This window comes from Mesorhizobium sp. B1-1-5 (assembly GCF_006443065.1).
In the GTDB taxonomy this organism is placed as follows: Bacteria; Pseudomonadota; Alphaproteobacteria; order Rhizobiales; family Rhizobiaceae; genus Mesorhizobium.
Genome location: NZ_VFWS01000038.1, coordinates 1 through 43,337, shown reverse-complemented (window position 1 = coordinate 43,337; position 43,337 = coordinate 1). Strand labels below are relative to the sequence as shown.

Here is a 43,337-nt window from a genome sequence, read left to right as displayed (position 1 = left end):
GGGTCTGCGCGCGTCGCTTCGCTCCTTGCTCCGCCCGTGGATGACGACCGCGATGGGCGTCTCGGCCAATCGCCAAGGCATGGGCTTTGCCAACGCACATTAACCAACCGGTCAAAACGTCTGCGTTAAGGTACTGCTGCGTCGTTAAGCCAGGGCTGCATCACTGATGCGGAACTGCACCATGCGGTTGCCGTTCCAGTAGTTGCCCGATAACGAACCGGCGATATGCACGGTCCTGCCCCTGTTTTTAAACAGGAATTCGCCGAGAGCCGTGTCGACGGCGCGAAATGCAATGGCCTGAATATTGCCGCCGCTTTGCGACTGGAGGTCCACCCGAATGTGGTTGGTGCCGATCGCGCGCGCGTCGGCCAGCCGATGGCGCGGCAGCACGAACACCGGTGCGATGTGCCCGGCCCCGAACGGCCCGGCTTTCTCCAGCGCGTCGAGCAGCGCGATCGTGGCGCCCTCGGCGGCCAAGGCGCCGTCGATCGCCAGGCTTTCCTCGTTCTGCAGCCGGAACACGTCGGCCGCGGCGCGCTCCTCGAAGAAGGCGCGCAGTTCGCCGAGCTTGGCGCGCTCGACGGTGATGCCGGCGGCCATCGCGTGGCCGCCGCCCTTGACGATCAGCCCCGCCTCGGCCGCCTCGCGCACCAGCCGGCCGAGGTCGAAGCCGGTCACCGAACGGCCGGAGCCCGTGCCGATGCCGGTCGAGTTGAAGGCGATGGCAAAAGCCGGCCGGCGCGCATGATCCTTGAGCCGCGAGGCGATCAGTCCGACGATGCCGGGATGCCAGCTGTTGCTGGCGGTGACGATGACTGCCGGGCCGTTGCCGCCGGCAAGCTCGGCATCGGCCTCAGCCCGCGCCTGCGCCAGCATCTCCTGCTCCATCTGCTGGCGTTCCTGATTCAGCCGGTCCAGCGTCTCGGCAATGCCTGCCGCCTCGACAGGATCGTCGGTGGCCAGAAGCCGGCTGCCGAGCGCGGCATCGCCGATGCGGCCGCCGGCATTGATACGAGGGCCGATCAGGAATGACAGATGGAAGGTGTTGATCGGCTCGCCGATGCGCGAGACCCGCGCCAGCGCCGCCAGCCCCTCATTCTTCTGTTGGCGCAACACCTGCAGCCCCTTGACCACGAAGGCGCGGTTGACGCCGGTGAGCGGCACCACGTCGCAGACCGTCGCTAGCGCCACCAGATCGAGCATCGAAAGCAGATCGACCGGCGCGGCGTCCGGTAGCCTCGCGCGCAGCACTTTGGCCGTCTGCACCAGGCACAGGAAGACGACGCCGGCGGCGCACAGATGTCCCTGCCCCGACAGGTCGTCCTCGCGATTGGGATTGACCACGGCCTCCGCCGCCGGCAACGGACCGCCGACCTGGTGATGATCGAGCACCACGACATCGGCGCCGGCTTGCCTGGCCGCGTCGATCGAGGTCGCGCTGTTGGTGCCGCAGTCGACGGTGACGATCAGCTTCGCGCCGCGCGAGATCAAGTCCCGCATCGCTTCCGGATTGGGCCCGTAGCCTTCGAAGATGCGGTCCGGGATATAGATTTCGGACGGTACGGAAAAATGCGTAAGAAAGCGTTTTAACAGCGCAGACGAGGCCGCGCCGTCGACATCGTAATCGCCGAAGATCGCCACTTTTTCGTGAGCGACGACCGCATCGGCCAGCCTCGCCGCCGCTTTTTCCATATCGGTCAGCGATGCTGGATTCGGCAGAAGCTCGCGAATGGTGGGATCGAGGAAGCGCGCGGTCTGTTCCACGCTGACGCCGCGGCCGGCAAGCACCCGCGCCACGATGTCGGGCACGCCATGGCCCTGCGCCATGGCCAAGGCGGCCATGTCCTGGCGCTCGGTCAGCCGGTGTTCCCACGAAACACCGGTCGCCGACTGCCTGACATCGAGGAAGAACCGTTTCTCGCCCGTCATGCGACGCGCCGTCTGCACATCATCATTGCGCAGATATCAATATGCGACGGCCGGAGCAATTGCGGGCAAGCGGGCAATGCGGGGAAAGGTGTGGAACGTTTTTCCTCGAATTGCGGCAAAGCGCCCGGACGAAGCCAAATCAGAACTTATCCAGATCCTGGTGACGCGCCTTGATCTCGCGCACGGTGCGCGAGGACGACCGCAGCACGATAGTGTGCGTGGTGATGAAGGTGCGGCCGAACTTCACCCCGTCGAGCAAATTGCCGTCGGTGACGCCGGTCGCCGCGAACAGCACGTCGCCACGCGCCATGTCTTGGGCGCGGTAGATCCGCTTCGGGTCGGAAATGCCCATCTTCTGCGCGCGCGCCACCTTCTCCGGCGTGTCGAGGATCAGCCGGCCCTGCATCTGTCCGCCGGTGCAGCGCAGCGCGGCCGCCGCCAGCACGCCCTCCGGCGCGCCGCCGGTGCCGAGATAGATGTCGATGCCGGTCTCGTCCGGATCGGTGGTGTGGATGACGCCCGCGACATCGCCATCGCCGATCAGCCGGATCGCGGCACCCGTGGCGCGCACGGCGTCGATCAGCTTGGCGTGACGCGGCCGGTCGAGGATGCAGGCCGTGATATCGGAGACGGCCACGCCCTTGGCTTTGGCCAGATTGGCGAGGTTTTCCGCCGGCGAGGCATCGATGTCGATCAGACCTTCGGGATAGCCGGGGCCGATGGCGATCTTGTCCATGTAGACGTCGGGCGCGAACAGCAGGCTGCCCTTTTCCGCGATCGCGATGACGGCCAGCGCATTGGGCAGGTTCTTGGCGCAGATCGTCGTGCCCTCGAGCGGATCGAGCGCGATGTCGACGGCCGGACCTTTGCCGGTGCCGACCTCCTCGCCGATATAGAGCATCGGCGCCTCGTCGCGCTCGCCCTCGCCGATCACCACTGTGCCTTTGATGGCCAGCCGGTTGAGCTCCTGGCGCATGGCGTCGACCGCCACCTGATCGGCAGCCTTCTCGTCGCCGCGCCCGCGCAGCCTTGCCGCCGCGACCGCCGCGCGTTCGGTCACACGCACGACTTCCATCGTAAGGATCCGGTCGAGACCGGCGGCGATGTCCTGGGCTATGTTCATGGACAGGAATTCCTCGTGAAACTCAACCTCCCGCCAGAGGTGCGCTTCTTCTGGCAAAGCTCCATGACAACGGCAAGACCTGCCCCGTCAATTTTTGAAATGACAGCAAAATCAATCGATTGAAGGCGGAACCGGACTTGGCTTATTCCGCCCGCTCGATGCGGATCACTTGCGGCTTGTCGGTCAGATGGCCGTCCTTGGTGATGCCTTCGACGGCCTTGCGCACCGCCGCTTCCGTCGTCTCATGCGTGACGAGGATCACCGTCTTCTGCGCCTGCGTCTCCGCGCCGGCAGCCTGTTGAACGATCGATTCCAGCGAGATGTCGTTGTCGGCCATGCGTTTGGCAATGGCCGCGAACACGCCCGTGCGGTCATGCACGGTCAGCCGGATGAAATAGCCGCCAGCATGGCTGCGCATCTGCGCCTTTTTGTAAGGCTTCAGTTCCTTCGCCGGCCAGCCGAAGACCGGGCCATGCTGGAAGCCCGGCCGGCTCTTGGCGATGTCGGCGATGTCGCCGACGACCGCCGAAGCGGTCGCATTGCCGCCCGCGCCCGGACCGGAAAGCAGGAGCTCGCCAAGGATATCGGTCTCGATCGCCACCGCGTTGGTGACGCCATGCACCTGCGCGATCACCGACGCCGTCGGCACCATGGTCGGGTGGACGCGCTGCTCTATGCCGCTGTCGGTGCGCTGCGCGACGCCGAGCAGCTTGATGCGGTAGCCGAGATCGCCCGCCGCGCGGATGTCGGCCTGGGTGATGTTGGAGATGCCTTCCATGTAGATGTCGCCGGCAGCGATCCTGGTGCCGAAGGCAAGGCTGGTCAGGATCGACAGCTTGTGCGCCGTGTCGTGGCCTTCGATGTCGAAGGTCGGATCGGCCTCGGCGTAGCCCAGCCGCTGCGCATCCTTCAGGCAGGCGTCGAAGGAGATGCCCTCCGCCTCCATGCGGGTCAGGATGTAGTTGCAGGTGCCGTTGAGGATGCCGAAGACACGGGTCACCGCGTTGCCCGCCATCGCCTCGCGCATCGTCTTGATAACCGGGATGCCGCCGGCCACTGCCGCCTCGTAGTTGAGCAGCACACCCTTCTTCTCGGCGATCTCGGCAAGCGCCACGCCATGCTTGGCAAGCAGCGCCTTGTTGGCGGTGACGACATGCCTTCCCGCCTCGAGCGCCGCCTTCACCGACAGACGTGCCGGCCCCTCGTCGCCGCCGATCAGCTCGACGAAGACGTCGATATCGGCCTTCTCGGCCAGCTTGACCGGATCGTCGAACCATTTCGCGACGCTGAGATCGATACCGCGGTCGCGTTTCGGATCGCGGGCCGAAACGGCGGTCACAACGATGTCGCGACCGCACTGCCGGGTAAGCTCGGCCGCCTTGTCGCGCAGCACGCGCGCCACCGAGGCGCCCACCGTGCCAAGGCCGGCAATTCCAACACGCAATGCTTCAGCCATGTCCGGAGAGGCCCCCTCAACTTGCAAAAAATGTCAGGTGCAAAAAATATCAGGCAACTCAACGATGAGCGGCTAAAGGCACCACATTGTTGGGCTGCTTGGCGGTGGTCGCGAGGAACTTCTTGATGTTGCGCGCGGCCTGGCGGATCCGGTGCTCGTTCTCGACCAGCGCCAGGCGCACATAATCGTCGCCATGCTCGCCGAAGCCGACGCCTGGCGCCACCGCGACATCCGCATGCTCGATGAGCAGCTTGGAGAATTCCAGCGAACCGAGATGGCGGAACGGTTCCGGAATCGGCGCCCAGGCGAACATCGAGGCCGCCGGCGCGGGAATGGTCCAGCCGGCGCGCCCGAAGGAATCGACCATCACGTCGCGCCGCTTGTGGTAGACCTCGCGCACCTCCTCGATGTCGGCGCCGTCGCCGTTCAGCGCATGCGCCGCCGCAACCTGGATCGGTGTGAACGCGCCGTAGTCGAGGTAGGATTTCACCCGCGTCAGCGCCGAAATCAGCCGCTCGTTGCCGACCGCGAAGCCCATGCGCCACCCGGGCATGGAAAAGGTCTTCGACATCGAGGTGAACTCGACGCAGACATCCATCGCGCCCGGCACCTGCAGCACCGACGGCGGCGGATTGCCGTCGAAATAGATTTCCGAATAGGCGAGATCCGACAGGATGATGATGTCGTTCTTTTTCGCGAAGGCCACCACGTCCTTGTAGAAATCGAGCGAGGCGACAAGCGCCGTCGGATTCGACGGATAATTGAGGATCAGCGCCAGCGGCTTCGGGATCGAATGGCGGATGCCGCGCTCGACCGCAGGGATGAAACCGTCATCGGGCTCAACCTGCAGCGAGCGGATCACCCCGCCCGACATGATGAAGCCGAAGGCGTGGATCGGATAGGTCGGATTGGGGCACAGGATCACGTCGCCGGGCGCGGTGATCGCCTGCGCCATGTTTGCGAAGCCCTCCTTCGAGCCCAGCGTCGCCACCACCTGCGTGTCGGGATTGAGCTTCACGCCGAAGCGGCGCTGATAATAATTCGCCTGGGCGCGCCGCAGGCCCGGAATGCCGCGCGAGGCGGAGTAGCGATGCGTGCGCGGATCGCGCACCACTTCGCACAATTTGTCGACGATGGCTTTCGGCGTCGGCAGGTCCGGATTGCCCATGCCAAGGTCGATGATGTCGGCGCCACGCGAACGGGCGCTGGCCTTCAGCCGGTTGACCTGCTCGAACACGTAAGGCGGAAGCCGGCGGACCTTGTGAAATTCTTCCATTTCAGTTCCAGACCATCAGAGTTTCGGCGCGCGATATAGACCTAATTGCAGCTAGGGTCGAGGGCGGGGTCGCATTTGCCCTCGATCTGCTTCAGCGTGTCGGCGCCATGCGTCTTGGCCAAAGTGTTGAGCGCGGCCGAATTCGCCGGCGCCTTGACGCCGCTGCCCTTGGCAATCTGCGTCTGTTCCTCGGCCTTGAGCTGGGCGAGGTTCGCCGCGGTCTCCTCCTTGGTGAGCTGCTTGGCGGCCACCTGCGGCGGGATGTTGAGGTTCGGATAGGAACCGGTGTCCCTCGGACCTTCGGTCAACGCCGTCGGCGCATTGTTCGTGCTGGTGCTGGTGCACCCGGCAGCGGGCAGCAGCATGCCGACCAGCCCCGCCATCAGCGCCATGCGGCAAATCGAACCCGGCTTGAGAAAAAAAGTCCCGCCGACATTAATCGTCATATTGTTTTCCTGGCAGCCGGGTTAGAGCGAATTGGACCCGGTCAGATGTCCCATGGTAATATGTCAAGAAAACGCTCCGGGAGGAACCCCGCGAACCATGTCCAAACCTGACGATTCGGACAAAGCGGAAAATGGCGGACCTTCGGCCATCGAGCAATATCTGGTGAGGGATCCCGAGCGCTTCGCCCTGAACATGGCGCGCATGGTCGAGCAGGCCGGCAAGGCGGCTTCCGCCTGGGCCGAACCGCGCGAGAAAGGCGAAGTGCGCGACCATGTCGCCGAACCCGTCGTCGACATGGTCAAGACCTTCTCAAAGCTTTCGGAATACTGGCTGGGCGACCCGCAACGCGCGCTCGAAGCGCAGACGCGGCTGTTTGCCGGCTATATGACCGTCTGGGCGAACGCCATCCAGAAGGTCAATCCGAACGCCGAAGCGCCGCAGGACGCGGTCCAGCCCGAGCGCGGCGACAAGCGCTTCCAGGACCCCGAATGGGGCCGCAATGCATTCTTCGACTTCCTCAAGCAGGCCTATCTCGTCACCTCGCGCTGGGCGAACGAGCTTGTCGAGCATGCCGAGGGCCTGGACGAGCACACCCGCCACAAGGCGGGCTTCTACGTCAAGCAGGTGTCGAACGCGATCGCGCCGTCGAACTTCATCCTGACCAATCCCGAGCTGTTCCGCGAGACCATGGCCTCGAACGGCGAGAACCTGGTGCGCGGCATGAAGATGCTGGCCGAGGACATCACCGCGGGCCGCGGCGACCTGAAGCTGCGCCAGGCCGACTACACGCCCTTCGAGATCGGCAAGAACATCGCCACCACGCCCGGCAAGGTCATCGGCCGCAGCGATGTCGCCGAGATCATCCAATACGACCCGGTGACCGAGACGGTGCTGAAACGGCCGCTGCTGATCTGCCCGCCATGGATCAACAAATTCTATATTCTCGACCTCAACCCGCAAAAGTCCTTCATCCGCTGGGCGATCGAGCAGGGTCACACCGTCTTCGTCATCTCCTGGATCAATCCGGACGAGCGTCATGGCGCCAAGGGCTGGGAGGCCTATATCCGCGAAGGCCTGCAATTCGGCCTCGACATGGTGGAGAAGGCGACCGGCGAAAGAGACGTCAACGCCATCGGCTACTGCGTCGGCGGCACGCTGCTTGGCGCGGCGCTGGCGCTGCTGGCGCAGGAGGGCGACCATCGCATCAGATCGGCCACCTTCTTCGCCACCCAGGTCGACTTCACCTATGCCGGCGATCTCAAGGTGTTCGTCGACGAGGACCAGGTCGCCGCTGTCGAGCGCTCGATGAACGAGAAGGGCTATCTCGACGGCACCAAGATGGCCACCGCCTTCAACATGCTGCGCTCGGGCGACCTGGTCTGGCCTTATGTCGTCAACAACTACATGCGCGGCAAGGAGCCCCTGCCCTTCGACCTGCTCTACTGGAATTCCGATTCCACGCGCATGGCGGCGGCCAACCACTCGTTCTACCTGCGCAATTGCTATCTCGAGAACAATCTCTCGCGCGGCACGATGGAGCTTGCCGGGCGCACGGTCTCTCTGGCCGACATCACCATCCCCGTCTACAACCTGGCCACGAAGGAAGACCACATCGCGCCGGCGCTTTCGGTGTTCCTGGGATCGCAGTTTTTCGGCGGCGACGTCGAGTATGTCATGGCGGGATCCGGTCACATCGCCGGCGTCGTCAACCCACCTGCCGCCAGGAAATATCAGTACTGGACCAGCGGCAAGCCGGTAGGCGATTTCAACGCGTGGCTTGCCGCGGCGCACGAGCATCCTGGTTCCTGGTGGACGCACTGGCAACACTGGATCGAGGCCCAGGACGACATCCGCGTACCCGCCCGCAAACCCGGCAAGCGTATGAAAACCTTGGGAGATGCGCCGGGCACCTATGTCAAGGTGCGTGTGTAACGGGCTGTAATGTGTGGTGAGTTGACGGGCCGCCAAAACAGGGCGAAATGGTGGCGTCAATCGTTCGGCGGCCTCAAATCACCTTCCGACGCAGAATAATTCCGAGGCTTGCAGATTCGACACACGTCCCGTTTCCGGTTGGGAACAGGAGGGTTATCGCGGCGCGGAACTGGAGTGGCGCGGCGATGACGAACCGACCGGATATCGAGGGGGAATTTGTTTTGAAACCAGCAGGTTGGCGTCTTGCACGAAGGGGAAGCTGCAGCATTGCGGCAGCGCTTTTCTCCGTGCTTCTGGCCTCCTGCACATCGACCGGCGACCCGACGATGTCGGTCGTTTCGCCCGCCTACAATTTAACCGCCGGCGAAATGAGCGCGACATCCAGCGCCAAGACCGCGACTTCGGCCGATTCGTCCCTGCAGGCATCGGCGCCGGCCGAAGCGACGTCGACCGTGATGAGCGAGGGCGATGCGCCTTTGCCCGAGAAGGTCGCCTACGTGCCGGAGACGCGGCCGGACGGCACCTTCCCCATCGTCATCCCTGCCGGCGCCCAGGCCATTGCCGGGAGCACGCCGCAACCGCTGGTTCAGCAGGCGCAAACGGCGGAACAGACACTAGGCGTCGCCAAGCAGGTCGCCGCCGGCGATGCCGCCACCGTCGCGTCGAAGGCGCAGGCGACCACGCAGGCCATGAGCAACGGCGTCTATGTGACCGCGGCCGAGCCGGTGCAGCCGCAGATCGCCGCGCCGAAGAAAAGCCTGTTCGCCTCGCTGTTCAGCACCACGCCGGCTTCGGCCGCGCCCGCCCCCCTGATCAACAATGTGCGCTCCGGCGACCAGCCCGCCGAGCAGGCCAAGGCCACGCCGCCGCCGGCCAAGCCGATCGTGACGCTGGCCTCGGCGACCCCGGCCGAGAAGCCGGTGCAACTGGCCTCGCTCGACAACCCGAGCAATCACATCACGGGCGCCGACGCTCTTCCCGGCGTGCGCCAGACGGCGCTGTTCGAGATCAAGCGCAAATCCGGCATCGACGACGAGAGCGACGTCGACCTCAACGAGGACGAGGGCGGCGGCGGTTCCTACCAGGTGGCGTCGGCCGCCGGCTTGGCCAGGCTCGCGCCCAACGGCCTTTTGAAGCAGAACGAAAGCGTCGACGTCGCCTGCCTCAAGCCGTCGCTGGTGCGGGTGCTGAAGACGATCGAGGGCCATTTCGGCCGCAAGATGATCGTCACCTCCGGCTATCGCGATCCCTCGCGCAACCGCCGCGCCAACGGCGCCAAGAACTCGCTGCACATGTATTGCGCCGCCGCCGACATCCAATTGCCCGGCGTGTCGAAATGGGAACTGGCGAGCTACGTCCGCTCGATGCCCGGCCGCGGCGGCGTCGGCACCTACTGCCACACCGAATCCGTCCATATCGACGTCGGCCCCGAGCGCGACTGGAACTGGCGCTGCCGCAGGCGCAGCGGCGGCGGCGAGGACGGCTGATACGTTCCGCTTGGTCTCGTGGGCATAGCAGGTTTGATCGGTTGCGAGCCGATCGCCGCCAATGCCGACGTTAGTTTCAATACGCTACCACAGACGTCGGCGATTAGCCGAAGCCCTTCGCACTTTGTCATCCACGGGCGGAGCGGGAGCGCAGCGGACGCGAAGACCCGAGGATCCATTCCGTGACCTTGACCGCAGAGTGCAGCGGCGCAGATTCTGCACCGTTGCGGCACGTCAGCCTCACGGAATGGATTCTATGGTCTGCGCGCGTCGCTTCGCTCCTTGCTCCGCCATAGAATGACGACCGCGAGAAGCGTTGCAGCCAATCTCCAAGGTACGCGATCATGTGCCGGTCGAAACCACGTCCTGCCTCGCTGCAACGCAGCTTTCGCCGCCTTTGAAAAAAGTTGCCTCATGTGGCTGCAGATGGGTTGCCGGTTGCCAACAACGCAATTATAAGCCGCTTCGTCTGAGCGCGCCCATCGTCTAGCGGTTAGGACACCGCCCTTTCACGGCGGTAACAGGGGTTCGATTCCCCTTGGGCGTACCAGTTTCTTCAGTTGTTTCCGGTCGACGCTTCGGTCTCGATGAAGGACCCGAAGGCGGTCCGTCCTCTTGCCGTTTCAGGCTGCGCCCAGGGGCGGGCCTGTGAAGGTCAGACCGAAACGCGCCCCAATGGCCGCGATCTGATCCATGTCGTCGGGAATTCGGCACCTGTGTTTCGCCATCTCCGCGAAGAAGCCTTCGAAGCCGCCGGGCGTCATGACGGTGAGCATTCTGGCGGGTCGATCGCCAATCACCCGGAATGCATGCTCGATTCCGCGCGCAACGTGCACGACACCGCCCGGGCCGACGATGCGCGTTTGACCGTTCATCCAGAACTCTACTTCGCCGGACTGGATCTGGAAGGTCTCGTCCTCGCTATTGTGGATGTGGCGCGGAGGACCATAACCGGGCTGATCGAGGCTTTCGAACATTCCGAGCCGCGAGGCCGTTTGCTCCGCCGTAAGGCAAATCCGGTAGGACGTGCCAAGCCACTGGACGCTGTAGGGTACTGAAGCAACGGCCACCGAAACCTCCCATGATCCGACGCCATTTTCAATGCAGGGAAATTGCCAGAACCGATTTCATAATTGAAATCGATAGCTATTATAAAATATATTCGGCGAATGAATTTATCGAGCTTCGACCTCAATCTCCTGCGGGTGCTCGACGCGCTGTTGCGCGAGCAATCGACCGTAAAGGCCGGAGAACGCATCGGCCTGTCGCAACCGGCGATATCGGCCAGCCTGGGACGACTTCGGAATTTTCTCGGCGATCCGCTGTTCGTGCGCCAGGGACAGCACATCGTGCCGACACAATACGCCCGCAACCTCGAGCTTCCGCTTCGCCGCATCCTCGACGAATTGTCGGCGCTGCTTGGCGGGCCTGGCAGCTTCAATCCGGCCGAAGCCGAGCAAAGCTTCAAGATCGCAGGTTCGGATTTCTTTGCCGAGATGCTGATGCCTGCCCTGGCCAATGCAATCTCACGCCACGCTCCCAAGATATTGGTCCAACTGGTGGATCTTGTGCCCGACGACTATGTCGGCACGCTCGAAAAGCATGGCATCGACCTTGCCCTCGTTCCCAGGGTCGATTTCCCCAGCTGGATCGACTATCTTCCTGCCTTCCGGTCGACATTCGTGACGATCGCCCGCGCCGGGCACCCAAGGCTCGAGCGGGCGAAGGTGAGCCCCGGAGACGTCATTCCGATCGACCTTTTCTGCGACCTCGGCCACGTCGTCTTCTCGCCCGAGGGCAAGCTCAAGGCCATGGGCGACGCGGCGCTGGCCCGGATGGGGCGCGAACGGCGGGTGGCCATGACAATGCCGGTGTTCGGCGGCGTCTGTAACGCAGTGGCGGGAAGCGACCTGGTCGCGCTCGTTCCGGAACAGCTCGCGCGCAAGGTAGCATCTCGCTTGGGGCTGGCGATCTACAGTCCGCCCATGCCGATCGATCCTGCCCTCATCTGCATCGTCTGGCACAAACGCAACACAACCGATCCCACACACCGCTGGCTGCGGGAAATGGTTCTGGAGCTGCTCTCGCAACTGAGCGCCGGCGAAGCCGGCAGCAGCGCCCATGAACCACGCCCGGCCTGAATGGCGGGCCAGTGTCGTATCGTATCTTGCCGGTAACAAGACAGGACGCAACCGGAAACGCGCTGTTAACGCCGTTCGCGGACGACAGGAGCCGTCCTCGACCCGAAAGTGTAAAATTCCCTCCGCTCTCAGCCGTGGAGGCGGGAATGAAGATGCTTCGGACAGCGCTCTTATGCGCGGCAATGACCAGCCTGGCAGGCGTGCCGCCCGTTCACGCAGACGATCAGCCTGCCCAGCCGAATAGCCAAGCAACGCCGCAGCCGCCAGCAGTCCATTGCCAGGGGCAAAATTGTCTTCCTCCGGCCGACGATCCCGTGCTGGACTGCAAGGGCCCGGATTGCACGCCGGCCCCGGCAACTGATCAGACGCCGAGCCCGGAGATTCAACCGGAGATTCAAAAGGTCAAGTAAGCCGCATCGGCCAGTGTCTGAGGCTCCCGTGAAAAGCCGGGAGAGCGTCACAGGCCTCCGGTCAATCCGGAACCATTGGGGCCGGCTCTTCGCACCGGTAAACCATGCACCGGCCGTCGCTGGTCGGGACATAGTCGACCATCGGCACGTAAGGCGCGTCGCACTCATTGCCGAATTGGCGGACATAACGATCATAGGTATTCGGTCCGGTGCTCAGCACCGCACCGTGCTGGCTCTGGATCAGTGCCTGCGTCTGTTCACACGTCATCTTGCGCGTGTCGGGACCGGGTGCGCGAAATTTGAAGCAGCAGTGAGCATGGCTGCCGCGCAAGGCAAAATCTTGCCTACGGGCATGGTGGCGTCCTGGCAAAACATCGTGTCGCCAAATCCGCATCTTGTGACGCAGTTCCGCAACGGTCGCGCTGTCACGATGCAGCGAGCGAGGCCGACATCGCTTCGGTTTGGCGTGGCGGCCTACGATGTCCATCTCCGTGTTGACGGCCCGAGCAAATCTCCGTGAGCGATGGCCGTAAGCAATATCCCACTATATAACAGCGTCGTTGAGGTATTGAGATGTCAGGCGCCTACGATCTCGGAACCAATCTGGTCCGCCGTATCTACGAAAAACGCATAGATGCACCGGCCATTCTTGATGCCGGCACGCATTTTCCCAATGCCGCGAAGTTCAACGCCGCCTGGCGCGATATCCGCGATGAGGCGCTGGCGGCGAAGCTGAACAACGCGCCGCGCTTCCACGACATTATGCCGGAACAGGCCAATATCTCGGCCAATGACGGTCTCGACTGGCGCATGTTCGTGCTCAAGGCCTATGACATGGCGATCCCGGCGAACCTCGCAAGGATGCCGGTGCTCAACCGACTGCTCACCGAGTGCCCCGAGGTCAAATCGGCCGCCGTCTCGTTCCTCGCCCCGCGCAAGCACATCCCTCCGCATCGCGGACCCTTTCGCGGCATCATGCGGTTCCATCTCGGCCTGGTCATCCCCAAGCAGCCGGACGGCCGTCCGGCAACGATCATGACGATCAATCATGAGGAAAGGCGCATCGCCGACGGCGAATGCTTGCTGTGGGACGATACTTTCGAGCACGAAGTGATGAACAACTCGGATCAGCCCCGCGTCGCTCTCCTGCTCGACGTGTGGCGTCCGCAAATGCCGCTGGATATGGAAATCCTGTCACGCGTGATCGTGCGCGGCGTGCAGGTGGGAATGCGCTATCGGGGCGTGTCGTTCGGCGGCTGAACCGATCGAAATCTACGCTCGCGCCTCGCGATACGCCCCTGCCCCGCTGCCACGCTTTCCGGGAAACATCGCGTCTCTCGCCAGCAATCCGCTGACGCGGCAGAAGGCCGCGAACGCGCGGCAAGCTTCCTCGGCGCTGGCCACGTCGACAGTCGCCCCGAAGCAGGCATTGAACGCGGCTTCGTAGACCTTGCCTTGCCGGCGCTTCGGCCAATCCTGCAGGAAATCGAGCGCCTGCTCGACGCTGTAGATTTCCTCGACCGGCAGGCCGGGCGCGGGCGTGATGCGCACCGGCACTTCGAATTGCAGTCTGTCCATTCCCTGTCTCCCGAACTGGCGCAGCCGAGAGCAACGCCGTTCGATGTGAAAAGTTGCTTTTGCGGCCTTCTGACTCGCAAATGTGACCTCAGTGCGGTGAAGAACCGGTTCGCGGGTGCGCGGATCGGCGTCAGTCCGTATCGATACCGGCTGCATTGCCAAAATGCCGGTTTCCACCCTACTGCGGGCCATCGCAGCCCCTTGTCCCTCTTCCACGCCCTTGCCGCTATTGGTTGGCCGGGTCGGTCTCCACATCATAGGCCATGCGGGTAAGCGGACGGCAGCGCGAGGATGGCGCCGAGCACGATCGCCGCCGTTCCTTCCTCCGAACATCAGGACCGACCTAACCATGGAAATGGCCAGGCGACGGCCGCAATGGACGCGGCAACCGCACTTCGTCCTTGAACCTTGCGGCTTGCGGTGCCAAATCTGGAGCAGATTTTCGCATTCGGCTCCTTTGAAGCCCACGCCGGCAAACGGACAAAATGGTTACTTATCTCGACGCCTCCACCGCGCCCCTTCGAAATACCGGCCAGATCCGCCTCTATGGCGAGGATGGCTTCGCCGGCATGCGCAAGGCCTGCGACCTCACCGCGCGCTGCCTCGACGAGCTTGTGCCGATCGTGAAGCCCGGCGTGACCACGGAAACAATCGACCGCTTCGTCTTCGAATTCGGCATGGACCATGGTGCGCTGCCGGCAACGCTCAATTATCGCGGCTACACCAAATCTTCCTGCACCTCGATCAACCATGTTGTCTGCCACGGCATTCCCGACAACAAGCCGTTGAAGGAAGGCGACATCGTCAACATCGACGTCACCTACATCCTCGACGGCTGGCACGGCGATTCCTCGCGCATGTATCCGGTGGGCACGATCAAGCGCGCCGCCGAGCGCCTGCTCGAAGTGACCTATGAGTGCCTGATGCGCGGCATAGCCGCGATCAAGCCCGGCGCCCGCACCGGCGCCATCGGCGCTGCAATCCAGACCTATGCCGAGGCCGAGCGCTGCTCGGTGGTCCGCGATTTCTGCGGCCACGGCGTCGGCCAGCTTTTCCACGACGCGCCGAACATCCTGCATTACGGCACCGTCAACGAAGGCGTCGAGATGCGGCCGGGCATGATCTTTACCGTCGAGCCGATGATCAATCTCGGCCGGCCGCATGTGAAGGTGCTGTCGGACGGCTGGACGGCAGTCACGCGCGACCGCTCGCTGTCGGCGCAGTATGAGCATACGATCGGGGTTACCGACACAGGCTGCGAGATCTTCACGCTGTCGCCGAAAAAGCTCGACCGCCCCGGCCTGCCGGCGTAGCACTTCGACCTAAGCCTGAGGGGAGCGGGCGGACCATGGGCAAAGTCGAGGACGAGCGGGCATTCTTTTCCGAAGGCTGGATCGAACCGCCTGAGGCAGTGCAAAAGAAGGCGGCACCTACCGAGAAACCGCACTATCATGGCCATCGCGACCGTCTGCGCGAACGCTTTGCCGCCGGCGGACCGGACGCCCTGCCCGACTATGAACTGCTCGAGCTGCTGCTCTTCCGGCTGATCCCGCGCGTCGACACCAAACCCATCGCCAAGGCGCTCATCGCCCGCTTCGGCTCGCTGGCCGAAGTGCTCGGCGCGCCGGCATCCCTGCTTGAAGAAGTCAAAGGCATCGGACCGGTCGTCGCGACCGATCTCAAGGTCATCGCCGCGACGGCACAGCGCATGGCGCGCGGCGAGATCCGCGGCCGTGAAGTCCTGTCCAACTGGACGCAACTGCTCGACTATTGCCGCTCCGCCATGGCCTTCGAGGCTCGCGAACAGTTCCGCGTCCTGTTCCTCGACAAGAAGAACGGGCTGATCGCCGACGAGGTGCAGCAGACCGGCACCGTCGACCACACGCCGGTCTATCCGCGCGAGGTGGTCAAGCGCGCGCTCGAGCTCTCCGCCAGCGCCGTCATCCTGGTACACAACCATCCTTCTGGGGACCCCACACCTTCCCGCGCCGACATCGAGATGACCAAGCAGATCATCGATACGGCCAAGCCGCTCGGCATCGCCGTGCACGACCACATCATCATCGGCCGCAAGGGCAACGCCTCGATGAAAGGCCTGCTGCTGATCTGAGGCGTTTGCCCGGCATTTCGGGATTGCCGGGACATCGTCTCCTCATCAGATAGTCGGCTCTGGAATTTCAGCAGGAAATCAAGCATGATGGAACCTGGTATTTCCCCGGCATGCTTCGCGCTCCCGTGAAATACCGGGAGGACGGGACATGGCCATTGTGCTTGTACTCGTTTTGATCGTTGTGGGCTCGGTGCTGTTCCACCTCCTGAGCCCATGGTGGTGGACGCCGATCGCCTCGAACTGGGACTACATCGACAACACCATCATCATCAGCTTTTGGATCACCGGCATCGTCTTTGCCGCTGTCGTGCTCTTTATGGCTTATTGCGTCTTCCGCTTCCGGCATCGGGAAGGCAATCGCGCGGCATATCAACCGGAGAACAGGCGGCTCGAATCGTGGCTGATGATCGCAACGGCGGCCGGTGTCACCGCCTTGCTGGTTCCCGGCCTCTTCGTCTGGAGCCGCTTCGTTAATGTTCCCAGCGAGGCCGCCAATATCGAGGTTGTCGCCCAGCAATGGCAATGGAGCTACCGCCTGCCCGGCAAGGACGGCAAGCTCGGCACCTCCGACACCCGCGTCGTCTCGGCTGAAAACCCGCTCGGCATCGTAGCCGGCGACCCGAACGGCCAGGACGACGTCGTGGTCGAGGCGGCGGACCTGCACCTGCCGGTCGGCAAGCCGGTCAAGGTGCTGTTGCGCTCGATCGACGTGCTGCACGATTTCTACATCCCGGAATTCCGCGCCAAGATGGATATGATCCCGGGATCGGTCACGTATTTCTGGTTCACGCCAACGCGGACCGGAACCTTTCAGGTCTTGTGCGCCGAGCTGTGCGGCCAGGGACATCCGCTGATGCATGGCGTGGTCATGGTCGATACCGAGCAGGACTATCTGGCCTGGCTCGGCCAGCAACAGACCTTTGCGCAATTGTCCGCGCCCAAGCAAACGGGCTCGGCGGACCAACCGTCGGAAAAGACGAAGGCGTCCAGTTTGGACGTCGCGGCAAAACTCGAAACGCTCGAGGCCCGCTGAACAGGGCGCGGAGGTGCTCCCATGGTCGACGTCACACCCGCAGATGCCGTTCCACCCGCCGAAGTAGCGGAGATGGAGCTCTACCATCCGCACAGCTGGTGGACAAAATACGTCTTTTCACAGGACGCCAAGGTCATAGCAGTCCAGTATTCGGCGACGGCCATGGCTATAGGCCTCGTCGCGCTGATGCTGTCCTGGCTGATGCGCCTGCAGCTCGGCTTCCCCGGCACGTTCGATTTCATCACTCCGGAGGCCTACTATCAGTTCATCACCATGCACGGCATGATTATGGTGATCTATTTGCTCACCGCGCTCTTCCTTGGCGGCTTCGGCAATTACCTCATTCCGCTGATGGTCGGCGCCCGCGACATGGTCTTTCCCTATGTCAATATGCTGAGCTATTGGGTCTATCTGCTCGCCGTGCTGGTCCTGGTGTCGAGCTTCTTCGCGCCGGGCGGGCCGACAGGCGCCGGCTGGACGCTCTACCCGCCGCAGGCAATCATGACCGGCACGCCGGGCGGCCAAGACTGGGGCATCATCCTGATGCTCTCTTCGCTCATCCTGTTCATCATCGGCTTTACCATGGGTGGCCTGAATTACGTGGTGACGGTGCTGCAAGGCCGCACCCGCGGCATGACCTTGATGCGCCTGCCGCTCACCGTCTGGGGCATCTTCACCGCCACGGTCATGGCGCTTCTGGCCTTCCCGGCACTGTTCGTTGCTTGTGTGATGATGCTGCTCGACCGCCTGCTCGGCACTTCCTTCTTCATGCCGGCAATCGTCGAGATGGGCGAGCAACTGCAACACAATGGCGGCAGCCCGATCCTGTTCCAGCATCTGTTCTGGTTCTTCGGCCACCCGGAAGTCTACATCGTGGCGCTGCCGGCCTTCGGCATCGTGTCCGACCTGATCAGCACACATGCGCGCAAGAACATCTTCGGCTATCGCATGATGGTCTGGGCCATCATCGCCATCGGCGCGCTGAGCTTCGTGGTCTGGGCGCACCACATGTATGTCAGCGGCATGAATCCTTATTTCGGCTTCTTCTTTGCCACCACGACGTTGATCATTGCGGTGCCGACCGCGATCAAGGTCTATAACTGGGTGCTGACGTTGTGGCGCGGCGATATCCACCTCACCATACCGATGCTGTTCGCGCTCGCCTTCATCGTCACCTTCGTCAACGGCGGCCTGACAGGCTTGTTCCTCGGCAACGTCGTCGTCGACGTGCCGCTGTCGGACACGATGTTCGTCGTCGCACATTTCCACATGGTCATGGGCGTCGCGCCGATCCTGGTGATCTTCGGCGCGATCTATCATTGGTATCCGAAGGTCACCGGACGGATGCTGGACGAGACACTCGGCCGCTTCCATTTCTGGATCACCTTCCTCGGCGCCTACCTGATCTTCTTCCCCATGCACTATCTCGGCCTGATGGGCGTTCCGCGGCGTTACGCCGAACTGACCGACATGAATATCATGACGGAATCGGCCCACCATCTGAACTCGTTCATCAGCATCATGGCCTTCATCGTCGGCTTCGCCCAGATGGTGTTCCTGTTCAACCTGATCTGGAGCATCCGCCATGGCCGTGAGGCCGGCAGCAATCCGTGGCGGGCAACGACGCTCGAATGGCAAACGCCTGAGACGCCGCCGGCGCACGGCAATTTCGGCAAGGAACTGCCGATTGTCTATCGTTGGGCCTACGATTACAGCGTTCCGGGTGCCAAGGAGGACTTCATCCCGCAGAACGTGCCGGGCGCCTTCGGCCCCTCCAGGGAGCCGGCATGAGCGTCATCCTGGTCTTCCTGTTGGTGATCGCCGGCTTTGCCGGTTGGTGGCTTTCGCACCAGCGGTTGACGGCGAAGCCCTGGCTGGAGCAAGGCGTGGCCGGGGACGTCGTCGGCTTCGACCGGTCGTCCCTGCCCACCGCCAAGATCGGCCTCGGCGTCTTCCTCGCCGTCGTCGGCTGCCTGTTCTCGCTATTCACCAGCGCCTATTTCATGCGCATGGGCCTGTCGGACTGGCGGCCGCTGCCGCTGCCGCGCCTGCTTTGGCTCAACACCGGCGTGCTGGCGCTGAGCAGCGTCGCGCTGCAATGTGCGGTGGTCGCCACGCGCAGAGGCCAGGTGGACATGGTCAGGCTCGGTCTTGCAACGGCGGGATTGACCGCCCTCGCCTTCCTCGCCGGCCAGTTGATTGCATGGCAGCAGCTGACCGAGGACGGCTACCTGTTGGCCTCCAACCCGGCCAACAGCTTCTTTTATCTGATCACGGCAATGCATGGCCTGCACATACTGGGCGGGCTGGTCGGCCTCGGCAGGACGAGCGCCGGCGCCTGGAACGGAATGCGGCGGGAGCGGCTGCGCCTCAGTGTCGAGTTGTGCGCCATGTATTGGCATTTCCTGCTTTTCGTCTGGCTATGCATCTTCGCCGTCCTGGCCGGTTGGGCGGCGACGTTCGTGAGCATTTGCCAACGGCTGCTGACCTAGGAGACTGGCGATGGCCGAGACCACACTGACGCATACCAGCCAGCTGGATCGCCCCCGGGGCTTGCGCGGGATCGCCGCCGACTGGGCCTCGGATCAGCGCGCGTTCAAGAACGTGTCCTGGGGCAAGGCCATGATGTGGATCTTCCTGCTCAGCGACACCTTCATTTTCGGTTGCTTCCTGCTTTCCTATATGACGGCGCGGATCTCCACGCGCGTGCCGTGGCCGAATCCCAGCGAGGTCTTCGCCTTGCGTATCGGCGGCTCGGATATCCCGCTGATCCTGATCGCCATCATGACATTCGTTCTCATCTCGAGCAGCGGAACCATGGCCATGGCGGTCAATTTCGGCTATCGCCGCGATCGTCGCAAAACCGCGATCCTGATGCTTTTGACCGCCGCGCTCGGCGCGACCTTCGTCGGCATGCAGGCCTTCGAATGGACCAAGCTGATCACCGAAGGGGTCCGGCCGTGGGGCAATCCCTGGGGAGCCGCGCAATTCGGCTCGTGCTTTTTCATGATCACCGGCTTCCACGGCACGCACGTCACGATCGGGGTGATCTTCCTGATCATCGTGGCGAGAAAAGTCTGGCGTGGCGACTTCGACACCGGCCGGCCCGGCTTCTTCACCAGCCGCAGGGGCCGCTACGAGAACGTCGAGATCATGGGGCTCTACTGGCACTTCGTCGACCTGGTCTGGGTGTTCATTTTCGCCTTCTTTTATCTTTGGTGAGAAGGCAGGCTTTGTTGAGAGGCAGACATGACTGAAGCAACCGCAAACGGTCTCGGACAACACGCACTGCATCCCGCCCATGATGCGGCGATCGTTGCCAAGGCGGAGACGCATCAGGAGCACCCGATCAAGCTCTATCTGGTGGTCTGGGCGTGGCTGTTCATTCTCAGCACCTGCTCCTATTTGGTCGACTATTTCGGCCTTCACGGCTATCTCAGGTGGTCGCTGATCCTGATCTTCATGATGCTCAAGGCAGGACTGATCGTCGCCGTCTTCATGCACATGGCCTGGGAGCGGCTGGCGATGATGTATGCAATCATCCTGCCGCCGATACTGGTGCTGGTTTTCGTGGCGATGATGGTCTTCGAGTCCGACTATACGCTGCTGACCCGTATCGCGTTTTTCGGGCCTGGCCCCTGACATCCGATACGGGGTCCAGCCGCGGCATGAGCAGCTGGGAACGGCCGGCTCCGATGCCTTGAAACTACAGGCCGCCGGCCCATTTTGGTCTGGCGTATGCGCCGTGAACTCAAGCAAAGGACGCGGACAATGACGATAGCAAACAGACTGAGAAATTTTATCGACCGCAAGGGCATCTCCTACGATACCGTTGGGCATCATCGAACTGCCACCAGCAGGCAGGCCGCCATTGCCGCGCACGTGCCCGGCAGCATCATGGCGAAATCCGTGGTCGTTCACCACGAACTCGGTTATGCGCTGGCCGTGGTCCCAAGCACCCACAGAATCGAACTCGGCAAGCTGCAGGACGTCATGGACAAACGCCTCGGCCTCGCTTCCGAAGACGAAGTGGTATCGCTCTTTGACGATTGCGACGTCGGCGCCATACCGCCGATCGGCGCGGCTTATGATGTGCCGGTCATTCTGGACGAAAGCCTGCGTGATGCCGCCGATATCTATTTCGAGGGCGGCGACCACAAGACGCTTGTGCATGTCAGCGGCAAGGATTTCCGCAACCTGACGACGGACGCGCGCCAGGCGCGGTTCAGCTATCCGGCCTTCTGACGCATAGAGGCTCCCGCCGCTGCGTCACGGGGCTGATTGCTTCGACGGTATGGGACAGCCGGCGGCTCTACGACCTTGCGGCAAACATGCCAGGGCCGAGGATCGGCAGCACGACCGCCAGTCCTTCAGCCTTTTCGGTATTCTCAATATGCGAAGGTGAACGTCATGGACACGCGGACGCTTCTCATACTCGGCCTTGGCATAGCTATTCTGCTGCTATTGGGTTTTTTTGCGCTCCCGGCGTGACGGTGCTGGGCGCGATATTGATCTGCGCAACTGCCCCGGCCGTCTTCCTTCCGGATAAGCAGGCGACCATCAAAAGAGTCTGGACGGCGGTGCTTACTTGGAAAATTGCTTCAAGTAGGCGATGACGTTGGCTATGTCCTGATCGCTCTTGAGGCCGGGAAACGCCATCTTCGTCCCTTTGACCATCGCCTTGGGGTCGTGAAGATATTTTGTCAGCGTAGGCTCGTCCCATTTGATGCCGGATTTTCCGGCCTCGATCATGGCCGTGGAATAGGCGAAACCGGGATGCGTGCCCGCGGTGCGCCCGATGACGCCGTGCAGAGACGGGCCGACCTTATTCTGGTCCTGGTCGGCAATGTGGCAGACCTTGCACTTGGTGAACACCTTCTCGCCTGCGGCGGCGTCCTGCGCCTGCGACGGGCTTGCAAAAAAGGTCGTAGCTGACAAGACGATGAAAAGCGCGGTTGCGCGCATGGCACTTCCTCCCTGATCGTCATTTACGTCGGACGGCCCGCGCCACGCTGGCGTATCCTGCATGGCGGGCGGCCGCGTCTCTTCAGTGGAATTGCGGCACCTACATACCACAGAATCGAACCAATGGGCAAAAATTGCCGGTCTGCGAACGCTTAGGCCGTGCGCCGAGGACTAGCTGCCCAAAAAGCCGTCCAAGCTTCTGAACGGCGACGATCAGGGCGGGTCGGTCTTGCAGCTTGCCGCGATCTGCCCGATCACGTCCGAAAGACCCGCAAGCTCGAAATCGGCCTCGCCGCGTCCCGACAACAGGCCAAAGCGCCACGACAGCGTCAGCCGGTTCGCCGAAGCCAGACGCTTGATGCCGTCGTCTCCATCCCTGACCAGCGTTCTGCCGCGCGGGCCGACCGACCAGCTTTCGTCGGTTTTGCCGCTGCCGTCGACCGCAACGGAAATGGTGATCTTGCGGCTGGCGGAGACGGCATCGTTGAGCTGGAGCCACTCGCTCCAGCGTGGTTCGCCGTCGGGCCGGCAAGCCAATGTCAGCACCGGGCTGTAGCCCAACGCTCCGCCGCCGGTGATCAGCTTGTTGCTGGCGTGGAGCGACGCCGTGATCTGACCATCATTGCCGGCGCCAACGCTCCAGTTGCCGAGAGCCGGCTCGGCCCGGGCGACACCGGCGGCTGCGGCAAACAAGAGCGCCGCGGCGACGACCACGTCTCTCATCATGAATCCCAGCCTCACCAATGCCTCCAAACACCCGCGAATGCGATGAAGCGCAGATAATGTTCAACGGTTGGTATCACCAGCGGCAGGGCTTCAAGACAAGTTGTCTGTGTTGCCGCGCCGCCACAATGGAACACATCACAATGAAAAAGGCCGCCCGGAGGCGGCCTTTCGAAGTCTCGGCATTGAAACCTGTTACTCGGCTTCCTTGGCGGCTTTCTTCTTCGGCGCGGCCTTCTTCTTAGGCTCTTCCGCCTCGTCGGTGGCTTCGCCAGCCTTTGCTTCGCCAGCCTTGGCTTCGCTTGTCTTGGCTTCGGCCTTCTTCGAGGAAGCCTTCTTGGCCGGCTTCGCCTTGGTCGCGGTTTCGGCCTCCTCGTCGTCGGCCATCAGCTCGTCCTTGCCGACCTTGACGTCGTTGACCGAGATCTGGCCGAGCAGATAGTCGACCACCTTCTCCTCGAACATCGGCGCGCGCAGCGCGTTGATGGCTTCCGGGTTGCTGCGATAATACTCGAAGGCTTCCTGCTGCTGGTTGGCTGGGAAGCGGCGCACCTGCTCGAACAGGCCGCGCTGCAGTTCCTCGTCCGACACGGTGACGCCGGCCTTCTCGCCGATCTCGGCCAGGACCAGGCCGAGGCGCACGCGGCGCTCGGCAAGGCGCATATATTCGGCGCGCGCTTCTTCTTCCGTCGTCTCTTCGTCGGCGAAAGTGCGGCCGGCGGCCTCCAGGTCGCGGTTGACCTGGGCCCAGATGTTGTTGAACTCGGCCTCGACGAGCTTCGACGGCGCCTCGAAGGAGTAGGATGCGTCGAGCTGGTCCAGCAACTGGCGCTTCACCTTCTGGCGAGTCATGGAGCCGAACTGGTTCTCGATCTGGCCGCGCACGATCTCGCGCAGGCGCTCGAGCGATTCCAGGCCGAGATTCTTGGCCGTCTCGTCATTGATCTCGAGCGCGCCGGGCGCCGACACCTCCTTGACGGTGACGTCGAAGGTGGCTTCCTTGCCGGCCAGATGCGCCGCCTGGTAGTTTTCGGGGAAAGTGACGGCGACCTGCTTCTCGTCGCCGGCCTTCGTTCCGATCAGCTGCTCCTCGAAGCCCGGGATGAACTCTTTGGAGCCGAGTACCAGCGGCTGGTCGGTGCCGGCGCCGCCAGCGAAGGCCTCGCCGCCGATCTTGCCGACATAGTCGATGCTCACGCGGTCGCCCTCAGCGGCCTCGCCGGTCTTCGGCTCGTAGCTGCGCGCCGATTCGGCGACGCGCTTGACCTGATCCTCGACTTCCGCGTCCGGCACGTCATAGACCTGACGCGTCACCTTGATGTCGGAGAAATCCTTGATCTCGATCGGCGGGATGACTTCGTAGTTGAGGCTGAATTCGAAATCGGCGCCGCCGGCCAGGATCTTCTCGGCCTCCTTCTCGTCCTCGGTCATGATCACTTCGGGCTGCATGGCGGCTTTTTCGCCGCGCCCCGAGATGATCGAACGGGTCGAGTCGTTGAGGATCTCGTTGACGACCTCGGCCATGAACGACTTGCCATATACCTTGCGCAGGTGCTGCACCGGCACTTTGCCCGGCCGGAAGCCGTTGATGCGCACCTTGCCGCGGGCGTCGGTCAGCCGCGCCATCAGCTTGGCTTCCATGTCACCGGCCGGCACGGTGATCTTGATCTCGCGCTTGAGACCGGAGTTGAGCGTTTCGGTGACCTGCATCCTAGAACCTTTGTTTTCAACAATGAGACTGCCAAACGGTCTTAGCCGTTTACAGCCTGCCGGTATGATCTTGCCGGAAATGGCTTTTGGGACGGAACTTGGCGATTTGACCGCGAATGCGGTTCAAATTCTCCTGAACTGCGCCTTGCCGGATGTGAGTAAGTCTTTGTTTTTCCTATAACTTTTCACATCTTGCAGAAGCGGAAACTCACTTTCCGTCACATTCGACACGCCTTTTGTCACAGGCTAGGCTAATTTTCAACTATCTTCGCTCCAATGCATGTCGCCCAAAACTGCGCAGCGTTTTTGGAGGACAGCATGCATCTCAAAGCCCTTCGCCTGAATCTATTTCCACGCGATGCGCTTTAGCCGGACAAGCATGACTTGAGCCCCCGACATTGACAGAATGATGGCTACATGGGATTGCCGGGGAAAGCGGATGTGGCGGAATTGGTAGACGCCCTGGATTTAGGTTCCAGTGCCGAAAGGCGTGGGGGTTCGAGTCCCTTCATCCGCACCATCCTTCGCTCTTCGAGCTTCGGATGGCAGGCCACCACCTGAGGCTCGAAGAGCCGAAGGTATCCTCCGAAGCCTTGGCGAAGGAGGACCGGCGCCAAGCTGGCTCGGGCGCCGCCCTGCTCGATAGACCCTCCGATGCGCTGGCCAAAGCGGCCTAATAAAGCGGCTCCTCGAACAGCGTCTTGTCGCCGTCCATCAGCGCCTTGATCTGCGCCGTGCCGTCGGCCGCAAGCGCGAGCTTGATGCCGAACGGCCGCACGCGCATGTCGTCCTGGATCGCCATTCCTTCGCCTTCCGGCAGATAGAAGCGGTCGATCCCGTAGTCGGGTGCGATTGTCGCTTCCGGATCGCTAAGGCCCCAGCCTTCCCCGACATGGCCGGCAATGTCTGCTTCGTCCTCGCCTGCCGGGGCCGGCGCTTTGCCGAACCACGCCGCGGTCGGCTGCCAATAGCCGTCGGAGCCCTTCTTCAACCGGACCACCATCGCTGTGTCGTCGCTGGAGAGCTTGCCTTGCGGAAGGCTGGCGATCAGCTTCACCGGGATGCGCGAAATGTTGTTGTTGAGCGAGATATAGTCGCCGCGCAGGAGATCGCGCGGATCGACCGGTTGGACTTTCAGCAGCACTTCCTTGCCGTTGCGCAGAATCGCGGCGCGGCCAGCGATGATCCAGCTGAGAAAGCCGATCTGGACAAGCGCCAGCACCAGCGCCGAGACGATCAGTTTCTTGCCGGTCATGCCGCTGCTCCTGTCTCGGCGGGCGTCCTCATGCGTTTCTCAAGGCGGATGATGATCAGGGCCAGTATGCCGAGCAGCACGGCAGCCGCCAGGAAGAAGCCGGCCGTATCCAGCATCGACCTCAAGGTGACGCTATAGATAATGGCGAGTTCGAAGGCGAAGCCGGCATAGGCCAGCCAGCGCAGGCCCCTGCTCTCGCGGCCGGCCAACATGATCGCCGCCACGATGCCGGCAAGCGCTACGATCGAGGCGAGGGCGAAACCGCTATTGTAGGTGCTTTCATCCGCCAGCTCGAACTGGATCATCGCCACGCCGGTCAGGAAGCCGAGCAAGGCGTGCAAGGACAGCCGGCCGCCCAACTGCAGGATTCTGTCGATCGGATCGCCGGCAAAGACCGCGGCGGCAAAGAGCAGCACTGACGCAATGGCCAGCGACACGGCCACCGGCAGCGTGTCGTGATCCGTCGCCAGCAAGACCAGATACAGAATGACAGACAGAATGATGAGGTGGCGCGCTGCCCGGCTGCGCGTCCAGAACGAAATGGCGAACAGGACGATCGCCATGATGATGAAGAGATGCGGAATTTCCGCGCGCCAGTAGAAGCCGAACCCCTTGAGGACCAGCCAGGCATCGGCGATGCCGACCGCAGCCACCGTCAGCGGGTTCGAACGCAGCGCTACTGCCGCCAACGCCGTGCCGGCGCACCACATCACCAGCGCCGAGGCCTCGTCGCCCGAAAGATGGTACATCTGGCCGATCAGCGTGATCGATCCGCCGAAGGCGGCGGCTGCAACGATCCACAGCGCCTCGCCGATCGCGGCATGGTCGCGCGTCTTCAGCACCGCGCCGCCGACATAGCCGGCCAGGATAACGGCGAAAAGCGCCGCCACGCGAACGACACGCGGGATGGCCTCCCAGTTGGCGGCGACGAAAATCAGGATCGCTGCGCCGAACAGAAGTGCCGCCATCATCGCCAGGATCGAGCCGAAACTCAGCGACGCGCGCTCGTTGGCGGCGACGTCGCGCGTCAATGCCTCCGCCGTGGCGGGATCGATCAGCCCTCTCTCCCGCCAGCGGGCGATATCCGCCCTTAGCCGTGCCGTATAGCTCGCCATGCTTTCCCCCGAAGCCCGGTCATTTCCTCAACCGGGACAGCCAACCCGTTGACGCGGCGGCACTTTCCGATTCGGCTTCTTTGCGACGCAGGCGTGAACGGCCGTTAATGTTGCATTGCACAATTTGCATTGCTGCCATGCGCCAACGGCACTTTTAAACCGATATGATCCCACCTATTTTCTGTTCGTACACAAACGGAATGATCCGAACCAAAGACGAAACGAGAACTACCATGAACCTGATCCGCAACTACCGCAACTGGCGCCGCTACCGGGACACCGTCTCCGAGCTGAACCGCCTGTCGAACCGTGAACTGACCGACCTCGGCATCAGCCGCAGCGACATCCACTACGTCGCCCGCAAGGCGGTCTAATCCGCTTCGGACCGCAAATGGTCCGAACCAGTTTTGAAGAGAGTTAAGACAATGAACCTGATCCGCAGCTATCGTAACTGGCGCGTCTATCGCGACACTGTTGCTGAGCTGGGTCGGCTTTCAAACCGCCAGCTCCATGATCTCGGCATCGTTCGCGACGAGATCAAGACGGTCGCCCGCAAGGTGATCTAAGCAAGGCATTTCGCCAGGGTCGACCTCCTCCCCGACCCTGACGGATACGGCCAACCCTCACCTCCTCCCGAGGGTTGACCACCAAAACGGCGCCCGCCGGACCTCCTCCCCCGGCGGGCGTTGTTTTCCAGAAGCGAACGCAGTTCGTCTTCGAAGGCTTCGCCCCTTCTCAAAGGCGAAACGAATTTCGTCCTCAAAGGCGAAAAGAATTTTCGTCCTCAGGGGCGATAAGGAATTTCGTCAAAGCCGACCTCCTCCCCGGCGATGACGAATAAGGTCGATCTTCACCTCCTCCCGAGGATCGACCCCCAAAACGACACCCGCCGGACCTCCTCCCCCGGCGGGGTTGTTGTTTCTGGCACAGGCACCGGCCTCGTGCGTTCTCAGCTGGCAATTGCAATCGCGTCCCCAAGCGATTATTCCGGCGCTCATGAGCAAAAATCCCGTACACGTCATCGGCGGCGGCCTCGCCGGCTCCGAAGCCGCATGGCAAATTGCGCAAGCCGGCGTTCCGGTCGTGCTGCATGAGATGCGCCCGGTGCGCGGCACCGACGCGCACAAGACCGACGGTCTGGCCGAGCTGGTCTGCTCCAATTCCTTCCGCTCCGACGACGCCGAGAACAACGCCGTCGGGCTGCTGCACGCCGAATTGCGGCTTGCCGGCTCGTTGATCATGAGCGCGGGCGACGCCAACCAGGTGCCGGCCGGCGGCGCGCTCGCCGTCGACCGTGACGGCTTTTCCGACGCGGTCACCGCGAAGATCGAGGCGCATCCGCTGATCACCATCCAGCGTGAGGAAGTGCCCGGGCTGCCGCCCACGGATTGGGACCAGGCGATCATCGCCACCGGCCCGCTGACGGCGCCCGCGCTGGCGCAGTCGATTGCGGAAGCTACCGGCGCCGATGCGCTCGCCTTCTTCGACGCGATCGCGCCGATCGTGCATTTCGACACGATCGACATGAACACGGCCTGGTTCCAGTCGCGCTACGACAAGGTCGGTCCCGGCGGCACCGGCAAGGACTACATCAACTGCCCGATGGACAAGGAGCAATATTTCGCCTTCGTCCAGGCGCTGCTCGACGGCCAAAAGACCGAGTTCAAGGAATGGGAAGGCACGCCCTATTTCGACGGCTGCCTGCCGATCGAGGTGATGGCCGAGCGCGGTGTCGAGACCCTGCGCTACGGGCCGATGAAGCCGATGGGGCTGACCAACGTCCACAATCCGACGGTCAAGGCCTATGCGGTGGTGCAGCTCCGGCAAGACAATGCGCTGGGCACGCTCTACAACATGGTCGGCTTCCAGACCAAGCTGAAGCATGCCGAGCAGGTGCGCATCTTCCGCACCATTCCGGGGCTTGAAAACGCCGACTTTGCGCGTCTGGGCGGCCTGCACCGCAACACCTACATTAACTCGCCGACGCTGCTTGATCCTTCGCTGCAGCTGAAATCGCGCCCCGGCCTGCGCTTTGCCGGCCAGATCACCGGTTGCGAAGGCTATGTCGAAAGCGCCGCCATCGGCCTGCTCGCCGGCCGCTTCGCCGCCGCCGAACGGCTCGGCCAGGCGCCGTCGCTGCCGCCCTCGACCACCGCCTTCGGCGCGCTGCTCAACCACATCACCGGCGGCCACATCGTCTCCGACGACGAGCCCGGCAAACGCTCTTTCCAGCCGATGAACGTCAATTTCGGCCTGTTCCCGCCGGTCGAGGCGCCGAAGACCGAAGGCAAGCGCCTGCGCGGCAAGGACAAGACCATCGCCAAGCGCCACGCCATCACCTCGCGCGCTTTGGCCGATTGCAGGGTATGGCTGGGGCTGCCGGCGCGGGCGGAAGCGGCGGAGTAGGCTTTTCGGTTTCTGTTGGAGGCCCATATAAAGTAGGATATCATCCTACTCGCACGTGAGACGAGCCATGGAATCCGCCGAGAAACTGTCCGTCACCGTCACGCCGGCCATGGCACGCCTGATCCGCGAAAAGGTCGAGGACGGCTCCTACGGCTCGGCCAGCGAAGTTATCCGCGCCGCTCTTCGAGCCTTCCAGCGCGAGGAGGAGGAGCATGCCGAGCGCATGGCATCGATCCGTGCACGTGTGAAGGCTTCGCTTGAGGACAAGAGACCTAACGTTTCAAGAGAAGATGTTCGCTCCCATCTTCATGGGCTTTTTGCCGAGTGTTCGAGCCCCGACGATGATTCAGCGGCTTGAAGTCCAATATCGTCAAAGCGCGAGAGATGATCTTGCTAACATCTTCAGACACATAGCGGAGGCGAGCGGAAATCCTCAAGTCGCCCTGAAGTTCGTTCTGCGCATGGAAGATCGTTGCCAAAGCATCGGCAATGCCCCTCGCGGCGGCCGCTCGCGCGACGATATCGCACCGGGGCTACTAACCGTCCCTTTCGAGCATTCAGCCGTCATCGCCTATGTGATCGAGGGCGATGCCGTGCTCATCGTCAACGTCTTCTACGGCGGCCGCGACTACGAGACGTTGATACGGGATGGCGGCTCGGGCGACCCATCCTGAAATGTCGCTACTCCGCAGGCTCGGAACTCATTCCCGGCAATCCCGGCTTTCCTGCCTCTCCCGGATTTCTCCGCACATAAGCCGCCTTCAGCGTCTCTGAGGTATCGCGCGAGCCGTCATGGCTCCAGCCCGGCGGCTGGATGAGATAGTTGACGCGCTGACCCGGCGTCAGACCCGGCGCCAGCGCATCCTTGAACATGCCTATCCATTCGTGGAAGGCCACCTTCAGCGGATTGAAGGTGCCGATGTTCTTGACGATGCCATAGCGCGGCCGGTCCTCCTCCAACTCCTCGACGAAGGTGCCGAACATGCGGTCCCAGACGATCAGCGTGCCGGCATAGTTGGCGTCGAGATAGCGCGGATTGGTGGCGTGATGGACGCGGTGGTGCGAGGGTGTGTTGAAGACGAATTCGAACCAGCCCCACATCTTGCCGATCGTCTCGGTGTGGATCCAGAACTGCCAGACCAGGTTGAAACCGAAGACGAAGGCGATCACCGCAGGATGGAAGCCGAGCAGCACCAGCGGCGCCTGCAGGATGAAGGTGAAGGTGAACAGGCCAGTCCAGCTTTGTCTCAGCGCCGTTGAAAGATTGTAGTGCTGGCTGGAATGATGGTTGACGTGCTCGGCCCACACCCAGCGCACCCGGTGCGCGATGCGGTGGTACACGTAGTAGCGCAAATCATCGAGCAGGAAGGCGGCGACAAAAACCCAGATCGACAGGCCGAGATTGAAGAAGCGGAATTGCCACAGCCACAGCAGCGCCCAATAGGACACGACGCCGAGCAGCAAGCCTGCGACGACATTGCCGGTCCCCATCATCAGGCTGGTCAGCGTGTCGCGCGTCTCGAACGATCCCTTGGCGCGGCCGGTGCGCACCAGCCAAAGCTCGATCAGGATCGCCGCGACGAAGAACGGGATCGCAAGCTGGGTGACCTGCGGGAAATTATACTCGTCCATCACGCCGCCTCCCGGATCCGATCATGGCTTTGCAATGCCGCCGCCACGGCCAGCGCGCCGGCTTCGTCGGCAAAAGCAAACCGCCCGCCTTTCCAGGTGAAATCATCGAGCCGCAGCGAAATCGCGCTTCCTTCCCTGGTCAGCGCCAGAATGTCGCGCGGCGTGACGATACGCGTCAGAAAACAATCGCCTATGCTCCGGACGATGCCGCAGCGCTGCGGACCGAGATCGAGAAACGCGGCATGGCTGTCGGCTGTCAGCCGCACGGTACTCGGTCTTTCGTCGGGAAAATCCTCGGCAAAGCGTGCGAGCGCATGATCGACGCCGGCAAGCGTCGCGGTCGTCGTACCGCCGGTGAAATGCACGGCGGCGACCGACAACGCGATGCCGAACACGACAAGGACGACCAGGACTGGCAGGCTCATGGAAAGACGGCTCCTCCGGCGGGCCGCATTTCTTTGACGCGAGTCCACGCATCGGAATCCCTAGCACGGTTGACGTTTACGTCAAAGGGGGCGTCCAGCCCCGCATCGCATGACGCAGGAGCAGCCAGTGTCGGCGCAAGGTTGAGAGCGTTGCCGTCGCACTGAGCGGCGACCCCGCCTTCTCCATCCTGTCGAGATAGGCATGGGTTAGCGCCAGCGGCAGGAAGGCGGGCCGCAGCGCAACGGGAAGCGCCGGCGCACCTGTCTCGAAGGCGTTGAGATGCTCGCGCGCCAGCGCAATCATCGCCGTAACCGCGCGCTCGGCGGCTGCCCCGCCCTCGCCTTTGACGAACTCTTCCGGCGTCGTGCCGGCCGCCGAAAGGATGTCGGCGGGCACAAAACACTGTCCGCGCCGACGATGGAGCGGCAGAAGCAACAACAAGCCGGTGATCGCCTGCGCGCAGCCGGCCCTGCCCGCCAGTTCGGCAAAGCCAGGCGCGGCGGCCGGATCGAGCGCCATCGCCACAAGTTGGATCAGCGCCGCGGCCGTCTCGCCGCAATAGCCTTCGAGATCGGTCCGCGACGGCATCGGGTCGTCATAGAGATCGAAGATGCGCGCCTCGAGCATGTTGTCGAAAGCAGCCTTCGGCAACCGGCAGGCGGCGATCGTCGCGCGCAGGGCGTCGGCTGTCGGATGGCCTGTCTCGGCATCGCCTTCGGCCGAAATGACGTCTCGCCACCATTGCAGCCTGACCTCGCCCGGCAGCGGCTCATGGATGCGATCGCGCACGCCGGCAATCTCTGCATTGAAGGCGTAGAGCGCGAGCAGCGCGTCGCGCTTGTCGGCCGGCGCATAAAGCGCCGACAGATACCGGTCATGGTCGGCAGCGCGCACCGCATCCATGACGATGTCGCCATTCTTGATGATGTTGGACGTGCCGGCCATTCAATCGACGGCGATCAGCGCCGCGGCCACGGCGCGATCTTCGGCGAGCAGGACATTGTAAGTCCGCACCGCCGCTCCCGTCGACATCGGGTCGGCCGAGATCCCGGCCTCCTTGAGCGCGGCGCGCAAAGTTGCCGGCAGCGGCCGCAAATCCTTGCCCATGCCGACCAGCAGGATCTCGACCTTGCCGGCCTCGGCGAACAGCTTGTCGAAATCCGCGGCCTTCAGCGCCAGCGGATCGGCCGGCTCCCAGCCATGGATGCCCGACGGCAGGACGAGCAGCGATCCGCGATGCGACATGTCGGCAAAGCGAAAGCCGCCATTACCATAGGCCTCGATCGGCGCCTTGCCCGGGAAATGCGCCTCGCGGATGATGATGCCTTTGGCCATGGCTCTAGAACATGATGCCGAAACGGCGTCAGGTCGCCACGGCCTTGCCGTTCACCGGCTTCTCCTCAGCCGAGGCCTGCGGCCTCAGCTTGAAGAGGATCAGCAGCGGCGCGGCGATGAAGATCGACGAATAGGTGCCGAACACCACGCCGAACAGCATCGCCAGCGTGAAGGAACGGATCACCTCGCCGCCGAACAGCACCAGTGCCAACAGCGCCAGCGACGTGGTAACGGAGGTCAGCGTGGTTCTGGACAGCGTCTCGTTGATGGCATTGTTCAAGAGCTGCGGCAGCGGCATTTTCTTGTATTTTCGCAGATCCTCACGAACGCGGTCATAGACCACGATGGTGTCGTTCAGCGAATACCCGATGATAGTCAGGATTGCCGCCAGCGACGACTGGTTGAACTCCAGCCCTGACAAGACGAAGAAGCCGATCGTCATCACCACATCGTGCACCGTGGCCACGATGGCGCCGACGGCGAACTGCCATTCGAAGCGGAACCAGACATAGAGCAGGATGCCCGCCAGCGCGATCAGCATGGCGATCGTGCCCTGCTTGGCCAACTCGCCTGAGACCGTCGGCCCGACCACCTCGACCCGGCGGAAGTCATATTGGTCCTGCAGTTCGCCCCGCACCTTGTCGATCACGGTCTGCTCTGCATTCTCGCCGGCGTCCTGCGTGCCGACACGGATCAGCACGTCGTTCGGCGCACCGAACTGTTGCACCTGGATCTCGCCGATGTTGAGCTCGGACAGCCTGCTGCGGATGTCGCCAAGATTGGCATCGCCCTGCTTGGACTGCACCTCGATCAGCGAGCCGCCCTTGAAGTCGATGCCGTAGTTGATGCCAAGGGTCAGGAACCCGACGACCGACAGGATAGACAACGTGCTGGAGAGAGCAAACGTCCAGCGGCGGATGCCCATGAACGGGATCTTCGTGCCCGGCGGAATGAAGGTGACCGGCGCGCGCGGCAATTCCTTCGGCCGGGCGCGGCGCAGCCAGATCGACACCAGCATGCGGGTGAAGGTGAAGGCGGTGAAGACCGTGGTCAGAATGCCGATCGCATAGGTGATCGCAAAGCCCTTGACCGGCCCTGTACCCAGCCAGAACAGCACCACTGTGGCGATCAGCGAGGTGACGTTGGAATCGACGATCGTGGCCAGCGCCTTCGAGAAGCCGGTGTCGATCGCCTGGATCACCGAGCGGCCGGCTCGCCGCTCCTCGCGGATGCGCTCGTAGATCAGGACGTTGGAGTCCACCGCCATGCCGATGGTGAGCACGATACCGGCGATGCCGGGCAAGGTCAGCGTGGCGCCGAGCAGCGACAGCGCGCCGACGATCATCGCCACGTGCACAGCCAGAGCGATGTTGGCCAGGAAACCGAGGAACCCATAGGCGACGAACATGAAGGCTACGACGAGGATTGAGCCGATCACGCCAGCCACCTTGCCGGCGTGGATGGAGTCCTGACCAAGGCCCGGGCCGACCGTACGCTCTTCGATGATGGTCAATTTGGCTGGCAGGGCGCCGGCGCGCAGCAAGACGGCGAGGTCGTTGGCGCTCTCGGTCGTGAAATTGCCGGAGATCTGGCCGCTGCCGCCGAGGATCGGCTCGCGGATCACCGGTGCCGAAATCACCTGGTTGTCGAGCACGATGGCGAACGGCTTGCCGACATTCTGTTGGGTCGCCTGGCCGAACCTGGTCGCCCCGCGGGAATTGAAGGTGAACGAAACCACCGGCTCATTGGTCTGCGAATTATAAGTTGGCGTCGCATTCGACAGGTCTTCGCCCGAGACGATAACGCGGTTCTCGACGAGGTAAGGAACCGGAGGATCGTCCTGCGAATAAAGGACCGAGTCGCCAGCCGGCGGGCGATTCTTCATCGCGTCCTGGACCGGCACCGACGTGTCGACCATCTGGAACGTCAGCTTGGCGGTCTGGCCGATAATGTCCTTGAGCCTTTGCGGGTTCTGGAGCCCGGGCACCTGGACCAGGATGCGATCGTCGCCCTGCCGCTGCACGATCGGCTCGGTCGTGCCAAGCGCGTTGACGCGTCGCTCGACCACCTCGATCGCCTGCGAGAGCGCGGTCGAGGTGCGATATTTGATGCCCGCATCCGTGACGGTGAACTTCAACAGCCCAGGCTCGGAATCGTCCAGCGCCATCGACTGCACGGAACCACCGGCAAACAGACCGGCTGCGACCGGGTTGGTTATCGGCTTCAGCGCTGTCTTGGCGGCTTCGACCTGGCTCGCATCGTTAATGCGCACCTGCACGGTTCGGCCTGTTCCGCCAAGGCCGGTATATTGGATCTTGGCATCGCGCAGCAGCGTCCTGATCTCGTCGCGCGTCGTCTGCAGCTGATCCTTGATCAGGTCGTTCTGATCCATCTGCAGCAGGATGTGCGAGCCGCCCTGAAGATCGAGGCCCAGCGTCATCTGCCGCTTCGGCACCCAGTTCGGCAATTGCGCCAGCGTGCTCGCCGGGAAGAGATTGGGCGCGGCGAGGATCACTGTGATGGCCACGGCGAGCCAGATCAGGATCATCTTCAGGCGCGAGAAATAGAGCATTCGTTTTATCCGTTCAGGCGTACAAGCGGCAGCGTTCCGCCATCGAGGTTAGGATTACTTCTTGGCGTTCTGGTTCGCCACCGGCTCGCCCTTGACGCGCACGTCCGAAATCGTCGAGCGCAGCGCCGTCACCTTGGTTCCGCCGCCAAGGTCGATCTCCAGCTCGTTGTCGTCGATCACCTTGGTCACCTTGCCGACGAAGCCGCCGCCGGTCACCACCGTGTCGCCGCGGCGCACCGCCGACAGCATCTCCTGGCGCTTCTTCAGCTGCGCGCGCTGCGGCCGGATGATCAGAAAATACATGATCACGAAAATCAGGACAAACGGCAAAATCGAGATCAACATGTCTGGCGAGGCGCCGACGCCCTGGGCGTATGCCGGTGTAACGAACATCAAGAAACTCCTGGATGGTGAAATACCGCCGGGGCGGCCCCGCGAAAATTTGGCCGGAATATAGTCGGTAAACTTGCCAATGCAACTGCGCTGCGAGCCCGATCCGTTGCTTTTCCAGCCGTTTGCGGCGTGCTAGAGCGTCGCAGCGGAAGCGGCTTCGAGGCCACCGAAAAGATCATGCTCCAACAAAAGCTTGGGCCTGGTTCTTGCAGCGATGTCATGGAAGCCGCTCCCACACGCTGAAATACCTCGACAAAAAAGACCTGACATGACCGACAGCATTGACGCATTGAACAAGAAACTCGACCGCCTGATCGAGGCAGTCGCTCGCCTTGCCCCGCCGCCCGTGCCGCAGACCGACCTCGGTGTTGCCGACTGTTTCGTGTGGCAGGCGGACCCTGGCTTTCTGGAACCGGTCCGCAAGGTCAACCGCGTCGACATCGGCCTGATCCGCGGCGTTGACCGCGTGCGCGACATCCTGCTCGACAACACCGAGCGTTTCGCGTCCGGCTATGCGGCCAACAACGTGCTTTTGTGGGGCGCGCGCGGCATGGGCAAATCGTCCCTTGTCAAGGCCGTGCATGCCACCGTCAACGCCTCCGACAAGCTCGACCGGCCGCTGAAGCTGATCGAAATCCACCGCGAGGACATCGACACGCTGCCCAAGCTGATGGGTCTTCTGAAGGCGGCTCCCTGGCGCTTCATCCTGTTTTGCGATGACCTTTCCTTCGACCACGACGACACCTCGTACAAGTCGCTAAAGGCGGCGCTCGAAGGCGGCGTCGAGGGCCGGCCCAGCAACGTCATCTTCTACGCCACGTCCAACCGGCGGCATCTGTTGCCGCGCGACATGATCGACAATGAGCGCTCCACCGCCATCAACCCTTCGGAAGCGGTCGAGGAAAAGGTCTCGCTTTCTGACCGTTTCGGCCTGTGGCTCGGTTTCCACAAATGCTCGCAGGACGAATACCTCGACATGATCGACGGCTATGTCCGCTACCACGATCTGGCGATCGACCCCGAGCAGTTGCGCGCCGAGGCGCTGGAATGGGCAACCACGCGCGGCAGCCGTTCCGGCCGTGTCGCCTGGCAGTTCACGCAGGACCTCGCCGGGAGGCTCGGCAAGCCGCTGAAGGATTGAAGCGTCAACGTCACTTGCGCGAGATCATCCGTCGCAGGTCGCGCGGCGTCTGGCCAGTCTCGCGGCGCATCCAATGCGCCAGATGCGACTGATGCGCGAAGCCCGTCAATGCTGCAACCTCGCTCGTGCTTAGATCGCCTTGCTTGAGCAGAACGCGCGCCCTTTCCACGCGGCGTCGCAGCACGTAGCGATGCAGGGTGACGCCCGTCGCCACCTTGAACCATGTCCGCAAGTGCGAGCTGCTCGCGCCGGCAACCCGGCTCAGCCGGTCAATCGAAAGCGGCTCGTGGAGAGCGGTCTCTATGTGTTCCAGAACCCGCTTGAGCTGCGCATCCGACAACCGGTTCGTTTGAACAATGCCTGGGCCATCGAGACCGAGCAGCCTCACCGCAAGGGCGGCGCCGATGCTGTCGGCAAACAAAGAGCCGCTCGGCGCGCCGGCATTGAGGTCGCTCTGCAGCGCTCGAGCGAGATGTTCGATGCGCTGGTCACGAAGCAAATGGCGTGTGTCGAGCCGCGACGCTCGCGCCCTGCCGCCAAGTTCCGCGGCGACCCTTTCCATCAAGGCCGGCTGCAAGATGATCTCAATCGTCTCGAACGGGGTTTCAGCGTCGAAGCCGCCCTCCTCGCCAGCCGGCACCAGGTCGATATCGCCGGCGCGCCTGACGAAATATCGCCCGACCTGGTTGCAGTAGGAGCGCGTTGCCGCGCTTGCATGCACCATGATGCGATGGTGTGGCGCCCGGGACAGGCGATGGACGCCTGCTTCAACATGCCGGGAGACCATTGCTACGTCGGACGAGGATCGGACCGGCTCGAATTGCGAAGGCATGCTCTCTCGATTCATGGCAAAACCTGTCCAAGATTTGGCAATTCCCGCGCGATTTTCAACGCCCTGAACTTGTACTCACGCCTCTCCATCAAGCTTGGAAGAGAGGTTGCCATGAGTTTCTATGTTGTTGTCGGCGCGGGCCCGGTTGGGCGCGAGACGGCTCGCCGTCTTGGCGAAGAAGGACACGACGTCGTTCTCACAAGCCGAAGCGTCGGTTCGAACGCGTTGCCGAATGTGCGGACGATACGGGCTGACGCCACGGACGCCGCGGAGCTGTCACGCCTCTGCCGAGGCGCCGATGCCATTTTCATGTGCGCCATGGCCACATATCATCGGTGGCCGACCGACTTTTTCCCCATAATCGACGGCACCGTGCGCGCGGCGGAAGCGGTCGGCGCGAAGCTCATCGTGCTCGGCAACCTCTATGGTTATGGGGAAAATGCCGACCGCCCGCTTCGCTCCGACATGTCTTTAGACCCGACTTCGAAGAAGGGAACCGCCAGGACCATCATGTGGCAGCGGGCGGTCCGCGCCAATGTGCCGGCGATCGAAGTGCGGTCCAGCGACTATCTCGGGCATGGCGCGATCAGCTATTTCTCGCTGGTCGCGCTGCCCTCCATCATCCAAGGCAAGCCCACCGCCTTCATTGGAGACCTCGACGCAACTCATGCCTGGGCCTTCACCAAGGATGTCGCGAGCACGCTTGTCGCGGCCTCTCGCTACACGGGTGAATGGGGACGGGCGTTTCATGTTCCTTCGCAGTACGCCTCGCCCCGCGAGCTCATCCGGAAAACCGCGGCAATGCTCGGACAAGAGATCCCGGAAACACGCTCCTATTCCATCCCCGAGATGAAAGCCCTGGGCATGCATGAGCTCATCGAGATGCGATACCTGTTCGAGAGCCCCTTGCTGGTCGATAGCTCCGACGCGGAGACGCTTCTTGGCGTGAAGGCCAGCAGCCTTGAAGAGATGATCGCCGACACGCTGCGCGATCACCTCTGAACCTTGCGGGCAGGCATCTTGCACGAATCTGAAAAAGCCCGCTCCTTGCGGAGCGGGCTGAAGACGGCGGGCCGGACTGGAGGTCAGGCGGCCCGCAAACGGTTCTTGTTCTATTCGAGGTAGCCGGTCGGATCGACCGGGGCCGAGTTCTTGCGCACTTCGAAGTGCAGCTTAGGCGAGTCGGTGGTGCCGCTCATGCCGGACAGCGCGATCTCCTGGCCGCGCTTGACCTTCTGGCCGCGCTGCACCTCGATCGAGCTTGCATGGCCGTAGACGGTGACCAGGCCGTTCTCGTGCCGCACCAGCACGGTGTTGCCGAACTCCTTGAGGCCGTCGCCGGCATAGATGACGACGCCGTTCTCGGCTGCCTTGATCGGCGTTCCTTCCGGCACCGCTATGTCGACGCCGTCCTTGCCGGAGCCGAAGCCCGAGATGACCCGGCCGCGCACCGGCCAGCGCATCTTGCCGATCCCGGTCGCGTCGGGCGCCACCGCATCGTCGTCCTCGGCCTGCTGGATGACCTTGGCATCCTTCTTAGGCGGCGTATAGGAGGCGAGCGTCTCGGTGGTCTTGGCCGCCGGCGGCGTCGTTGCCGTCGTCACCGGATCGACCGCCGGCTTGGTGGCCGCGGGCTTTGCCGCGGCAACCGCGACCGTGCCGCCGGCCGGGACCTTGAGCGTCTGGCCGATCTTGAGCAGGCCGTCCTGCATACCGTTGGCCTTCTTCAGCGCCACGACCCCGACGCCGGTCTTTCTGGCGATCGACGACAGCGAGTCGCCCTGCTGCACCGTGTAGGAGCCGCCGGCGCCGGCCGGCTTGGCCTCGGCCATCTGCGACGCTGGCTTGGGATTCTTCGAGCCGCTGGCCGCGGCCGACGTGTCGACCTGAGCGGCCGACTTGCCGTCCTTGATTTTCGGCTGCTGCGGCAGCACCGCAACCTTCTCCGGCGCGCCGGCAGGCTGCTTCGGCGTATTCACCGGCTTGCCCTCGGCGACCTTCGGCTCCGCCTTGCTGGAATAGGCATAGGCGGGAATGACGATCTTCTGGCCGCTGCGGATGCCCTTCTTCGGATCGATCCCGTTGACCTTGGCGATGGCATCGGCAGGCACGTGATAGTGCTGCGCCAGGCCCGAAAGCGTCTCGCCGTCCCTGACCACGATTTCGGTCGCATGCGGGGCAGCACTGGCGTTGCGCACGGCGTCGGGCTCGGCCGTCTTGAACGGCTTGGCCGGCGCGACGGTGTTGGTGGTCGTTCTGTCGACATGCGGCGCGGGAGCAAGCGCGGGAGCCGGAGCAAGTGCCGGGGCTGACGCTGTGCGCATCGGCCTGGCCGGCGCGGCGGCAGGCTGCGAGGGCGGCGGCAGCTGCTGCGCCGTGACCGGCTCGAGGCTCGAGCGGCTCACCGACTGGGTGTGGGTGCCGTCGGCCGGCGCCGGAGCGACCGTGTCGCCCGGATAGGGCTGGTCGACATTCTGCTTGTTGATGATGGCGCGCTGATTGTTGGTGGATGACGTGAACACGTCGTCGACACCGTTGAAGCGCATCGACTGGGAACTGCACCCGGCCGCCGCGCCGGCAATCATCAGGACAGCGCAACCGCGCGCCAGATTACGTCTGTTTGCCTTCAAGTGATTGAATTGCATCGCACTAACCCGCACAGACCCGGTACAAACTGGTCACGATTAAAGCGCGTTAATGTTACTGGGCGGTTAACCCATTAGAATCCGACGAAAATTTTCTTAAAACATTGGCGGGAATTTTGGCGAGGGCTGTGAGGCCCGCTAAATCACCATCGCGACGCTGCGCAGGATCGGCTGCAGCCTGACCATGCCGATGTCCTCGCGCTCGAAGCGGCTGCCGACCTTGGTGAGCTTGGCCAGCACCTGCTCGCCCTCTTCCGGGCCGATCGGCGCGATGACGATGCCGCCGCTCGACAGTTGGTCGAGCAGGAAGCGCGGCAGGCTGTCAAAGGCGGCCCAGGCGACGATACGGTCGAACGGCCCTTCATTGGGCAGGCCGTTTGACCCGTCGGCCTGGCGGGCGATGACGTTGCTGATGGCGAGCGCCTCGAAACGCTGCTTGGCCTGCTCGGCCAGGGTCTTGTAGCGGTCGATCGTGATGACGCGCGCCGCAAGCCGCGACATGACCGCTGCGGTGTATCCAGAGCCGGTGCCGATCTCGAGCACGCGGTTGCCCGACTCGATGTGGAGTGCTGCGATCACCGCCGCCTGCAAATCGGCGCCCTCGATCGCCTCGCCGCATTCGATCGGCAGCATGCCGTCCGACCAGGCGACCGCATGGAACTGCGCGGGCAGGAAACCACGCCGCGGCGTCGCCTCGAAGGCGGCGACCAGCGCCTTCGGCGCCGCGCCCCTGCCCCGCAGCCTGAGCAGGAAAGCGGCAAAACCTTCGCGGTCGTCGAGGCCCGTATTCATGCCAAAACCTATTTTATGACAGCGCCTTGGTCAGTTGGTCGCGGAGTTCATGGGCGGTGAGGTCGAGCTGCAGCGGCGTCACCGACACCAGCCGGTTGCGCAGCGCATGGAGATCCGTGCCCTTCTTGCCTTCGACCGGCTCGCGGCCGAAGCGCAGCCAGTAGTAAGGCAGGCCGCGCCCGTCGCGCCGCTCGTCGACCCAAAGGCTGTGCACCAGCTTGCCCTGCGCGGTGACGACGGTGCCCACCACCTCGTCCGGCGCGCAGTTCGGGAAATTGACGTTGAGCAGCACGCCTTCCGGCAGCGGCGTCTCCACCAGTCGCTTCAGCAACGCCGGCGCCAGCGCCTCGGTCGTCTCGTAAGGCACGACGCGATCCTCGCCGACATAGGAATAGGCCTGGCTCACCGCGATCGAGCGGACGCCGAGCAGCGCGCCTTCCATGGCGCCCGCAACGGTGCCCGAATAGGTGACGTCGTCGGCGATGTTGGCGCCGGAATTGACGCCGGACAGGATCAGATCCGGCGGTCCGGGCAGGATTTTTTTCGTGCCCATGATGACGCAGTCGGTCGGCGTGCCGCGCACGGCGTAGTGCTTTTCGCCGATCCTACGCAGCCTGAGCGGCTCCGAGATCGACAGCGAATGCGCATAGCCGGACTGGTCCTGCTCCGGCGCAACCACCCAGACGTCGTCCGACAGCGTGCGGGCGATGCGTTCGAGCGACGCCAGCCCTTCGGCGTGTATGCCGTCGTCATTGGTCAGGAGAATGCGCATCAAGTCACTTCGCTTCGATCTTCGCGAGACCACCCATGTAAGGTCTCAGCACTTCAGGAATGGTTACGCTGCCATCCTCATTCTGGTAGTTTTCGATGACGGCTATAAGAGCGCGGCCGACCGCGGTGCCCGAACCGTTGAGCGTGTGAACGAAGCGATTGCCCTTGCCGTCCTTGTCCTTGTAGCGGGCATCCATGCGCCTGGCCTGGAAATCGCCGCAGACCGAGCAGGACGAGATTTCGCGATAGGCGTTCTGCCCCGGCAGCCAGACCTCGATGTCGTAGGTCTTGCGCGCGCCGAAACCCATGTCGCCGGTGCAGAGCGTGACGGTACGGAACGGCAGGCCGAGCCGCTTCAGCACTTCCTCGGCGCATTCAGTCATGCGCTCATGCTCGGCGAGCGAGCTTTCCTGGTCGGTGATCGAGACCAGCTCCACCTTGTAGAACTGGTGCTGGCGCAGCATGCCGCGCGTGTCGCGGCCGGCCGAGCCGGCTTCCGAGCGGAAGCATGGAGTCAGCGCCGTGTAGCGCAGCGGCAGCTTTTCATGCGCGGTGATCTCTTCTCGCACGAGATTGGTGAGCGGCACTTCCGCCGTCGGAATGAGGCCAAGCCGACTGTCGCCATGCGGCGTGAAGAACAGGTCGAGCTCGAATTTCGGCAGCTGATTGGTGCCGAACAATACCTCGTCGCGCACCATCAGCGGCGGGATGATCTCTTCATAACCGTGCTCTGTCGTGTGCAGGTCGATCATGAACTGGCCGAGCGCCCGCTCCATGCGCGCCAGCTGGCTCTTCAGCACCGTGAAGCGCGAGCCGGACAATTTCGCCGCCCGCTCGAAATCCATCATGCCGAGCGCTTCGCCGATCTCGAAATGCTCCTTCACCCAGTTCGGGCGCGTCGGCACCTCGCCGACGATACGCTTGACGACATTATCGTGCTCGTCCTTACCGACCGGCACGTCGTCAAGCGGCACATTGGGCAGAACCGCCAGCGCGTCGTCCAGCGCCTTGTCGAGCTCGCGCTCGCGCGCCTCGCCATTCTGGATGAACGCCTTGATCTCGCTGACCTCGCCCTTGAGCTTGTCGGCGAGCGCTGAATCGCCTGAACGCATGGCGTTGCCGATCTCCTTCGAAGCGGCATTGCGGCGTTCTTGCTTGACCTGCAGCTCGCTGAGATGTGAGCGCCGCGCTTCGTCTTTCGCGACCAGGTCGTCGACCGTGGACTGCGCTTCGCCCGCCGGCCACGAGCGCTTCACCAGCGCTTCCACAAGGGCCTTGGGGTTGTCGCGAATCCACTTGATATCAAGCATGGTCGATCCTCAAAAGTAAGGATCGAGGGGGTAAACCGCATCCGCCATCGATGCAAGACGGCGGTTAGGCGCATCGCCGCGATTCCCGACCTGGGGTGCGTCCAGTTTCCCCAGCACAGGGATTTTGACCGGTCGGCTCTGTTTGCGTTGGCAGGCGGCATGGCTTTGAGATTGGCCGAAACGCCCATCGCGATCGTCATTCTAGGGCGGAGCAGGAGCGAAGCTCCGTCGCGAAGACCCTAGAATCCATGCCGTTACCTTCGTCAAGGAATGCAACGGACCAAAATTCTGCACCGCGGCGGCGCTTCCAAGTCACGGCATGGATTCTATGGTCTGCGCCGCGTCGCTTCGCTCCTTGCTTCGCCCTAGAATGACGAGGTTGGGGCGGCTTC

General features: G+C 63.0%; 43 protein-coding genes and 2 tRNA genes. 21 read left to right on the top strand and 24 right to left on the bottom strand.

Annotated features, from left to right (window positions below; translation table 11 throughout):
• Positions 1 to 144: 144 nt before the first annotated feature.
• The 5 genes from recJ to FJ980_RS14565 all read right to left on the bottom strand — a co-directional run bounded on the left by recJ (position 145) and on the right by FJ980_RS14565 (position 6,230).
• The gene (recJ, locus tag FJ980_RS14585) at positions 145 to 1,929 is read right to left on the bottom strand and encodes a single-stranded-DNA-specific exonuclease RecJ (protein ID WP_140543751.1); all 1,785 of its coding nucleotides are present in this window, start codon (positions 1,927 to 1,929) and stop codon (positions 145 to 147) included.
• A 139-nt stretch (positions 1,930 to 2,068) separates the two neighbouring features.
• Complete coding sequence (glpX, locus tag FJ980_RS14580) at positions 2,069 to 3,052, bottom strand: class II fructose-bisphosphatase (RefSeq protein WP_140543750.1); 984 nt, start codon at positions 3,050 to 3,052, stop codon at positions 2,069 to 2,071.
• A 142-nt stretch (positions 3,053 to 3,194) separates the two neighbouring features.
• A complete protein-coding gene (locus FJ980_RS14575; protein ID WP_140543749.1) occupies positions 3,195 to 4,508 on the bottom strand; it encodes a homoserine dehydrogenase in 1,314 nt (437 codons plus the stop codon).
• Positions 4,509 to 4,566: 58 nt separating this feature from the next.
• Complete coding sequence (locus tag FJ980_RS14570; RefSeq protein WP_095765055.1) at positions 4,567 to 5,784, bottom strand: LL-diaminopimelate aminotransferase; 1,218 nt, start codon at positions 5,782 to 5,784, stop codon at positions 4,567 to 4,569.
• Positions 5,785 to 5,825: 41 nt separating this feature from the next.
• Positions 5,826 to 6,230, bottom strand: coding sequence for a hypothetical protein (locus FJ980_RS14565; protein ID WP_181170656.1), 405 nt, complete (start codon positions 6,228 to 6,230; stop codon positions 5,826 to 5,828).
• Positions 6,231 to 6,327: 97 nt separating this feature from the next.
• Between FJ980_RS14565 and phaC the strand changes: the two genes are divergently transcribed.
• The 3 genes from phaC to FJ980_RS14550 all read left to right on the top strand — a co-directional run bounded on the left by phaC (position 6,328) and on the right by FJ980_RS14550 (position 10,200).
• Positions 6,328 to 8,163: a class I poly(R)-hydroxyalkanoic acid synthase gene (phaC, locus tag FJ980_RS14560; protein WP_140543748.1), complete on the top strand. Its 1,836-nt coding sequence runs from the start codon at positions 6,328 to 6,330 to the stop codon at positions 8,161 to 8,163.
• Positions 8,164 to 8,489: 326 nt separating this feature from the next.
• Positions 8,490 to 9,650 carry a YcbK family protein gene (locus FJ980_RS14555; protein WP_246676418.1) on the top strand — a complete coding sequence of 387 codons (1,161 nt, stop codon included), beginning with the start codon at positions 8,490 to 8,492 and terminating at the stop codon, positions 9,648 to 9,650.
• 475 nt (positions 9,651 to 10,125) lie between these two features.
• Positions 10,126 to 10,200 (top strand) — tRNA-Glu (locus FJ980_RS14550).
• Positions 10,201 to 10,273: 73 nt separating this feature from the next.
• Here FJ980_RS14550 and FJ980_RS14545 read toward each other — a convergent pair.
• Positions 10,274 to 10,627: a cupin domain-containing protein gene (locus tag FJ980_RS14545; RefSeq protein ID WP_140543746.1), complete on the bottom strand. Its 354-nt coding sequence runs from the start codon at positions 10,625 to 10,627 to the stop codon at positions 10,274 to 10,276.
• A gap of 192 nt (positions 10,628 to 10,819) precedes the next feature.
• Between FJ980_RS14545 and FJ980_RS14540 the strand changes: the two genes are divergently transcribed.
• Positions 10,820 to 11,791: a LysR family transcriptional regulator gene (locus FJ980_RS14540; protein WP_140543745.1), complete on the top strand. Its 972-nt coding sequence runs from the start codon at positions 10,820 to 10,822 to the stop codon at positions 11,789 to 11,791.
• A 471-nt stretch (positions 11,792 to 12,262) separates the two neighbouring features.
• Here the strand turns inward: FJ980_RS14540 and FJ980_RS14535 are convergent, their stop codons facing one another.
• Entirely contained in the window at positions 12,263 to 12,532 is a 270-nt protein-coding gene (locus FJ980_RS14535) for a hypothetical protein (protein WP_140543744.1), read from the bottom strand.
• A 242-nt stretch (positions 12,533 to 12,774) separates the two neighbouring features.
• On the opposite strand from FJ980_RS14535, the gene FJ980_RS14530 reads away from it, so the two are divergent.
• Positions 12,775 to 13,461 carry an aspartyl/asparaginyl beta-hydroxylase domain-containing protein gene (locus tag FJ980_RS14530; RefSeq protein WP_140543742.1) on the top strand — a complete coding sequence of 229 codons (687 nt, stop codon included), beginning with the start codon at positions 12,775 to 12,777 and terminating at the stop codon, positions 13,459 to 13,461.
• A gap of 12 nt (positions 13,462 to 13,473) precedes the next feature.
• Here FJ980_RS14530 and FJ980_RS14525 read toward each other — a convergent pair whose 3' ends face one another.
• The gene (locus tag FJ980_RS14525; protein WP_140543740.1) at positions 13,474 to 13,779 is read right to left on the bottom strand and encodes a DUF982 domain-containing protein; all 306 of its coding nucleotides are present in this window, start codon (positions 13,777 to 13,779) and stop codon (positions 13,474 to 13,476) included.
• Between the two features lie 485 nt (positions 13,780 to 14,264).
• Here FJ980_RS14525 and map point away from each other — a divergent pair, with 485 nt between their 5' ends.
• The 8 genes from map (at position 14,265) to FJ980_RS14485 (ending at position 21,167) form a co-directional block, all read left to right on the top strand.
• Positions 14,265 to 15,092: a type I methionyl aminopeptidase gene (map, locus tag FJ980_RS14520; RefSeq protein ID WP_140543738.1), complete on the top strand. Its 828-nt coding sequence runs from the start codon at positions 14,265 to 14,267 to the stop codon at positions 15,090 to 15,092.
• Positions 15,093 to 15,127: 35 nt separating this feature from the next.
• Positions 15,128 to 15,889 carry a DNA repair protein RadC gene (gene radC, locus FJ980_RS14515; RefSeq protein ID WP_140543736.1) on the top strand — a complete coding sequence of 254 codons (762 nt, stop codon included), beginning with the start codon at positions 15,128 to 15,130 and terminating at the stop codon, positions 15,887 to 15,889.
• 148 nt (positions 15,890 to 16,037) lie between these two features.
• Positions 16,038 to 16,922, top strand: coding sequence for a cytochrome c oxidase subunit II (locus FJ980_RS14510; RefSeq protein ID WP_140543734.1), 885 nt, complete (start codon positions 16,038 to 16,040; stop codon positions 16,920 to 16,922).
• A gap of 21 nt (positions 16,923 to 16,943) precedes the next feature.
• On the top strand, positions 16,944 to 18,713 hold the full coding sequence (ctaD, locus tag FJ980_RS14505; protein ID WP_140543732.1) for a cytochrome c oxidase subunit I: 1,770 nt from the start codon (positions 16,944 to 16,946) through the stop codon (positions 18,711 to 18,713).
• Positions 18,710 to 19,414 carry a cytochrome c oxidase subunit 3 gene (locus FJ980_RS14500; RefSeq protein ID WP_140543730.1) on the top strand — a complete coding sequence of 235 codons (705 nt, stop codon included), beginning with the start codon at positions 18,710 to 18,712 and terminating at the stop codon, positions 19,412 to 19,414. Before ctaD ends, FJ980_RS14500 begins: the two co-directional genes overlap by 4 nt.
• A gap of 10 nt (positions 19,415 to 19,424) precedes the next feature.
• Entirely contained in the window at positions 19,425 to 20,144 is a 720-nt protein-coding gene (locus FJ980_RS14495; RefSeq protein ID WP_140543728.1) for a heme-copper oxidase subunit III family protein, read from the top strand.
• A gap of 27 nt (positions 20,145 to 20,171) precedes the next feature.
• Entirely contained in the window at positions 20,172 to 20,564 is a 393-nt protein-coding gene (locus tag FJ980_RS14490; RefSeq protein ID WP_140543726.1) for a cytochrome C oxidase subunit IV family protein, read from the top strand.
• A 129-nt stretch (positions 20,565 to 20,693) separates the two neighbouring features.
• Complete coding sequence (locus FJ980_RS14485; RefSeq protein WP_095765573.1) at positions 20,694 to 21,167, top strand: aminoacyl-tRNA deacylase; 474 nt, start codon at positions 20,694 to 20,696, stop codon at positions 21,165 to 21,167.
• A 339-nt stretch (positions 21,168 to 21,506) separates the two neighbouring features.
• Here FJ980_RS14485 and FJ980_RS14480 read toward each other — a convergent pair whose 3' ends face one another.
• From FJ980_RS14480 to tig, 3 genes are all read right to left on the bottom strand, one after another.
• Positions 21,507 to 21,887, bottom strand: a complete 381-nt coding sequence (locus FJ980_RS14480; protein ID WP_140543724.1) for a cytochrome c family protein — start codon at positions 21,885 to 21,887, stop codon at positions 21,507 to 21,509.
• A 213-nt stretch (positions 21,888 to 22,100) separates the two neighbouring features.
• Positions 22,101 to 22,628, bottom strand: coding sequence for a hypothetical protein (locus FJ980_RS14475; RefSeq protein WP_246676417.1), 528 nt, complete (start codon positions 22,626 to 22,628; stop codon positions 22,101 to 22,103).
• Positions 22,629 to 22,805: 177 nt separating this feature from the next.
• Positions 22,806 to 24,320, bottom strand: a complete 1,515-nt coding sequence (gene tig, locus FJ980_RS14470; RefSeq protein WP_140543722.1) for a trigger factor — start codon at positions 24,318 to 24,320, stop codon at positions 22,806 to 22,808.
• 435 nt (positions 24,321 to 24,755) lie between these two features.
• Between tig and FJ980_RS14465 the strand changes: the two genes are divergently transcribed.
• Positions 24,756 to 24,840 (top strand) — tRNA-Leu (locus FJ980_RS14465).
• Between the two features lie 153 nt (positions 24,841 to 24,993).
• Here the strand turns inward: FJ980_RS14465 and FJ980_RS14460 are convergent.
• Positions 24,994 to 25,575, bottom strand: a complete 582-nt coding sequence (locus tag FJ980_RS14460; protein ID WP_140543720.1) for a GDYXXLXY domain-containing protein — start codon at positions 25,573 to 25,575, stop codon at positions 24,994 to 24,996.
• Positions 25,572 to 26,690: a DUF2157 domain-containing protein gene (locus FJ980_RS14455; RefSeq protein WP_140543718.1), complete on the bottom strand. Its 1,119-nt coding sequence runs from the start codon at positions 26,688 to 26,690 to the stop codon at positions 25,572 to 25,574. Before FJ980_RS14455 ends, FJ980_RS14460 begins: the two co-directional genes overlap by 4 nt.
• 233 nt (positions 26,691 to 26,923) lie before the next feature.
• On the opposite strand from FJ980_RS14455, the gene FJ980_RS14450 reads away from it, so the two are divergent.
• From FJ980_RS14450 to FJ980_RS14430, 5 genes are all read left to right on the top strand, one after another.
• Entirely contained in the window at positions 26,924 to 27,064 is a 141-nt protein-coding gene (locus FJ980_RS14450; protein ID WP_095765031.1) for a DUF1127 domain-containing protein, read from the top strand.
• Positions 27,065 to 27,115: 51 nt separating this feature from the next.
• The gene (locus FJ980_RS14445; RefSeq protein ID WP_140543716.1) at positions 27,116 to 27,256 is read left to right on the top strand and encodes a DUF1127 domain-containing protein; all 141 of its coding nucleotides are present in this window, start codon (positions 27,116 to 27,118) and stop codon (positions 27,254 to 27,256) included.
• Between the two features lie 430 nt (positions 27,257 to 27,686).
• The gene (trmFO, locus tag FJ980_RS14440) at positions 27,687 to 29,096 is read left to right on the top strand and encodes a methylenetetrahydrofolate--tRNA-(uracil(54)-C(5))-methyltransferase (FADH(2)-oxidizing) TrmFO (RefSeq protein ID WP_140543714.1); all 1,410 of its coding nucleotides are present in this window, start codon (positions 27,687 to 27,689) and stop codon (positions 29,094 to 29,096) included.
• A gap of 67 nt (positions 29,097 to 29,163) precedes the next feature.
• Positions 29,164 to 29,454, top strand: a complete 291-nt coding sequence (locus FJ980_RS14435) for a type II toxin-antitoxin system ParD family antitoxin (protein WP_140543712.1) — start codon at positions 29,164 to 29,166, stop codon at positions 29,452 to 29,454.
• On the top strand, positions 29,438 to 29,770 hold the full coding sequence (locus FJ980_RS14430) for a type II toxin-antitoxin system RelE/ParE family toxin (RefSeq protein WP_181181203.1): 333 nt from the start codon (positions 29,438 to 29,440) through the stop codon (positions 29,768 to 29,770). Before FJ980_RS14435 ends, FJ980_RS14430 begins: the two co-directional genes overlap by 17 nt.
• Before the next feature lie 7 nt (positions 29,771 to 29,777).
• Here FJ980_RS14430 and FJ980_RS14425 read toward each other — a convergent pair whose 3' ends face one another.
• The 6 genes from FJ980_RS14425 to yajC form a co-directional block, all read right to left on the bottom strand.
• On the bottom strand, positions 29,778 to 30,728 hold the full coding sequence (locus FJ980_RS14425; RefSeq protein WP_181181202.1) for a sterol desaturase family protein: 951 nt from the start codon (positions 30,726 to 30,728) through the stop codon (positions 29,778 to 29,780).
• On the bottom strand, positions 30,728 to 31,153 hold the full coding sequence (locus FJ980_RS14420; protein WP_140543708.1) for a hypothetical protein: 426 nt from the start codon (positions 31,151 to 31,153) through the stop codon (positions 30,728 to 30,730). The genes FJ980_RS14425 and FJ980_RS14420 overlap by 1 nt, the downstream gene beginning before the upstream one ends.
• Before the next feature lie 76 nt (positions 31,154 to 31,229).
• A complete protein-coding gene (locus FJ980_RS14415) occupies positions 31,230 to 32,099 on the bottom strand; it encodes a phytoene/squalene synthase family protein (RefSeq protein WP_246676416.1) in 870 nt (289 codons plus the stop codon).
• Entirely contained in the window at positions 32,100 to 32,489 is a 390-nt protein-coding gene (locus tag FJ980_RS14410) for an Mth938-like domain-containing protein (RefSeq protein ID WP_140543706.1), read from the bottom strand.
• 28 nt (positions 32,490 to 32,517) lie between these two features.
• Entirely contained in the window at positions 32,518 to 35,061 is a 2,544-nt protein-coding gene (gene secDF, locus FJ980_RS14405; RefSeq protein WP_140543704.1) for a protein translocase subunit SecDF, read from the bottom strand.
• Positions 35,062 to 35,115: 54 nt separating this feature from the next.
• Complete coding sequence (yajC, locus tag FJ980_RS14400; protein WP_095765024.1) at positions 35,116 to 35,454, bottom strand: preprotein translocase subunit YajC; 339 nt, start codon at positions 35,452 to 35,454, stop codon at positions 35,116 to 35,118.
• A gap of 268 nt (positions 35,455 to 35,722) precedes the next feature.
• Here yajC and FJ980_RS14395 point away from each other — a divergent pair, with 268 nt between their 5' ends.
• Positions 35,723 to 36,595 carry an ATP-binding protein gene (locus FJ980_RS14395; RefSeq protein WP_140543702.1) on the top strand — a complete coding sequence of 291 codons (873 nt, stop codon included), beginning with the start codon at positions 35,723 to 35,725 and terminating at the stop codon, positions 36,593 to 36,595.
• 10 nt (positions 36,596 to 36,605) lie between these two features.
• On the opposite strand, the gene FJ980_RS14390 is transcribed toward FJ980_RS14395, so the two are convergent.
• Positions 36,606 to 37,427, bottom strand: coding sequence for an AraC family transcriptional regulator (locus FJ980_RS14390; RefSeq protein WP_140543700.1), 822 nt, complete (start codon positions 37,425 to 37,427; stop codon positions 36,606 to 36,608).
• Between the two features lie 111 nt (positions 37,428 to 37,538).
• On the opposite strand from FJ980_RS14390, the gene FJ980_RS14385 reads away from it, so the two are divergent.
• Complete coding sequence (locus FJ980_RS14385) at positions 37,539 to 38,429, top strand: NAD-dependent epimerase/dehydratase family protein (RefSeq protein WP_140543752.1); 891 nt, start codon at positions 37,539 to 37,541, stop codon at positions 38,427 to 38,429.
• Between the two features lie 110 nt (positions 38,430 to 38,539).
• On the opposite strand, the gene FJ980_RS14380 is transcribed toward FJ980_RS14385, so the two are convergent.
• The 4 genes from FJ980_RS14380 to serS all read right to left on the bottom strand — a co-directional run bounded on the left by FJ980_RS14380 (position 38,540) and on the right by serS (position 42,945).
• Positions 38,540 to 40,072 (bottom strand): peptidoglycan DD-metalloendopeptidase family protein, encoded by a 1,533-nt coding sequence (locus tag FJ980_RS14380; protein WP_140543698.1) that lies wholly within the window; start codon positions 40,070 to 40,072, stop codon positions 38,540 to 38,542.
• A 138-nt stretch (positions 40,073 to 40,210) separates the two neighbouring features.
• A complete protein-coding gene (locus FJ980_RS14375) occupies positions 40,211 to 40,864 on the bottom strand; it encodes a protein-L-isoaspartate(D-aspartate) O-methyltransferase (RefSeq protein WP_140543696.1) in 654 nt (217 codons plus the stop codon).
• Between the two features lie 13 nt (positions 40,865 to 40,877).
• Positions 40,878 to 41,636 (bottom strand): 5'/3'-nucleotidase SurE, encoded by a 759-nt coding sequence (surE, locus tag FJ980_RS14370; RefSeq protein ID WP_140543694.1) that lies wholly within the window; start codon positions 41,634 to 41,636, stop codon positions 40,878 to 40,880.
• Positions 41,637 to 41,640: 4 nt separating this feature from the next.
• Positions 41,641 to 42,945, bottom strand: coding sequence for a serine--tRNA ligase (serS, locus tag FJ980_RS14365; RefSeq protein ID WP_140543692.1), 1,305 nt, complete (start codon positions 42,943 to 42,945; stop codon positions 41,641 to 41,643).
• Positions 42,946 to 43,337 lie beyond the last annotated feature (392 nt).

What these genes read in the sequence shown, in the direction of transcription:
- recJ (WP_140543751.1), bottom strand. Translation starts at nt 1,929, where the DNA reads ATGACGGGCGAGAAACGGTTCTTCCTCGATGTCAGGCAGTCGGCGACC.
- glpX (WP_140543750.1), bottom strand. Translation starts at nt 3,052, where the DNA reads ATGAACATAGCCCAGGACATCGCCGCCGGTCTCGACCGGATCCTTACG.
- FJ980_RS14575 (WP_140543749.1), bottom strand. Translation starts at nt 4,508, where the DNA reads ATGGCTGAAGCATTGCGTGTTGGAATTGCCGGCCTTGGCACGGTGGGC.
- FJ980_RS14570 (WP_095765055.1), bottom strand. Translation starts at nt 5,784, where the DNA reads ATGGAAGAATTTCACAAGGTCCGCCGGCTTCCGCCTTACGTGTTCGAG.
- FJ980_RS14565 (WP_181170656.1), bottom strand. Translation starts at nt 6,230, where the DNA reads ATGACGATTAATGTCGGCGGGACTTTTTTTCTCAAGCCGGGTTCGATT.
- phaC (WP_140543748.1), top strand. Translation starts at nt 6,328, where the DNA reads ATGTCCAAACCTGACGATTCGGACAAAGCGGAAAATGGCGGACCTTCG.
- FJ980_RS14555 (WP_246676418.1), top strand. Translation starts at nt 8,490, where the DNA reads ATGTCGGTCGTTTCGCCCGCCTACAATTTAACCGCCGGCGAAATGAGC.
- FJ980_RS14545 (WP_140543746.1), bottom strand. Translation starts at nt 10,627, where the DNA reads ATGTTCGAAAGCCTCGATCAGCCCGGTTATGGTCCTCCGCGCCACATC.
- FJ980_RS14540 (WP_140543745.1), top strand. Translation starts at nt 10,820, where the DNA reads ATGAATTTATCGAGCTTCGACCTCAATCTCCTGCGGGTGCTCGACGCG.
- FJ980_RS14530 (WP_140543742.1), top strand. Translation starts at nt 12,775, where the DNA reads ATGTCAGGCGCCTACGATCTCGGAACCAATCTGGTCCGCCGTATCTAC.
- FJ980_RS14525 (WP_140543740.1), bottom strand. Translation starts at nt 13,779, where the DNA reads ATGGACAGACTGCAATTCGAAGTGCCGGTGCGCATCACGCCCGCGCCC.
- map (WP_140543738.1), top strand. Translation starts at nt 14,265, where the DNA reads ATGGTTACTTATCTCGACGCCTCCACCGCGCCCCTTCGAAATACCGGC.
- radC (WP_140543736.1), top strand. Translation starts at nt 15,128, where the DNA reads ATGGGCAAAGTCGAGGACGAGCGGGCATTCTTTTCCGAAGGCTGGATC.
- FJ980_RS14510 (WP_140543734.1), top strand. Translation starts at nt 16,038, where the DNA reads ATGGCCATTGTGCTTGTACTCGTTTTGATCGTTGTGGGCTCGGTGCTG.
- ctaD (WP_140543732.1), top strand. Translation starts at nt 16,944, where the DNA reads ATGGTCGACGTCACACCCGCAGATGCCGTTCCACCCGCCGAAGTAGCG.
- FJ980_RS14500 (WP_140543730.1), top strand. Translation starts at nt 18,710, where the DNA reads ATGAGCGTCATCCTGGTCTTCCTGTTGGTGATCGCCGGCTTTGCCGGT.
- FJ980_RS14495 (WP_140543728.1), top strand. Translation starts at nt 19,425, where the DNA reads ATGGCCGAGACCACACTGACGCATACCAGCCAGCTGGATCGCCCCCGG.
- FJ980_RS14490 (WP_140543726.1), top strand. Translation starts at nt 20,172, where the DNA reads ATGACTGAAGCAACCGCAAACGGTCTCGGACAACACGCACTGCATCCC.
- FJ980_RS14485 (WP_095765573.1), top strand. Translation starts at nt 20,694, where the DNA reads ATGACGATAGCAAACAGACTGAGAAATTTTATCGACCGCAAGGGCATC.
- FJ980_RS14480 (WP_140543724.1), bottom strand. Translation starts at nt 21,887, where the DNA reads ATGCGCGCAACCGCGCTTTTCATCGTCTTGTCAGCTACGACCTTTTTT.
- tig (WP_140543722.1), bottom strand. Translation starts at nt 24,320, where the DNA reads ATGCAGGTCACCGAAACGCTCAACTCCGGTCTCAAGCGCGAGATCAAG.
- FJ980_RS14460 (WP_140543720.1), bottom strand. Translation starts at nt 25,575, where the DNA reads ATGACCGGCAAGAAACTGATCGTCTCGGCGCTGGTGCTGGCGCTTGTC.
- FJ980_RS14455 (WP_140543718.1), bottom strand. Translation starts at nt 26,690, where the DNA reads ATGGCGAGCTATACGGCACGGCTAAGGGCGGATATCGCCCGCTGGCGG.
- FJ980_RS14450 (WP_095765031.1), top strand. Translation starts at nt 26,924, where the DNA reads ATGAACCTGATCCGCAACTACCGCAACTGGCGCCGCTACCGGGACACC.
- FJ980_RS14445 (WP_140543716.1), top strand. Translation starts at nt 27,116, where the DNA reads ATGAACCTGATCCGCAGCTATCGTAACTGGCGCGTCTATCGCGACACT.
- trmFO (WP_140543714.1), top strand. Translation starts at nt 27,687, where the DNA reads ATGAGCAAAAATCCCGTACACGTCATCGGCGGCGGCCTCGCCGGCTCC.
- FJ980_RS14435 (WP_140543712.1), top strand. Translation starts at nt 29,164, where the DNA reads ATGGAATCCGCCGAGAAACTGTCCGTCACCGTCACGCCGGCCATGGCA.
- FJ980_RS14430 (WP_181181203.1), top strand. Translation starts at nt 29,438, where the DNA reads ATGATTCAGCGGCTTGAAGTCCAATATCGTCAAAGCGCGAGAGATGAT.
- FJ980_RS14425 (WP_181181202.1), bottom strand. Translation starts at nt 30,728, where the DNA reads ATGGACGAGTATAATTTCCCGCAGGTCACCCAGCTTGCGATCCCGTTC.
- FJ980_RS14420 (WP_140543708.1), bottom strand. Translation starts at nt 31,153, where the DNA reads ATGAGCCTGCCAGTCCTGGTCGTCCTTGTCGTGTTCGGCATCGCGTTG.
- FJ980_RS14415 (WP_246676416.1), bottom strand. Translation starts at nt 32,099, where the DNA reads ATGGCCGGCACGTCCAACATCATCAAGAATGGCGACATCGTCATGGAT.
- FJ980_RS14410 (WP_140543706.1), bottom strand. Translation starts at nt 32,489, where the DNA reads ATGGCCAAAGGCATCATCATCCGCGAGGCGCATTTCCCGGGCAAGGCG.
- secDF (WP_140543704.1), bottom strand. Translation starts at nt 35,061, where the DNA reads ATGCTCTATTTCTCGCGCCTGAAGATGATCCTGATCTGGCTCGCCGTG.
- yajC (WP_095765024.1), bottom strand. Translation starts at nt 35,454, where the DNA reads ATGTTCGTTACACCGGCATACGCCCAGGGCGTCGGCGCCTCGCCAGAC.
- FJ980_RS14395 (WP_140543702.1), top strand. Translation starts at nt 35,723, where the DNA reads ATGACCGACAGCATTGACGCATTGAACAAGAAACTCGACCGCCTGATC.
- FJ980_RS14390 (WP_140543700.1), bottom strand. Translation starts at nt 37,427, where the DNA reads ATGCCTTCGCAATTCGAGCCGGTCCGATCCTCGTCCGACGTAGCAATG.
- FJ980_RS14385 (WP_140543752.1), top strand. Translation starts at nt 37,539, where the DNA reads ATGAGTTTCTATGTTGTTGTCGGCGCGGGCCCGGTTGGGCGCGAGACG.
- FJ980_RS14380 (WP_140543698.1), bottom strand. Translation starts at nt 40,072, where the DNA reads ATGCAATTCAATCACTTGAAGGCAAACAGACGTAATCTGGCGCGCGGT.
- FJ980_RS14375 (WP_140543696.1), bottom strand. Translation starts at nt 40,864, where the DNA reads ATGAATACGGGCCTCGACGACCGCGAAGGTTTTGCCGCTTTCCTGCTC.
- surE (WP_140543694.1), bottom strand. Translation starts at nt 41,636, where the DNA reads ATGCGCATTCTCCTGACCAATGACGACGGCATACACGCCGAAGGGCTG.
- serS (WP_140543692.1), bottom strand. Translation starts at nt 42,945, where the DNA reads ATGCTTGATATCAAGTGGATTCGCGACAACCCCAAGGCCCTTGTGGAA.